45 protein-coding genes and 3 pseudogenes (1 of these 48 only partly in view) are annotated in these 48528 nt (G+C 65.2%); 31 read left to right on the forward strand and 17 right to left on the reverse strand.

Going from position 1 to position 48528, the window contains the following annotated elements; genetic code table 11:
* The 18 genes from rplR to BLEFHOIH_RS10480 form a co-directional block, all read left to right on the forward strand.
* On the forward strand, positions 1-185 hold the 3' portion of the coding sequence (rplR, locus tag BLEFHOIH_RS10395) for a 50S ribosomal protein L18 (RefSeq protein ID WP_088345190.1). The gene continues 181 nt to the left of window position 1, outside the view; the window shows 185 of its 366 coding nt (coding positions 182-366); its start codon lies beyond the left edge, outside the window; the stop codon is at positions 183-185.
* 36 nt (positions 186-221) lie between these two features.
* Complete coding sequence (gene rpsE, locus BLEFHOIH_RS10400) at positions 222-791, forward strand: 30S ribosomal protein S5 (RefSeq protein WP_088345072.1); 570 nt, start codon at positions 222-224, stop codon at positions 789-791.
* Positions 792-817: 26 nt separating this feature from the next.
* Complete coding sequence (gene rpmD, locus BLEFHOIH_RS10405) at positions 818-1033, forward strand: 50S ribosomal protein L30 (RefSeq protein WP_088345074.1); 216 nt, start codon at positions 818-820, stop codon at positions 1031-1033.
* A gap of 40 nt (positions 1034-1073) precedes the next feature.
* Positions 1074-1598: a 50S ribosomal protein L15 gene (rplO, locus tag BLEFHOIH_RS10410; protein WP_088345076.1), complete on the forward strand. Its 525-nt coding sequence runs from the start codon at positions 1074-1076 to the stop codon at positions 1596-1598.
* A 146-nt stretch (positions 1599-1744) separates the two neighbouring features.
* Positions 1745-3076 (forward strand): preprotein translocase subunit SecY, encoded by a 1332-nt coding sequence (gene secY, locus BLEFHOIH_RS10415; protein WP_088345078.1) that lies wholly within the window; start codon positions 1745-1747, stop codon positions 3074-3076.
* Complete coding sequence (locus BLEFHOIH_RS10420) at positions 3076-3735, forward strand: adenylate kinase (protein WP_088345080.1); 660 nt, start codon at positions 3076-3078, stop codon at positions 3733-3735. Before secY ends, BLEFHOIH_RS10420 begins: the two co-directional genes overlap by 1 nt.
* Before the next feature lie 267 nt (positions 3736-4002).
* Positions 4003-4371 carry a 30S ribosomal protein S13 gene (rpsM, locus tag BLEFHOIH_RS10425; RefSeq protein ID WP_088345082.1) on the forward strand — a complete coding sequence of 123 codons (369 nt, stop codon included), beginning with the start codon at positions 4003-4005 and terminating at the stop codon, positions 4369-4371.
* 46 nt (positions 4372-4417) lie between these two features.
* Positions 4418-4807 (forward strand): 30S ribosomal protein S11, encoded by a 390-nt coding sequence (gene rpsK / locus BLEFHOIH_RS10430; protein ID WP_088345084.1) that lies wholly within the window; start codon positions 4418-4420, stop codon positions 4805-4807.
* Between the two features lie 115 nt (positions 4808-4922).
* The gene (locus BLEFHOIH_RS10435) at positions 4923-5939 is read left to right on the forward strand and encodes a DNA-directed RNA polymerase subunit alpha (RefSeq protein WP_245296959.1); all 1017 of its coding nucleotides are present in this window, start codon (positions 4923-4925) and stop codon (positions 5937-5939) included.
* Between the two features lie 54 nt (positions 5940-5993).
* Positions 5994-6422: a 50S ribosomal protein L17 gene (rplQ, locus tag BLEFHOIH_RS10440; protein WP_088345088.1), complete on the forward strand. Its 429-nt coding sequence runs from the start codon at positions 5994-5996 to the stop codon at positions 6420-6422.
* Between the two features lie 180 nt (positions 6423-6602).
* On the forward strand, positions 6603-8015 hold the full coding sequence (locus BLEFHOIH_RS10445; protein WP_245296960.1) for a DegQ family serine endoprotease: 1413 nt from the start codon (positions 6603-6605) through the stop codon (positions 8013-8015).
* Positions 8016-8303: 288 nt separating this feature from the next.
* Entirely contained in the window at positions 8304-9611 is a 1308-nt protein-coding gene (locus BLEFHOIH_RS10450; protein ID WP_088345093.1) for a replication-associated recombination protein A, read from the forward strand.
* A 324-nt stretch (positions 9612-9935) separates the two neighbouring features.
* Entirely contained in the window at positions 9936-10442 is a 507-nt protein-coding gene (locus BLEFHOIH_RS10455; RefSeq protein WP_088345095.1) for a type VI secretion system amidase effector protein Tae4, read from the forward strand.
* On the forward strand, positions 10439-10678 hold the full coding sequence (locus tag BLEFHOIH_RS10460; protein WP_088345097.1) for a hypothetical protein: 240 nt from the start codon (positions 10439-10441) through the stop codon (positions 10676-10678). The genes BLEFHOIH_RS10455 and BLEFHOIH_RS10460 overlap by 4 nt, the downstream gene beginning before the upstream one ends.
* A gap of 19 nt (positions 10679-10697) precedes the next feature.
* Positions 10698-11078 carry a fluoride efflux transporter CrcB gene (gene crcB / locus BLEFHOIH_RS10465; RefSeq protein ID WP_088345192.1) on the forward strand — a complete coding sequence of 127 codons (381 nt, stop codon included), beginning with the start codon at positions 10698-10700 and terminating at the stop codon, positions 11076-11078.
* Complete coding sequence (locus BLEFHOIH_RS10470) at positions 11066-12082, forward strand: RluA family pseudouridine synthase (RefSeq protein WP_088345099.1); 1017 nt, start codon at positions 11066-11068, stop codon at positions 12080-12082. Before crcB ends, BLEFHOIH_RS10470 begins: the two co-directional genes overlap by 13 nt.
* Positions 12079-12753 (forward strand): HAD-IA family hydrolase, encoded by a 675-nt coding sequence (locus BLEFHOIH_RS10475; RefSeq protein ID WP_088345100.1) that lies wholly within the window; start codon positions 12079-12081, stop codon positions 12751-12753. The genes BLEFHOIH_RS10470 and BLEFHOIH_RS10475 overlap by 4 nt, the downstream gene beginning before the upstream one ends.
* Positions 12750-13484: an ATP12 family protein gene (locus BLEFHOIH_RS10480; RefSeq protein ID WP_088345102.1), complete on the forward strand. Its 735-nt coding sequence runs from the start codon at positions 12750-12752 to the stop codon at positions 13482-13484. Before BLEFHOIH_RS10475 ends, BLEFHOIH_RS10480 begins: the two co-directional genes overlap by 4 nt.
* Before the next feature lie 17 nt (positions 13485-13501).
* Here the strand turns inward: BLEFHOIH_RS10480 and BLEFHOIH_RS10485 are convergent, their stop codons facing one another.
* Together BLEFHOIH_RS10485 and BLEFHOIH_RS10490 are read right to left on the reverse strand one after the other, a co-directional pair.
* On the reverse strand, positions 13502-13876 hold the full coding sequence (locus tag BLEFHOIH_RS10485) for a bleomycin resistance protein (RefSeq protein ID WP_088345104.1): 375 nt from the start codon (positions 13874-13876) through the stop codon (positions 13502-13504).
* A gap of 184 nt (positions 13877-14060) precedes the next feature.
* A complete protein-coding gene (locus BLEFHOIH_RS10490) occupies positions 14061-16238 on the reverse strand; it encodes a TonB-dependent hemoglobin/transferrin/lactoferrin family receptor (protein WP_088345106.1) in 2178 nt (725 codons plus the stop codon).
* A gap of 202 nt (positions 16239-16440) precedes the next feature.
* On the opposite strand from BLEFHOIH_RS10490, the gene BLEFHOIH_RS26635 reads away from it, so the two are divergent.
* From BLEFHOIH_RS26635 to BLEFHOIH_RS10505, 4 genes are read left to right on the forward strand one after another with little or no spacing between them, the layout of a single operon-like run.
* Positions 16441-16581: a hypothetical protein gene (locus BLEFHOIH_RS26635; protein WP_170937100.1), complete on the forward strand. Its 141-nt coding sequence runs from the start codon at positions 16441-16443 to the stop codon at positions 16579-16581.
* The gene (locus BLEFHOIH_RS10495; protein WP_210191683.1) at positions 16578-17441 is read left to right on the forward strand and encodes an ABC transporter substrate-binding protein; all 864 of its coding nucleotides are present in this window, start codon (positions 16578-16580) and stop codon (positions 17439-17441) included. Before BLEFHOIH_RS26635 ends, BLEFHOIH_RS10495 begins: the two co-directional genes overlap by 4 nt.
* Entirely contained in the window at positions 17438-18523 is a 1086-nt protein-coding gene (locus BLEFHOIH_RS10500; protein ID WP_245296961.1) for an iron ABC transporter permease, read from the forward strand. Before BLEFHOIH_RS10495 ends, BLEFHOIH_RS10500 begins: the two co-directional genes overlap by 4 nt.
* Positions 18523-19296: a heme ABC transporter ATP-binding protein gene (locus BLEFHOIH_RS10505; RefSeq protein ID WP_088345108.1), complete on the forward strand. Its 774-nt coding sequence runs from the start codon at positions 18523-18525 to the stop codon at positions 19294-19296. Before BLEFHOIH_RS10500 ends, BLEFHOIH_RS10505 begins: the two co-directional genes overlap by 1 nt.
* Before the next feature lie 113 nt (positions 19297-19409).
* Here the strand turns inward: BLEFHOIH_RS10505 and BLEFHOIH_RS10510 are convergent, their stop codons facing one another.
* The 8 genes from BLEFHOIH_RS10510 to BLEFHOIH_RS10545 form a co-directional block, all read right to left on the reverse strand.
* Positions 19410-20249 carry a phosphodiesterase gene (locus tag BLEFHOIH_RS10510; RefSeq protein WP_088345110.1) on the reverse strand — a complete coding sequence of 280 codons (840 nt, stop codon included), beginning with the start codon at positions 20247-20249 and terminating at the stop codon, positions 19410-19412.
* A 20-nt stretch (positions 20250-20269) separates the two neighbouring features.
* A complete protein-coding gene (locus BLEFHOIH_RS10515; RefSeq protein WP_088345112.1) occupies positions 20270-21304 on the reverse strand; it encodes an ABC transporter ATP-binding protein in 1035 nt (344 codons plus the stop codon).
* Positions 21301-22140, reverse strand: a complete 840-nt coding sequence (locus BLEFHOIH_RS10520) for an ABC transporter permease (RefSeq protein ID WP_088345114.1) — start codon at positions 22138-22140, stop codon at positions 21301-21303. Before BLEFHOIH_RS10520 ends, BLEFHOIH_RS10515 begins: the two co-directional genes overlap by 4 nt.
* 4 nt (positions 22141-22144) lie before the next feature.
* Positions 22145-22963, reverse strand: a complete 819-nt coding sequence (locus tag BLEFHOIH_RS10525) for an ABC transporter permease (protein ID WP_088345116.1) — start codon at positions 22961-22963, stop codon at positions 22145-22147.
* A gap of 70 nt (positions 22964-23033) precedes the next feature.
* Complete coding sequence (locus BLEFHOIH_RS10530) at positions 23034-24041, reverse strand: ABC transporter substrate-binding protein (protein ID WP_088345118.1); 1008 nt, start codon at positions 24039-24041, stop codon at positions 23034-23036.
* A gap of 20 nt (positions 24042-24061) precedes the next feature.
* Entirely contained in the window at positions 24062-25144 is a 1083-nt protein-coding gene (locus tag BLEFHOIH_RS10535) for a LacI family DNA-binding transcriptional regulator (protein WP_088345120.1), read from the reverse strand.
* 115 nt (positions 25145-25259) lie between these two features.
* Positions 25260-26054, reverse strand: coding sequence for an aldolase (locus tag BLEFHOIH_RS10540; RefSeq protein WP_088345122.1), 795 nt, complete (start codon positions 26052-26054; stop codon positions 25260-25262).
* Between the two features lie 22 nt (positions 26055-26076).
* Positions 26077-26778, reverse strand: a complete 702-nt coding sequence (locus BLEFHOIH_RS10545; protein WP_088345124.1) for a haloacid dehalogenase type II — start codon at positions 26776-26778, stop codon at positions 26077-26079.
* A gap of 82 nt (positions 26779-26860) precedes the next feature.
* Between BLEFHOIH_RS10545 and BLEFHOIH_RS10550 the strand changes: the two genes are divergently transcribed.
* The 3 genes from BLEFHOIH_RS10550 to BLEFHOIH_RS10555 all read left to right on the forward strand — a co-directional run bounded on the left by BLEFHOIH_RS10550 (position 26861) and on the right by BLEFHOIH_RS10555 (position 31560).
* The gene (locus BLEFHOIH_RS10550; protein ID WP_088345126.1) at positions 26861-27727 is read left to right on the forward strand and encodes a LysR substrate-binding domain-containing protein; all 867 of its coding nucleotides are present in this window, start codon (positions 26861-26863) and stop codon (positions 27725-27727) included.
* 102 nt (positions 27728-27829) lie between these two features.
* The gene (locus tag BLEFHOIH_RS26640; RefSeq protein ID WP_170937102.1) at positions 27830-28006 is read left to right on the forward strand and encodes a hypothetical protein; all 177 of its coding nucleotides are present in this window, start codon (positions 27830-27832) and stop codon (positions 28004-28006) included.
* A 263-nt stretch (positions 28007-28269) separates the two neighbouring features.
* Entirely contained in the window at positions 28270-31560 is a 3291-nt protein-coding gene (locus tag BLEFHOIH_RS10555) for a CHAT domain-containing tetratricopeptide repeat protein (protein WP_088345128.1), read from the forward strand.
* An 882-nt stretch (positions 31561-32442) separates the two neighbouring features.
* On the opposite strand, the pseudogene BLEFHOIH_RS10565 reads toward BLEFHOIH_RS10555, so the two are convergent.
* A pseudogene (locus BLEFHOIH_RS10565) lies at positions 32443-33079 on the reverse strand (SDR family NAD(P)-dependent oxidoreductase); the annotation flags it as partial.
* A 24-nt stretch (positions 33080-33103) separates the two neighbouring features.
* A complete protein-coding gene (locus BLEFHOIH_RS10570) occupies positions 33104-33781 on the reverse strand; it encodes an O-methyltransferase (RefSeq protein WP_088345134.1) in 678 nt (225 codons plus the stop codon).
* An 84-nt stretch (positions 33782-33865) separates the two neighbouring features.
* Between BLEFHOIH_RS10570 and BLEFHOIH_RS10575 the strand changes: the two genes are divergently transcribed.
* Positions 33866-34519, forward strand: coding sequence for a TetR family transcriptional regulator (locus BLEFHOIH_RS10575; protein ID WP_088345136.1), 654 nt, complete (start codon positions 33866-33868; stop codon positions 34517-34519).
* 142 nt (positions 34520-34661) lie between these two features.
* Here BLEFHOIH_RS10575 and BLEFHOIH_RS10580 read toward each other — a convergent pair whose 3' ends face one another.
* Positions 34662-36941 carry an ABC transporter substrate-binding protein gene (locus BLEFHOIH_RS10580; protein WP_170937103.1) on the reverse strand — a complete coding sequence of 760 codons (2280 nt, stop codon included), beginning with the start codon at positions 36939-36941 and terminating at the stop codon, positions 34662-34664.
* A gap of 687 nt (positions 36942-37628) precedes the next feature.
* On the opposite strand from BLEFHOIH_RS10580, the gene BLEFHOIH_RS10585 reads away from it, so the two are divergent.
* The 4 genes and pseudogenes from BLEFHOIH_RS10585 to istB (BLEFHOIH_RS10595) form a co-directional block, all read left to right on the forward strand.
* Positions 37629-38354 carry a response regulator transcription factor gene (locus tag BLEFHOIH_RS10585; protein ID WP_245296962.1) on the forward strand — a complete coding sequence of 242 codons (726 nt, stop codon included), beginning with the start codon at positions 37629-37631 and terminating at the stop codon, positions 38352-38354.
* Complete coding sequence (locus BLEFHOIH_RS10590) at positions 38351-39610, forward strand: ATP-binding protein (RefSeq protein ID WP_088345140.1); 1260 nt, start codon at positions 38351-38353, stop codon at positions 39608-39610. Before BLEFHOIH_RS10585 ends, BLEFHOIH_RS10590 begins: the two co-directional genes overlap by 4 nt.
* Positions 39611-39903: 293 nt before the next feature.
* Positions 39904-40584 (forward strand): hypothetical protein, encoded by a 681-nt coding sequence (locus tag BLEFHOIH_RS26185; protein WP_125461654.1) that lies wholly within the window; start codon positions 39904-39906, stop codon positions 40582-40584.
* A gap of 166 nt (positions 40585-40750) precedes the next feature.
* Positions 40751-41323, forward strand: a pseudogene (gene istB, locus BLEFHOIH_RS10595) (IS21-like element helper ATPase IstB); the annotation flags it as partial.
* 762 nt (positions 41324-42085) lie between these two features.
* Here istB (BLEFHOIH_RS10595) and BLEFHOIH_RS10600 read toward each other — a convergent pair.
* Entirely contained in the window at positions 42086-42904 is an 819-nt protein-coding gene (locus BLEFHOIH_RS10600) for an NAD(P)H-dependent oxidoreductase (RefSeq protein ID WP_088345142.1), read from the reverse strand.
* A 94-nt stretch (positions 42905-42998) separates the two neighbouring features.
* On the opposite strand from BLEFHOIH_RS10600, the gene BLEFHOIH_RS10605 reads away from it, so the two are divergent.
* Positions 42999-43940, forward strand: a complete 942-nt coding sequence (locus BLEFHOIH_RS10605; RefSeq protein WP_088345144.1) for a LysR family transcriptional regulator — start codon at positions 42999-43001, stop codon at positions 43938-43940.
* Between the two features lie 39 nt (positions 43941-43979).
* On the opposite strand, the gene BLEFHOIH_RS10610 is transcribed toward BLEFHOIH_RS10605, so the two are convergent.
* The 3 genes and pseudogenes from BLEFHOIH_RS10610 to istA form a co-directional block, all read right to left on the reverse strand.
* Positions 43980-45182 (reverse strand): hypothetical protein, encoded by a 1203-nt coding sequence (locus BLEFHOIH_RS10610; RefSeq protein WP_280950394.1) that lies wholly within the window; start codon positions 45180-45182, stop codon positions 43980-43982.
* Between the two features lie 969 nt (positions 45183-46151).
* Complete coding sequence (gene istB, locus BLEFHOIH_RS10620) at positions 46152-46880, reverse strand: IS21-like element helper ATPase IstB (protein WP_088345148.1); 729 nt, start codon at positions 46878-46880, stop codon at positions 46152-46154.
* A pseudogene (gene istA, locus BLEFHOIH_RS10625) lies at positions 46867-48391 on the reverse strand (IS21 family transposase). The gene istB (BLEFHOIH_RS10620) and the pseudogene istA overlap by 14 nt, the downstream one beginning before the upstream one ends.
* Positions 48392-48528: the final 137 nt, after the last annotated feature.

The raw sequence follows: 48528 nt of genomic DNA on the forward strand, positions 1-48528 counted from the left end.
ACCTGGCCAAGAAGCTGAAGACCGGCGCCGACAAGGACGCGGCGGTCGAGGTCGGCAAGCTTCTGGCCAAGCGCGCGCTCGAAGCGGGCGTCTCCGCCGTCATCTTCGATCGCGGCGGTTATATCTATCATGGCCGGGTGAAAGCCCTGGCGGACGCCGCCCGCGAAGGCGGTTTGAGTTTCTAAAAGCGAATAGCTATTTACCGGACGAAAGGGACGACAGTGGCACGAGCACCGCGAGAACGGGACCGCGAAGAACGCGACAGCGAGTTCGTCGACAAGCTCGTTCACATCAACCGCGTGGCGAAGGTGGTCAAGGGCGGACGTCGCTTCGGCTTTGCGGCGCTGGTGGTTGTGGGCGATCAGAAGGGCCGCGTCGGCTTCGGCCACGGCAAGGCCCGCGAAGTGCCTGAAGCCATCCGCAAGGCGACCGAGGCGGCCAAGCGCGGCCTGATCAAGGTGCCGCTGCGCGAAGGCCGCACGCTGCATCATGACGTTGCCGGCCATCACGGCGCGGGCCGAGTGATCCTGCGCGCGGCGCCTCCCGGCACCGGCATCATCGCCGGCGGCCCGATGCGCGCCGTGTTCGAGACGCTCGGCATCCAGGACGTCGTCGCCAAGTCGATGGGCACTTCGAACCCCTATAACATGGTGCGCGCCACGTTCGACGCGCTGAAGCATGAAGACAGCCCGCGCTCCGTCGCGGCACGCCGGGGCAAGAAGGTCAGCGAGATCGTCTCGCGCCGCAGGGATGGGGCCGAAGGCACCACCGCCGCGGCTCAAGAGGCTTAAAGAGCGCGCGCGAGGGAATTTTCGATATGGCTGACAAGGCAAAGACCAAGGGTGGAACGCTGGTGATCGAGCAGATCGCCAGCCCGATCCGCCGCCCGGCTCACCAGCGCGAGACGCTGATCGGCCTCGGGCTGAACAAGATTCGCAAGCGCCGCACCGTGCCGGACAATCCGGCTGTGCGCGGCATGATCGCGAAGGTCTCCCATCTCGTCCGGATCGTCGACGAACCGGCGGCGAAATAGGCTTTCGCGGCTAGCAACATACAGGATTTGAGGCGGGCAGATGCAGCTCAACGAACTCAGGGACAATGAAGGCGCCACCCAGGCGCGCAAGCGCGTCGGCCGTGGCATCGGCTCCGGTCTCGGCAAGACCGCCGGTCGCGGCCACAAAGGCCAGAAGGCGCGCTCCGGCGTCGCCATCAAGGGCTTCGAGGGCGGCCAGATGCCGATCCACATGCGCATGCCCAAGCGCGGCTTCAACAATCCGCTGCGGCTGAAATTCTCCGAGGTCAATCTGGAGCGCATCCAGCTCGCCATCGACGAAGGCAAGCTCGACGCCAAGAGCCCGATCACCGGCGAGGCGCTGGTCGCCGCCGGCGTCGTCCGGCGCGTGCGCGACGGCGTGCGCCTGCTCGGCCGCGGCGCGCTGAAGGCCAAGGTGCAGATCGAGGTGGCCGGCGCGACGGCAAGCGCCGTCAAGGCGGTCGAGGCCGCCGGCGGCAGCATCAAGCTGTTGAAGCTGGTCAAGGACACCGACGCCACCGAGCGCCGCCCCAAGAAAAAAGCCGCGCCGGCGAAGGGCGAATAGGCGGGTGCGCGTATATCCCTTTCCGAGCGGTGATTTACAGCCGGTGCGTGACAGGCAGAATGGATCTTTGGCGTCCCTTTCGGCGAGCGATCGCCGGGACGCCATGACGGGCGCGTCATGCGCCTATCGGCATTGGAGTATTCCGGATGGCTTCCGCCGCTGAGCAACTGGTTTCGAACCTGAATTTCGCGGCCTTCGGCAAGGCCGAGGAGCTGAAGAAGCGCCTGTGGTTCACCCTCGGCGCTCTTTTGGTGTTCCGGCTCGGCACCTACATCCCGCTGCCGGGCATCAATCCGCAGGCTCTCGCCGATCTGGTGCAGCAGAACCAATCCGGTATTCTCGGCATTTTCAACACCTTCTCCGGCGGGGCCGTCGGGCGCATGGCGATCTTTGCGCTCAACATCATGCCCTATATCTCGGCCTCCATCATCGTGCAGTTGCTGACGACGGTGTCGCCGCAGCTCGAGGCGCTGAAGAAGGAAGGCGAGTCCGGCCGCAAGCAGATCAATCAATATACCCGCTACGGCACGGTGCTCCTGGCGACGGTCCAGGGCTACGCCATTGCCGTGGGCTTGCAGAGCGCGACCAATATCGTCAGCAATCCGGGCTGGTTCTTCCAGCTCACCGCCGTCATCACGCTGGTCGGCGGCACGGTGTTCCTGATGTGGCTCGGGGAGCAGATCACCGCGCGCGGCGTCGGCAACGGCATTTCGCTGATCATCTTCGCCGGCATCGTCGCCGAACTGCCGACGGCGCTCGCCGGTACGCTGGAGCTCAGCCGCCAGGGCGCGATCTCGCCCGGCCTGATCATCGCCATGATCATCGGCGCGGTCGGCGTCATCGCCTTCATCGTCTTCATGGAGCGCGCCCAGCGCCGCCTTCTGGTGCAATATCCAAAGCGGCAGATGGGCAATAAGATGTTCCAGGGCGACAGCTCGCATCTGCCCTTGAAGCTGAACACGGCCGGCGTCATTCCGCCGATCTTTGCCTCGTCGCTCTTGCTGGTGCCGATCACCATCGCCAATTTCTCGGCCGGCGGCGGTCCCGACTGGCTGACCTCGCTGACTGCGATTCTTGGTCACGGCCAGCCGCTCTACATCCTGCTCTATGTGCTCGGCATCGTGTTCTTCGCCTTCTTCTACACGGCCATCGTCTTCAATCCGCAAGACACCGCCGACAATCTGAAGAAATATGGCGGCTTCATTCCCGGCATTCGTCCCGGCCAGCGCACGGCGGAATATATCGACTACGTGCTGACCCGCATCACCGTCATCGGCGCGGCCTATCTGGCGGCGGTCTGCGTGCTGCCCGAGCTCTTGATTTCTTCGGCCGGCGTTCCATTTTACTTCGGCGGCACTTCGCTGCTGATCGTGGTCAGTGTCACCATGGACACGGTGGCCCAGATTCAAAGCCACTTGCTCGCTCACCAATATGAGGGCCTAATCAAGAAGGCCAAACTAAGGGGAGCGAAGCGCTGATGAATTTGATTCTGCTGGGGCCGCCGGGCGCGGGCAAGGGGACGCAAGCCAAGCTGCTGGAAGGAAAGTTCGGCCTGCGCCAGCTCTCTTCCGGTGACATGCTGCGCGCCGCCGTCTCGTCCGGGACACCGGTCGGCATCAAGGCGAAGTCTTTTATGGACCAGGGCGCGCTCGTGCCCGATCAGCTAGTGGTCGACGTGGTCTTCGAACATCTGGCCGGCCTGACCGACGAGAAGGGTTTCATCCTCGACGGCTTTCCGCGCACCGCCGAACAGGCCGAGGCGCTGGATAAATTCCTGGCCGACCGCGACAGCGGCATCGACCGGGTGATTGTGATCCAGGTGCGGGACGACCGGCTGGTCGAGCGCATCGCGGGCCGCTTCACCTGCGCAAAATGCGGTGAGGGCTATCACGACAGCTTCAAGCCGACGGCGGTCTACGGCGTTTGCGACAAATGCGGCAATCATGAATTCAAGCGCCGCGTCGACGACAATGCGGCGACGGTTGCGGCGAGGCTCAAGGTCTATCACGAGCAGACCGCGCCGCTGATCGACTATTACAAGGCGCGCGGCAAGGTAACGATCGTCGACGGCGAAGCGCCGATCGAGGCCGTGTCGCACGAAATCGACGAGGTTTTCAGCGCCAACGCCGCTGGTTGAAAGAATTGTGTCTGGAGGTTGACGGGGCTGCCGAATATCAGCTAAATACGGGCTCTTCACCGAGATGGTATCGTTTTACCTGGATGATCCCTCGTTCGGGCCCGATCTGTTACCGCGCATTGCTCCCGCTGGCTGCTACGACGCACGGTCGGAATGAATAACGCCGATTTTTCCAAAAATCCGGCGCAACTGCAAGAGTCAAACGGCGAGGGCCGGGTAAACATTGGCGGAAGGCACCAAGCAACCGCCTGCTAAGGAGAATTCAACGTGGCACGTATTGCGGGTGTCAATATTCCGTCGAATAAGCGCGTCGATGTCGCGCTGCGCTACATCCATGGCATCGGCGAGAAGCTGGCCAAGGATATTTGCGAGAAGACCAGCATTCCCGGCGACCGCCGGGTGAACCAGCTTTCGGACGCCGAAGTGCTGCAGATCCGCGAAGTGATCGACCGCGATTATATGGTCGAGGGCGATCTGCGCCGCGACGTCGCGATGAACATCAAGCGGCTGATGGATCTGGCCTGCTACCGGGGCCTGCGTCATCGCCGCGGCCTGCCTGTGCATGGCCAGCGGACGCATACCAACGCCCGCACCCGCAAGGGCCCCTCCAAGCCGATCGCCGGCAAGAAGAAGTAATCATGTGCCGCCCTGGTCGCGGCTGACGGTTTAAGGACGAAATGGCATGGCTAAAGAGAAAACGCGCGTTCGTCGCCGCGAGAAAAAGAACATCACCTCGGGCGTGGCGCATGTGGCTGCCTCGTTCAACAACACCATGATTACCATCACTGACGCGCAAGGGAATGCGATTTCCTGGTCGTCCGCCGGCACGATGGGCTTCAAGGGCTCGCGCAAATCCACGCCCTACGCCGCTCAGATGGCGGCCGAGGACGCCGGCCGCAAGGCCATGGAGCACGGCATGAAGACCATCGAAGTCGAGGTCTCCGGTCCGGGCTCGGGCCGCGAATCCGCGCTTCGCGCGCTGCAATCCTGCGGCTTCCAGGTCGTCGCCATCACCGACGTGACGCCGATACCGCATAATGGCTGCCGGCCGCGCAAGCGCCGCCGCGTCTAATAGCCCGCCGGGACGGGCAGATCGCTTTGCCCCGTGCGGACGACCCCGCGTTCGTTTCGACGAATTCAAGCTGCCAGCCTTTGCTGGCACACTGCATATAAGAACGAGGTTCTCCGTGCTGCAGAAGAACTGGCAAGATTTGATCAAACCCGCCAAGCTGAGCGTGACGTCCGGCCGCGATCCCAAGCGCCTGGGCACGATCGTGGCGGAACCGCTTGAGCGCGGCTTCGGCCTGACGCTCGGCAACGCGCTCCGCCGCGTGCTGCTGTCTTCGCTGCAGGGCGCCGCCATCACCAGCGTGCATATCGACGGCGTGCTGCATGAATTCTCCTCCATCGCCGGTGTGCGCGAGGATGTGACCGACATCGTCCTCAACATCAAGGAAGTGGCGCTGCGGATCCATTCCGACGGCGTCAAGCGCATGGTGCTGAAGAAGGAAGGCCCGGGCGTCGTGCTCGCCCGCGATATCGAGGCCGGCGCCGACGTCGACATCCTCAATCCGAACCATGTCATCTGCACGGTGGACGAGGGCGCAACGGTGCGCATGGAATTCACCGCCCAGCTCGGCAAGGGCTACGTCCCCTCCGAGCGCAACCGCCCGGAAGACGCGCCCATCGGCCTGATCCCGGTCGACAGCCTCTACAGCCCGGTGAAGAAGGTCTCCTACCGCGTCTCCAATACGCGCGAAGGCCAGATCCTGGACTATGACAAGCTGACCATGGAGATCGAGACCGACGGCTCGATCAATCCGGAAGATTCCGTGGCTCTCGCCGCCCGCATTTTGCAGGACCAGCTCTCGATCTTCGTCAACTTCGAGGAGCCCCGCAAGGAAGTCCGCGAGGAGCGTGCGCCGGATCTGGAATTCAACGCCGCTCTGCTCAAGAAGGTCGACGAGCTGGAACTGTCCGTTCGCTCGGCCAACTGCTTGAAGAACGACAACATCGTCTATATCGGCGACCTGATCCAGAAGACCGAAGCGGAGATGCTGCGCACCCCGAACTTCGGGCGCAAGTCGCTGAACGAGATCAAGGAAGTTCTCGCCGGCATGGGCCTGCACCTGGGCATGGACGTGCCGAACTGGCCGCCGGACAATATCGAAGAGCTGGCCAAGCGTTTCGAAGACCAATATTAGCGGCGGGCGGCCGGGAGCCGCCATTCGCCCGTTGAAGGAACTGAGGGTAGTCCTATGCGCCATCGCAATTCTGGCCGGAAGCTGAACCGGACGGCCGAGCACCGAAAAGCGCTGTTCGCCAACATGGCGGCGGCACTGATCAAGCACGAGCAGATCACCACCACGCTGCCCAAGGCGAAGGATCTTCGCCGGGTGGCCGAGCGTCTCATCACGCTCGCCAAGAAGGGCGATCTGCACGCCCGCCGCATTGCGATTTCGCGCCTGCGCGACGAGAAGATGGTGGCCAAGCTGTTCGAGACGCTCGGACCCCGCTATCAAGGCCGTGCCGGTGGCTACACCCGCGTGCTGAAGGCCGGCTTCCGCTATGGCGATAGCGCTCCGGTCGCCGTCATCGAGCTGGTCGACCGCGACGAGAGCGCCAAGGGCCAGGATTCCGGCCCGCTTCCGGGCGAGACTGCCGAAGGCGCCAGGGCTGCGGCCTAGCCTGTTCGCGGCCGCTTTGCCTTGGCGGCCGCACCACCCTCCCAATTGAAGCGCGGCGCGTTGCCGCCGCGCGCTTGAAGCCCGGCGCCGAGTTTGCTAGGGACGGAACTCTGCGCCGTTCGAGCAAGATCAGAGCATGGGGCAATCCGAATGAATTTGCGGCTTCGATGGGTTCGCTGGATGAGTGCGGCGGCCATCCTTTTCGTCTGTGCGCTCTTCTTTGAACGCGCGGCGGATGCCCAGGAGAAAGCCGTTCCGCGCAGCCGCGCCGACCTGACCCTCTCCTACGCCTCGATCGTCAAGCAGGTCGCGCCGGCCGTGGTCAATGTGTATGTCCGCAGCCAGGTGCGCCGCCAGCGCTCGCCCTTCCTCGACGACCCGTTCTTCCAGCGCTTCTTCGGCGGCGGCGGCGATGATTTCGGCGGCCCCAGCCAGCGGCTGCAGAACTCGCTCGGCTCCGGCGTCATCGTCTCCGCCGACGGCCTCGTCGTCACCAACAACCACGTCGTGCAGAGCGAGGGCGGCGCCGAGACCGCCATCAAGGTCGCGCTGTCGGACGCCCGCGAATTCGAGGCCAGCATCATTCTGCGCGACGAGCGCACGGACCTCGCCGTGCTGCGCATCGAGGGCGGCGAAAAGGATTTCCCGCACATCCCCTTCGCCGACAGCGACGCGCTCGAGGTCGGCGACATCGTGCTCGCCATCGGCAATCCCTTCGGCGTCGGCCAGACCGTCACCAGCGGCATCGTCTCGGCGCTTGCCCGCACCCGCGTCGGCGTCTCCGACTACCAGTTCTTCATCCAGACCGACGCGGCGATCAATCCGGGCAATTCCGGCGGCCCGCTGGTCGACATGAACGGCCGCGTCGTCGGCATCAACACGGCGATCTTCAGCCGCAGCGGCGGCTCGCAGGGTATCGGCTTCGCCATCCCGTCCAACATGGTGCATGTGGTGGTCAATTCGGCCCTGCGCGGCGGCAAGGTCGAGCGGCCCTGGCTCGGGGCGGAACTCGAGCCGGTCACCTCTGATATCGCCAAGGCGCTCGGCCTCGACCGCCCGGCCGGCGCGCTGGTCGACACGGTCGTTGCCGACGGACCGGCCGCCAAGGCGGGGCTTAGGCCGCGCGACGTCATCCTCTCCGTCGACGGGCGCGATGCGGCGGACGCGCAGGCGGTGTTCTACCGCCTCGCCACCAAGGGCGTCGGCAGCGAAGCCGAGCTGGCGGTCTCGCGCGACGGCCAGCCCATGAAGCTGAAGCTGGCCCTGATCGCCGCGCCCGAGACGACGCCGCGCAAACTGACCCTGGTCGATGGCGTCAACCCCTTCGCCGGCGCGACCGTCGCGAACCTGTCCCCCGCCGTCGCGGAGGAAATGTCGATCGAGCAGATCACCGGCGTCGTGGTGGTGGAGACCAAAGCCTATTCGACCGCCCGCCGCGTCGGCCTGAGGCCCGGCGACATCATCGTCAATCTCAACGGCAAGCCCATCGTCAGCGTTCGCGATCTGGTCGATGCGCTGAAGCGCACATCGCGCGGCTGGGACGTCACCATCCGCCGCAATGGCGAGGATATCCGCACGGTGCTGCGCGGGTAGCAGGGGCCGCGCGCCCCTTGCCGTGGATGCCACCCGGCCGCTTCGCGTCCGCCCTCTCCCGCAAGGGGAGAGCGCTGATCCGCGCCGCATGAGACGCACCATCAACGCTCGCGCTGCTTGCCCTCTTCCCTCGAGGAGAGGGCTCCCGCCGCAGGCGGGTGGGTGAGAGGGCTTCGCTGCCGAGCGCGTTCCGCCTCCCCGCCGATCCAGGCAATCGCCCCTAACACTCTAGCATCACCCCCAACGCCCCCTTGCGGCTTCAGCGGCGGCGACACTATGTTAGGGGCCATGGCCACCCTCTTCGAAGCTGCCGGCATGGAGAAAAGCGCGCCCCGTCCGCTGGCGGACCGGCTGCGCCCGAAAACGCTCGACGAGGTCGCGGGGCAGGAGCATCTGCTCGGCGAGGGCGCGCCGCTGCGCCGGATGCTGGCGAAGGGCGGCCTTCGCTCGGTGATCTTCTGGGGGCCGCCCGGCACCGGCAAAACGACGGTCGCGCGCCTGATCGCCAAGGATGCCGGGCTCCATTTCGAGCAGATTTCGGCGATTTACTCCGGCGTCCAGGACCTGCGAAAGCTGTTCGAGGCCGCGCGCGACCGCCGGCGCATGGGCCTCGGCACGGTGCTGTTCGTCGATGAAATCCACCGTTTCAACCGCGCCCAGCAGGACGGTTTCCTGCCCGTCATGGAAGACGGCACCATCATCCTGATCGGCGCGACGACGGAGAACCCCTCCTTCGAGCTGAACGGCGCTCTCCTGTCGCGCGCCACGGTGCTGGTGTTCCGCCGTCTCGACGAAACCGCCCTTGAAGGCTTGATCCAGCGCGCCGAAGCGCTGGAGAAGCGGCCATTGCCGCTGACGCCGGAGGCGCGCGAGCGGCTGATCGGCATGGCCGATGGCGACGGGCGGACGCTGCTGAACCTTGCCGAGAGCGTCTATGGCGCGACCGAGGGCGGCGCGGAGATCCTGTCGCCGGAAGACCTCGTCCAGCTCGTGCAACGGCGCGCCCCGCTCTACGACAAGAACCGCGACGGCCATTACGACCTGATCAGCGCGCTGCATAAATCCGTACGCGGCTCCGACCCGGATGCGGCGCTCTATTGGCTGGCACGGATGCTGGCGGGCGGCGAGGACCCGCTCTATATCGCCCGGCGTCTGGTGCGGATGGCGGTCGAGGATATCGGCCTCGCCGATCCGAACGCGCTGCTGCAGACGACCGCCGCCAAGGAGGCCTATGATTTCCTCGGCTCGCCGGAGGGCGAACTGGCGCTTGCCCAGGCAACGCTCTATCTGGCCAGCGCGCCGAAATCCAATGCCGCTTATGCCGCCTTCGGCCGCGCCACCCGCGCCGCCAAGGAACACGGCTCGCTGGCTCCGCCCAAGCACATCCTCAACGCCCCGACGCGCCTGATGGCCGAACAGGGCTATGGCGAGGGATATGTGTACGACCCGGATACGCCCGAGGGCTTTTCCGGCCAGAACTATTTCCCCGACGAGATGGAGCGCGAGCGCTTCTACCACCCGACCGACCACGGCGCGGAAAAGGACATCGCCAAGCGCATGACCGCCTGGGCAAAGCTGCGTCAGGAAAAGAGCTAGGGCGCACCCTGTACCGCCCGCGCATGCTGAAACAGATCAGCCCACACACTCTCCGAAATCCCCGCGAAGGCGGGGATCCAGTACGCCGCAGCGTTTGAGGCTGCGCAGAGTGCCAATTTCGAGTTTGTGAATACTGGGTCCCCGCCTTCGCGGGGATTTTGTTTTGAGGCCTCGGCACACCGTTCGGGCGACGCACCTGCAAGATCCGCGTCGAGCACCCAGGGAACACAACCTAACAAAACCCCCGCCCCCTCGGCCAATCCGCTTATGTAATCTTTGCGGCTATGCTATAGGGCGAGCCATCGGCTTTCGAGGGGAAGGTGTATGGTTTCGTTCAGTCAGCTTTGGGACAACCACCCCACCAATAATGGCGAGCAATATCCCTGCAGAACGCTGGGAATCGCCAATTTCGACAATCAATGCGCCATCCGCATGGGCGTTTGCCTGAAACGGTCAGGCGTCAGTGTCGGCGACCTGCGCGGCGCCATAACATGCAACCAGGCGACGCTGACCAACCACGCCGCCGAGGAGATGCATTTCATCCGCGCCAAGGAACTGGCGAATGCCCTCCGGCGCGGCGGCATTGCCGGCATTGGGCCGGTCTACAGCCTGACGACGCCGAGCAATTTCGCCGAGGAGCTGGACGGGCGCAAAGGCATCATCTTCTTCAACGGCTATTGGTGGCGCGTCACCGACACCAGCCGCCCGACCGGCGACCATATCGACCTGTGGAACGGCTGGCGGACCTCGGCCAAGATGCTGTTTCCCTGGTTCGGCTGGCTCGGCGGCTACAACAAATCCAGCGAGATCTGGTTCTGGGAGGTCAAATGAGGATTATTTTCGCGATCATCTTCGCCGTGATCCTCGGGCTTGTCGGCGCGCGCTTCGCCGGCTGGTTCGTCGACTGGCTGCTCGGCACGCAGACCTTCGTCAGCCCGGACCAGGTCGCCCAGTTCGACCTGATCGCCCGCATCGCCGTTACTCTGGTCGTGGCGCTGATCGGCGTGTTCATCGGCATCCTGGTCGGCAGCCGGCTGAAGAAGCGCTTCATCCAGCGCGAAGTCTGAAGGAGCCGGCAGTCCCCTTATGAAGCTTCTCCTGCTTGCGGCGATTGGCGGCGCCATCGGCTCCTCGGCGCGCTACCTCGTCAATGTCACCTCCGCCCAGCTCTTCGGCACCAACTTCCCCTGGGGCACGCTGGCGGTGAACATCGTGGGCTGCTTCATCATGGGGCTTGTGGTTGCCCTCGGCGCGCTTAAATTCAACATGACCAACGAAGTGCGCGTCTTCATCGCCACCGGCATATTGGGCGGCTTCACGACCTTCTCGGCCTTCTCCCTGGATTTTGCGTTGCTCGTCGAGCGCAAGGATTATGGGCTGGCCGGGTTTTATCTGGCGGGTTCGGTCGGCCTGTCGATCCTGGCGATTTTCGCCGGGCTTTATCTGGTTCGGACATGGCTGACGTAAAAGACGATATCAAAGCGGTGAAATCGGCCGATGCCGGCATCCGGGTCGATCGCTGGCTGAAGGCGAATTTCCCCTCGCTGCCGCACGGGCTGATGCAGAAATTGCTGCGCAACGGCCAGATCCGGGTCAATGGCGGCCGGGTCAAGCCCGATACGCGCCTCGATACGGGCGACGAGGTGAAGGTGCGGCGGCTCGCCGATTTCGCCGATGCCGAAGTGCGCGGGCATGAGGAGCGCCCGTCGCTGAAGGCGCCGCTCGGCGTCTCCAAGGCCGACCGCAATTTCATCGAAAGCCTGATCCTGTTCGAGGATGACGAGCTGCTGGTCTTGAACAAGCCCTATGGCATCGCCGTGCAGGGCGGCACCAAGACCAAGCGCCATATCGATGGCATGCTGGCCGGCATGGAGGACCGCTTCGGCGAGCGCCCGCGCCTCGTCCACCGGCTCGATAGGGATACGTCCGGCGTGCTGCTCGTCGCCAAGACGCGCGGGTCGGCGGCGAGGCTCGGAAAGCTGTTCCAGACCCGTTCGGTGCAGAAGATCTATTGGGCGCTGGTGAAGGGCGTTCCGAAGCCGCCGCAGGGCAAGGTCGAGGCGGCGCTGGTGAAGGCCTCCGGCCCCGACGGCGACAAGGTGCGCAAGGCGCTGCCCGGCGAGCAGGAAGTGGCGCAATCCGCCGTCACCCATTACGCCGTCATCGACCGCGTCAGCACCAAGCTCGCCTGGGTGTCGCTGAAGCCGGTCACCGGCCGCCAGCACCAGCTCCGCGCCCATATGGCGATCATCGGCAATCCGATCGTCGGCGATCAGAAATATGAGGGCGACGAGGGCCTGCCCGTCGAAGATCTCGAAATGAAACTGCATTTGCACGCTCGACGCCTGATCGTGCCGCGCGGCAAGGGCGCGCCGCTCGACGTCACCGCGCCCCTGCCCGAGCACATGCTGGGAAGCTGGGACCTGCTCGGCCTCGACCCGGAGCGCTATGACGGAACGGGGGATGAATGAAGCTCATCATCTTCGATTGCGACGGCACGCTGATCGACAGCCAGCACATGATCGTCGAGGCGATGCGGGCGGCGTTCCTGGCCAGCGGCTTCCCCGCGCCTGACCGCGACCATGTGCTGCGCCATGTCGGCCTGTCGGTCGCCGAAGCCATGACGGCCATGGTCCCCGCCGCCGACGCCAAGGCCATCGCGCGGCTCAGCGCTGAATATCGCGCCGCCTTCAACGCTCTGCGCCAGGAAGCGCGCCTCGCCGAGCCGATGTTTCCGGGCGCGCGCGAGGGGCTGCTGGCGCTCGGCGCGCGGGACGATGTGCTGCTCGGCATCGCCACGGGAAAGTCCCGTCGCGGCGTCGACCGGATGATCGAGCGCGAAGGCTTTTCAGGGCTATTCGCCACCATCATGACGGCGGATGACGCACCCTCGAAGCCGCATCCGGCGATGATCCTGCAGGCGATGGAGGCGACCGGCGTCGGCGCGGCGGAAAGCGTCATGGTCGGCGATACCAGTTTTGATATGCTGATGGCACGCGCCGCGCGGGTCGAAGCCATCGGCGTGAGCTGGGGCTATCACGAGGCGGCCGAACTGGTCGAAGCCGGCGCCGCCGCCGTCGCCCGCGATTTCCCCGAGCTGCAAACGCTGCTCATGCCGAGCCGGGACGACATCGCCGCATGAAGAATGGCACGCACAGCAATGCCGAGACCGGCAGCCGATTCTATAAGGATGTGGCGACCGGCGCCGCCGCCTCCGGAGGCTGGCGCATCCTGCTCGACGGCCGCCCGGTGCGCACGCCGGGCCGGGCCGAGCTGGTACTGCCGACCCTGGCACTGGCGGAGGCCATCGCCGAGGAATGGCGGGCCCAGGGCGCGCGGATCGACCCGCATTCGATGCCGCTGACCAAGCTCGCCAACACCGCGATCGACGCGGTCGCGCCCAATCTGGATGCCGTCGCCGAGGATGTCGTCGCCTTTGCCGGGCGCGATCTGACCTGCTATCGGGCCGGCAGCCCCGAGACGTTGGTCGCCCGACAGGAGGCGGCGTGGGACCCGCTGCTGGCCTGGGCTGAGACCCATCACGGCGCGCGGCTGGTCCCGGTCGAAGGCGTCATGCCGCTCGAGCAGCCGACGGCGAGCCTTGCCGCGATGCGCACCGCCGTCGGTGGTTTCGAGGCGTTCCCACTGACCGCTTTGCATGTGATGACCGCGCTGACCGGCTCGGCCGTGATCGCGCTGGCTCATGCCGCAGGCCGCCTGTCGCTCGACGAGAGCTGGGCGGCCGCCCATGTCGATGAGGATTTCCAGGCCGGCCATTGGGGCGAGGACGCCGAAGCCAAGGCGCGCCGCGACGCCCGGTTCGCGGACATGCGCGCAGCCTCCGAGTTTTTACGGCTGAGCCGGGCAGGGTAGGCGCAAGGCCCCATAGCCTACCCGTCCGAAGCGCCCTGCCTGACGTGCCAGCAGACCCCGGCCGGGTCGATGATGTGCACTTCCCGTCCCCATGGAAAATCCGTCGGCGGCTTGGTGCGGACGCCCCGGTGCTTGGCGGGCAGATCCAGCGCGTCGATCTCGCGCCAATAGAGATCGAGGTCGCTAACCTCGAGCGTCAGCATTTGGTTCGACTGCCATTCCGGCACATCGATCGCCTGCAGCATGAAAAACGCCTCGCCGAACCTCAGCCCGGCCAGGCCCTCATGCCTCCAAGCCGTCTCGAAACCCAGATCGGCGAAGAAGGCCAGCGCGGCATCGAAATCCGGCCCGGACGGGACGAATGGGTAGAGCGCCTGACCACGCGCCTTCATGATGCACCTCGCCGCTGCCGGTTGTTGCTCGGTCCACTATGAAGCCCGCGCGCCGCGCGTCAACGGCCCCTGGGGGAAACGCAAAGCGGGACCGCGTCGAGACGGTCCCGCTCCGCAATCGGGGGCAATCCGGTTTTGGGGGCCGGACCGCCCCGATTCCGCGTTTAGGCGGTAGCGCCAGGGCTCACCATTTATGCGTCCAGGCAAGGGCGGCCTTGAAGTTGATGCCCTCTTCGTAGACGTCGGCTGCGATCAGTTCATATGCCTCGTCGGTGATGTTATCGATGCCGAGGTCGAGCCGGAATCCCTTGAAGGGGCCGTCTTCGGGTTCGATCACCGCGTAGAGATCGACCAGATTATAGGCCGCGCGCGGGCCCTCCGGGGCGTCGAGGGCGCTGGTTGGCGGGTTGAACTTGGTGAACTCGTCGGCAAAGGTCACCCGCATGCCGAAGCGCGAATACCACTCCGGCACCTTGACGCCGCCATCGACGACGAACTTGTCGGGCTGCAGAACGCCGAGATAGTTGCCGTTGGTCTTGTCCGTGCCGTCGATATGGGAGAAGGATGCGCCCGCGTACCAGCGCGCGGTATCGTATTTCGCTCCGATCTCGAACCCGTCCAGCTCGGCGTCCTTGTTGTTGAACTGGCTGGAGCAACGGTCTTGGTTCTGGCCCGGGCCCGGGAAGCATCCGGACGTATCGACGTCGAGGTCGATGAAGTTTTTGGCGTCGGTGCTCCAGTAGGATCCCTTGATGGTCAGGCGATCATCGCTTTGAACCACATCCTTGAAGTCGAACCCGACACCGCCTTCCGTGGTCACGCCTTCCTGCGGCTTCAGGAATGGATTCTCCTTGAAGATATTTGCCAGCGGCCCGAACGGGCTGGTCGAAAACCGGAAATGCGTGCCCTGTGCGTAAAGCTCGGTATACGAGGGGGCGCGGAAGGCTTCGCCGTAATTGCCGAACAACAGAAGCCAGGGCACCGGCTTATAGGCCACGCCGAGCTTCTTTGAGATCGCGTTATCTTCGAAATCCTCGTAGCCCTGCGTATCCTTGTAGGCGTTTTCGAAGCCGTCGAAGCGGACGCCTGGGATGATGCTCAGCTCACCGGGCAGGCTCATCGGCTGATCGATCTTGAACTCCGCCTGCGTGAAGACGCCATAATAGGTGGCGTCGGCATTGGGAACATTCTTCGGCTGCGGACCGCCATTAGAGAGAATGGGCGAATTGTCCGTACCGGTCTGCCGGTCGACATAATATTCCGCCCCATAGGTCAGGGTGAGCTTGGCCCAGTCGGCGAGGTCGAAGCGCGAGCGGTTGTCCAGATTGACGCCCGTCGTCTCGATCTCGCGAGTGGTGAGACGGGGACCGGTCGTATCGTCTTCCTTATTGGTGTGCTGCGCCCAATAGACGAGGAGATTGGCGTCGATGAACGGATTGCCCGTCGGTGCGTAGGACAATTTGCCGGAGACGGTGTCGCTCTGCGTGAAGCGGTTCACAAGCGCGTTGGGGTTGGCGACACCCGGCGCGGTCGGCGGCGTGTCCGGCTGCGGATTGTTCGGGTTCAGCGCATCGTTCTGGTAATGCACCCAGGTGCCGGTGAGCTTCAGATCCGGCGCCAGCTCGGCCGAGCCCTTCAGCAGCGAGGATTGGATCTGTTCCTGCTCGGGGAGCGTCGTATCGTTGCCCAGTTCGATGTCGCCGCCGTCGCGATAGGTGAAGCTCGACACGATGTCGAACTTGCCGTCATGCGAGCGTGCAAAGCCGGTGCTGGTGATCGTGAACTCGTCGTTGACGCTTTGGTAGCCGGCCTTGATCCTTACGCCGGCGGTCTCGCCGGGCGCGAGGAAATCGGCCGCGTCGACCGTGGTCAGCGCAATGACGCCGCCGAGCGCGCCCGAGCCGTAAAGCGCCGACATCGGCCCCTTGACGACTTCGACGGTCTTCAAGAGGTCAGGCTCGATGAAGATGCGCCCGTCATGGCCGGAAATGAAGCTCTGCTTCACGCCGTCGATGAGGATGAGAATGTCCTCGTCGCGCGCGCCCCGGATCGTCGGCGCCTGCCCCGACCGGCGCGCGCCGCCATCGACGAACACACCGGGGAGATCCTTGATGACATCGGTCAGGCTATTGGCCTGCTTCGTTTCGATCTCCTCGCGCTCCACGACGCTCACCTGGCCCGGATAATCGAAGGCCGAGATCGGGCTCAGCGTCGCGAATACGGTGATCGGATCGAGGGCGATGCCGCCGCTTGCCGCCGCCGCTTGCTCTTCGCCATTGTCCTGCGCGCGCGATGCCCCGATCGGCAGCGCGCAGGCGATCAGGCAGGCATAAGCCCCCCAACGCAACAGATTGGTGCGCATAAAGTCCCCCAATATGCGGCGTGGCGCTTGGCGCCGGTCTTCTCGACCGGTCTCGCGCGACGCCGTTCCCAAAAGCCCCAATGCATGCGTTTCAACAATAAAACTGTGCGAAATGCACAGCAATTTCTTCAAACTACATGCACTATGTTCAATTTATGGAAGGCGCTGCCGCCCGGCACGTGCATTCTCTGCAGCTCCGGTCGTGAAGGAAACGAACGGGATCAGCCGCCGCCATCGCGATATTGAAGACGCCGCGCGCCATGCCAGCCAAGGAGACATCATGCAGGCAGAATGGATCGAGGCGGCCGAAGGCTTGCGCCCGGCCGGAAGGGTGCTCACATGAACCAAATGCTCCGCTTTTGCCTGCTGATCGCCTCGCTTGCCCTCCTCGCAACCGCCCCCGCCCGCGCCGAGGACGGCCCCAAGCGCGTCGTCGCGCTGGGCAGCGAGATCACCGAAATCGTCGATGCGCTGGGCGAGACCAAGCGCCTGGTCGGCCGCGACAGCACCTCGCTCTACCCGCCGGAAGTCACCGCCTTGCCCGATGTCGGCTATGTCCGCCAGCTCGGCGCCGAGGGCGTGCTGTCGCTGCGCCCCGATCTGATCCTCGCCTCCGCCACCGCCGGGCCGCCGGAAGTGCTGGCGCAGATCCGCTCTGCCGGCGTACCGATCGTGCAGCTTTCGGAGGCTTTCACCCTCGATAGCCTGTTGAAGAAGGTCGCCGACATCGCCAAGGCGCTGCAAGTCGAAGCGCGCGGCGCGGAACTGAGCGAGAAGCTGCGCCGCGACACCCAGGAGGCGGAAGCGGCGGTCGCCAAGATGGAGGGCCATCCGAAGGTGCTGTTCATCATCGCGGCGGCGGGCGGCGCACCGATGGCCGCGGGCCGCCAGACCGGCGCCGACGCCATGATCGCGCTGGCGGGCGGCGAGAATGTCTTCGCCGAACATACCGGCTACAAGGCTGTCTCGCTCGAAGCCGCCGCCGCCGCCGCGCCCGATGCCATCGCCATGATGGCGCATACGCTCGACAATATGGGCGGCGCGACTGGCGTGGCGACCAACCCGGCGCTGAAGCTCACCCCGGCCGCCAAGACGAGGCGCATCGTCGCCCGCGAGGGCGGCTACCTGCTGGCCTTCGGTCCGCGCCTGCCGCAGGCGATCACCGATTTCGCCAAGGCCATCCGCAGCGAGGCGGCGCAGTGACCAGCGCGGCGGGCGTCCGCACCGAGCCGCCGACGCTCGCCGAGCTGCGCGCGGCTCAGGATCGCTCCCGCCGTGTGCTGCTCGCCGTGCTGCTGGTGGGCATGGTCGCCGCCGCCATCGCCGAACTGGTGATCGGACCGGCAAAGATCAGCGTTTACGACGCGCTGATGGCGCTCTGGCCGTCCAGCGAGCCCGCCACCCAGGCGAGCGAAATCGTGCAGGCGATCCGGCTGCCCCGGCTGCTCCTGGCGCTATGCGTCGGGGCGACGCTCGGCGTCTGCGGCGCGGCGCTGCAAGGGCTGTTCCGCAATCCGCTCGCCGATCCGACCATCATCGGCGTGTCGGGCGGCGGCGTGCTCGGCGCCGGGCTCGTTATCGTGGCGGGCAAGACTCTGGCGCCCGGCTTCCTCGCTGTCGCCGGCCTTTTCGCCCTGCCGCTCGGCGCCTTTGCCGGCAGCATGATCGCCATCATCGCCGTCTATGGCATGAGCCGGATTTCGGGCCTCGCCTCGGGCTCCGCGCTGATCCTTGCCGGCATCGCCATCAACGCCATTTGCGATGGCGCGCTCGGCTATCTGAATTTCATCGCTTTCGACGACCAGTTGCGTGAGCTGGTATTCTGGCGTCTCGGCAGCCTCGGCCGCGTTACCTGGACCAGCCTGCCGCCCGCCGCCGTGCTGATGGTGATCTCGGTGCTGCTGATGCTGCGCGTCGCCCCTTCGCTGAACGTCTATCTGCTCGGCGAGCGCGAGGCCGTTCATCTCGGCGTCAATGTCGAGAGGATGAAGCGCGTCATCATCCTCCTGGTGGCGCTCGGTGTCGGCTCGGCGGTGGCGCTGACCGGGCTGATCGGCTTCATCGGCCTTGCCGCGCCGCATATCATCCGCCTGTTCGCGGGCGCCGACCACCGCATCGTGCTGCCCGGCTCGGCGCTGCTCGGCGCGCTGCTGATCCTATGCGCCGACCTGATCGCGCGCACCGCCGTCGCCCCCGCCGAATTGCCGATTGGGCTTTTGACCAGCGCGCTCGGCGGCCCGTTCTTCCTCTGGATGCTGATGCGCTACCGGCGGGAGCTGTTCTGATGGCGATGGAGCTGAAGCGCGTCACAGTCATTGCCGGCCGTGCGCGGCTGATCCAGGATGTCAGCCTGACGCTGGCGCCGGGCAAGCTGACCATCATTCTCGGGGCCAATGGCGCGGGCAAATCGACCGCGCTCAACGTGCTGGCGGGGGACCTGCGTCCCGCCGAGGGCGAGGTGCTGCTCGACGGGCGCCCGCTCGCCGCCTTCTCCGCCCGCGAACTGGCGACGCGCCGCGCCGTGGTCTTGCAGCACGCGCCGATGAATTTTGCCCTTTGCGTGCATGAGGTGGTGGCGCTCGCCCGCGCGCCCTTCGGCTCCGCTGTCCGCAGCGATCACGCCGAGGAACGCGCCATTCGCACCATGGAGCTGACCGCGCTCGCGGCCCGGGATTATTCGACGCTGTCCGGCGGCGAGCGCCAGCGTGCGCAGATCGCCCGCGCGCTGGCCCAGCTCTGGCACGCCGGCGACACGCCGCCGACCTACCTGATGATGGACGAGCCGACCGCCCATCTGGACCTGAAGCACCAGATCACCGCCCTGGAAGCCGCCCGCCATTTCGCCGATGCTGGCGGCGGCGCGCTCTGCATCCTGCACGACATCGCGCTCGCCCGGGAATTCGCCGACGAGATCGTGTTGATGAAGGAGGGTCGGCTGATCGCCAGCGGCCCGGCCGCCGCGCTCCTCACCCCGGCCGCCATCGCGGATATTTACGGCATTTCCGACAGCCGCGCCCGGCGGCTCGCCGCAGCCTGGACGGAAGGGGCCGGGATTTAGAGCGGGCTGCTCGCGCGGCCGGAAGGGTCCGCCGGAAGGCGCGGCACGCTTGGAGCCTTGGACACCCTGCGCATCCGCCGGCTTCACTTCCCTCTCCCATTGTGGCACCCCGCCTATTCGACCGGCCTTCCGCTTGCGTCGAAGAACGGATGCGGGCCGGGGAACGCACCGATCGGCACCAGATGCGTCACCAACCGGCCGTGGGGGCCGCCTTCGGTTGCCTGCCAGCAATGCAGGTGGAAGCCCGGCGGCTCCAGGTGGAAGCTGGGCGGGGCGTGCGGCGCGAGGTCGAGGGTGACGGCGTGGGCGGGGCTCGGCGCGATGGAGGCGCCGCGCCCGGCAAGGCTGGTATGGACCGAGCGATGCACATGGCCGCAGACCACCGCCAGCACGTTCGGCCAGCGCATGAGGAGCGCCTCCAACTCGGACGCGCCTTGGCAATTCTGCACGTCCATATGGCGGATGCCGGTCAGGAAGGGCGGGTGATGCAGGGCGAGCAGCGCCGGGCGGTCGGGGGCGCTCGCGAGCACGCCCTCCAGCCACGCCAGATGGACGGGAAGCACCGCCCCATGCGGCGCGCCGGGCACGGTGGCGTCGAGCATGATGAGGCGCAACGGCCCGAGATCGGCGGCGTAGGACAGGTCATCGCCCTGCGTCTGCCCGAACGGCGCCATATGTGCCAGGGCAAGCGCCATGGCGGCACGCTCGTCGTGATTGCCGGGCAGCGGCAGCACCGGCACGGCCAGCGGCGCGATCAGCTCCAGGAAATGCGCATATTCCTCGGCGGTGCCGAAATCGGTCAGATCGCCGGTGACGATGACGGCGTCAATCGGCAAGGCGCTCCGGGCGATGAAGTCGACGGCGCGGGCAAGGAAGGCCGCGGTATCGACGAGGCCATAGGCGACATGGCCCTTGGGGCGGATGTGGGTGTCGGTGAGCTGGGCGATGTACATGCCGGTTGCGGCTCGCGAGGTCAGAGGAAGAGGAGGTCGGAGGCGGAGACGGCAAGGCCGGTCTCCTGGCCGGGCTGCCATGTCCGGCGGTTGTCGGTATCCGCGATGAGCGCCGGAGCGCCCTCGCCGGCGTCGAGATAGACACGCTGCGCCGCGCCGAGAAAATGGCAGCGCGCGACGCGGAAGCGCAAGGGGGCGCCGTCCGCCGGCGTCAGGCGGGCAGCCTCCGGGCGGAAGAAGGCGACGGCCTCCGCCGCATCGGCCCGGTCGACCGGCAGCCGTCCGGCGCGGGTCTCGAACACGCCGCCGCGGATGGCGCCCTCTAGCCGGTTCATCGTGCCGACGAAGGAGGCCACGAACCGGCTGGCGGGGCGGAAATAGATGTCGCGAGGCGTGCCGATCTGGGCGATCGCGCCCCGTTCCATGACGATGATGCGGTCGCCGAGCACCATGGCTTCGGCCTGGTCGTGGGTGACGTAGACCGAGGAAATGCGCAGCGTGCGGAGCAGGCCGTCGATCTCGGCGCGCAGATCCTCGCGCAAGGCGGCATCGAGCGCCGTTAGCGGTTCATCCAGCAGCAGCACGCGCGGCTTGACGGCCAGCGCCCGCGCCAGCGCGACCCGCTGGCGCTGGCCGCCGGAGAGCTGGTCGATGCGGCGTCCGCCGAATTCGGCGAGCCGCATCATGGCGAGAACCTCCTGCGCCTGCCCGAGCCGCGGCTGCCGGGGCACGCCCCGCACCCTCAGCCCATAGGCGACATTCTCGATCACCGACATGTTCGGAAACAGCGCATAGGACTGGAACACCATGCCGACATTGCGCCGCTCGATCGGCAGCGGCGTGACGTCGGCGCCGTCGAACAGGACGCGCCCGCCCGGATCGGGGCCTTCCAGCCCAGCGATGATGCGCAGCGCCGTGGTCTTGCCGCAGCCCGAGGGGCCAAGGATGGCGATGCTCTCCCCCGCGCCGATCTCGAACGAGATGGGCGAGAGCGCCCGCGTGCCGTCGGCGAAGGTCTTGCCGCAAGCCTCGACGGTGATGGCGATGCCGGTCATGGCCGTATCTCCTCGGCAGGCTGTCCGGTCCGGTTGCGCGCGCCCGTCTGATCGAGGCTCGCGGCGAAGAGCTGCAACCCGATCAGCAGCGGCACGATCATGATGAAGAAGATCAGCGTATAGGCGCTGGCGATCTCCAGCCGCATCGAGGCGTAGCTGTCGGCGAGCCCGACGGGCAGCGTCTTGGTGAGCGGGGTGTGCAGCATCCAGGTGAGGTTGAACTCGCCGATGGAGAGCGTCATCACCATCAGCGCGCCGGCAAGGATGCCGGGCCGGGCGTTCGGCAGGATGACATGGGCGAAGCGCTGCCAGGGCGTTGCGCCGAGGCTTGCCGCGCCCTCTTCCAGCGTGCGCGCGTCGATGCCGGCGAGCACCGCCATCACCGAGCGCACCATGAAGGGCAGCGTATAGAGCACATGGCCGACGAGAATGAACGCCCAGCTCTTGCGAAAATCGCCGAAGCCGCCATAGGTCACCAGCAGCGCCAGCGCGATGGCGAGGCCGGGAATGGCCAGCGGCAGGGTAATGATTTCCTCCACGGCGCGCGCGCCGCGCGAGGGATGCCGGTTGAGCACATAGGCGGCGGGCACGCCGATCAGCAGTGTCGCGGCCACGGTCGCCAGCGCGATTTGCAGCGACAGGAACACGGTGCCGGCATAGAGGGTCCAGACCTCGGCGACCCAGTCGATGGTCGCGCCGCTGCGCCAGATGCCCTGAAAATAATTGGCGGTGACGCCGGCCGCCAGCGACAGGATCACCGGGACGATCATGAAGGCGCTGACCAAAAAGGTCACGCCGGCGCCGAGCGCGCGGATGAGGGGCGATGTGCGCTGCATCTTGCTACCCCGCCGCCGCCACGCCCGAGCCCGATGCCGAGCGCGCGATGGTCAGCGCCAGCCAGGTGATCGCGCCGAGCAGGATCGACAGCGCCGAGGCGACGGCGACATTCGCGTTGAGGGTGAATTCGGTATAGATCAGCATGGGAAGCACATCGATGTTGGTGGCGAGCGTGAAAGCGGTGCCGAAAGCGCCCATGGCGGTCGCAAAGCACAGCGCGCCGGAAGCGGTCAGCGCGGGGCCGAGCGCCGGCAGCACGATATGGGCCAGCACCCGCCACGGTCCCGCGCCGAGCGAGCGGGCGGCTTCCTCGAGCGCCGGATCGAGCTTTTCCGCCGCCGCCATCACCGTCAGCAGCACGCGGGGGATCGAGAAGTAGAGATAGCCGACGAGCAGCCCCGCCGCCGAATAGGCGAAGACGATTTTTTCGCCCGTCACCGCCTGCGAGACTGTGCCGACGAGGCCCTGCCGTCCCGCCAGGAGGATCACCAGGAAGCCGACCACCACGCCGGGGAAGGCGAGCGGGAAGGTCAGCAGCGCGATGACGAAGCCGCGCCCCGGAAAGCGGGTGCGGGCGAGGAACAGCGCGACGACGGTCGCCAGCACGAGGGTGAGGATCGTGGTCAGTGCGGCCACGCCCAGCGTCGCGCCGAGCGTCGCGAGATAGCGCGGCGTGGCGAGAATGGCGGCATAGGTGAGCGTCCCGTCGCCACTGAAGAGGCTGCGCATGGCCAGTTGCGCCATCGGCAGCAGGAAGAACGCCGCGACGAAGATCGCCAGCGGCAGCACGAGGATGACGGCGAAGCGCGATTGCTGGGTCATGGGGCACTCGGCAAGGGACCGCCCGGCAGGCACGCCTCCGGGCGGTCGGTGATCCGATCAGGCGAAAACCTCAGCGCACCTCGGCGAGATAGCGGTCGGAAAAGCCCTTCTGCACCTTCTCCATCTCGGCGTAGTCGACGGGTTTCGCGCGCGCATAGTCGGCATCGGGGAGGAATTTTTTCGCGACCGCCTCGTCGAGCTTCACCGGGCGCGCCGGCTTCAGATAGGCGTTCGCCCAGAGGGCCTGGCCTTTGTCGGACAGGAGATAATCCAGCACCTTCTTGGCGTTGGCGCTGTTGGGCGCGCCCTTCACCAGGCCTACGACATAGGGCACGACCACGCTGCCCTCGCAGGGCAGCACGAAGGCGAACTTGCCCTTCTCGGTGTTCTGGGCGCGGTAGGCGTTGAAATCGTAATCGAACAGGATCGGGATCTCGCCCGAGACGACGCGGGCGTAGGAGGTCTGCTTGGGAACGATCGGCGCGTTCTTCTGCAACTCCTTGAAATAGCCGATCGCCTTGTCGAAATCGCCGAGCCTGCCGCCCAAGGCCTCGTTCACCGCCACCGCGCCGACATAGCCGACAAATGCCGAGGACGGGTCGAGATAGCCGACGAGGCCCTTATAGTCCGGCTTCAGCAGGTCGGCCCAGCATTGCGGCACCGGCTTGCCGCCGAGCGCTTCGACATTCACGAACAGGCCCATGGTCCCGGAATGGATGGTGAACCAGTGGCCTTCCGGGTCCTTCAGCCCCTCCGGGATCTGGTCGAAGCCTTGCGGCTTGAACGGCTCGGTCAGCCCTTCCGCCTTGGCCTTGATGCCGAAGGTCACGCCGAGATAGGCGATATCGGCGACCGGATTGGCCTTTTCCGCAATGAGCTGGGCGATGGCCTGGCCGGAATTCTTGTTGTCGTGCGGCATGTCGATGCCGAGATCGGCCTTGATGGCCTTGAGCATCGACGCCCAGTCGGCCCATTGCGGCGGGCAATTGTAGCAGATGGCATCGGCAGCTGCGGCCGGCGCGGGCGCCGAGAACAGAAATGCGAGGCCGATGACGGCGCCGCGCAGGATGGTCAGCATGAAACGCTCCTTCTTGAAGATCAGCTTGGCCGGGCGGGCGAGCGGCGCTCGCTTTTTCCAGCCCTCCCGCCCGGCACGGCGGCGAGCGTGCCGCCCGGGCGAAACTCGTAGGGCAGCAGCTCGACGGCGGGGGCGGTGTCCTCCGCGCCGGACAGAATGGTCATGAGGCGGCGCATGGCCCGCTCGCCCATCGCGCGGGTCGGGGTGGCGACGGTGGCCAGCGACGGGCTGACCATGCGGCCGAAGGCGATCCCGTCGAAGCCGGTGACGGAGAGATCGCCGGGCACGGCGCGTCCGATAAGGCGAAGCGCCGCGATCACCGAAAGGGCGAGCAGGTCGTTCGAGCAGAGGAGCGCGGTGGGGTTGCCGAGCCTCGGCAGGGCGCGTTCCAGGACGGCGGCGTGATCGTCGATGCCGGCGAGATAGTCCAGCTCCAGCAGGGCAGGGGCGGCGAGGCCGGCCTCCGCCATCGCCGCCTTGCAGCCCTCGAAGCGGAGCGCCGAGCGGTCGGTGGTGCGGAAGGGGCCGCCAATATAGGCGACGCGCCGATGGCCCAGCGCGATGAGCCGCCGGGTGAGGCCGGCGGCAGCGCCGTGATTGTCGACGGTGACGGCGCGCCGGCCCGGCTGCCGGGGCCGATTGTGCAGCAGAATGTAGGGCACGCCCGCCCCGTCCAGCCGCTTGAGCGCGGTGCTGGAGGCCGCGTCGGCGACGGTCAGGATCAGCGCCTCGACGCGCTGGTGCAGCAGCGTTTCGACGCTGTCGTCCTCATGCGCCGGATCATAGTCGGTTGCCGACAGCAGGAGCTGGCGTCCCGCGCCCCGCGCCACCGCCTCGATGCCGGCGAGCGAGGCGGCGAAGACCGGATTGGTGAAGCTGGGAACGATGACGCCGATCGCGCGCACGCGCTGGGTGCGCAGCGACTGCCCCAGAATATTCGGCCTGAAGCCGAGATCGGCGATGGCCGCCTCGACCCGCGCCCGTGTGTCGGCGCTCGACGGGCCGGAGCCGTTGATGACCCGCGATACCGTGGCGACCGAGCAGCCCGCGCGCTCGGCCACCACCCGTATCGTCTTGCGCCGCTCCGTCGCTTGCTCCGGCATGGTCCGCTCTGGCCGTCAGTGGAAACGTTTCCAGAGCTGATAGCCGGTCACGATTACAGGCCTGTGACACTCACCGATGGCCGCCGCGCGCGCCCGGTTGCCTCGGCGGCATGGACTAGGATCTGTAGTCGGGCTCCAGGCGATCCAGCACGCGCTTGACGCTCTCCAAATGCAGCCGCGCACTCTCCGGATCGCCCTCCCGCATCTGCCGTGCGGTGTCGCGGGCGACTGCCACAGGGACCGGGATCAGCGGCCTGCCGCTGCTCATGGCCTTGAGCTGCACTTCGGCGGCGCGCTCGAGATAGTAGAGATCGTCCCAGGCTTCGGCGATGTTCGGAGCGCACACCATGACGCCGTGGTTCTTCATGAACAGGATGTCGTTGCCTTCGAGGACGCTCGCGATCCTGTCGCCCTCGCGTTCGTCGAGGGCAAGGCCGTTATAACGCTCGTCCACGGCCGTCCGGCCATAGAATTTGAGCGCCGTCTGCCCCGCCCAGGCGAGCGGCTCCCCCTCGATCATGCTAAGGGCCGTGGCATTCGGCATATGGGTATGGAATGCCGCCCCGATATGCGGGGACATCCGGTGCAGCCGCGCATGGATAAAGAAGGCCGTCGCTTCAGGGTAACCATCGCCGGCGACGATATGACCGTCGAAATCGCAGATCAAAAGGCTCGATGCGGTTATCTCCTGAAAGGCCCACCCGAACCGGTTGACGAGAAACAAATCGGGATGCCCCGGGACCAGCGCGGAGAAATGGTTGCAAATTCCCTCCTCCAGCCCCTGGCGGGCAGCCGCTCGAAAGCACGCGGCCAAATCGACGCGCGCCTGCCAGATCTCATCCGTATCGAGGTGGATGCCTCGAAGGCCGGCGGGCGCTTCCGTTTCCTTCCGGGTCAGCTCGTGAGCCACAAATTCCTCCTTTCGATATTGGTTACATCCATCCGGCGTCGGCAAGGATTTGCGGAACCTGATCGAGTCTTGAGGCCACCGCCTCCAACTCATAATCGCCGAGAGGCTTTCGCCCGGTGCCGCGGTCGATCCAGATCGCCCGGAAACCGAGGGCGCGCGCGGCAACAAGATCGAGATGCGGGCTCGCGCAGATGTGCACCAATTGATGCTTCTCAATGCCGAGAGTCGTCCACGCGTATCGGAAGATTTCGGCCGATGGCTTGTAGGCTCGGGCGTGTTGCGCCGTCACGACCTTGTCGACATGACCGCCGAGCTGGGCGACGTTACCCGCGATGATCGCATCGTCGGTGTTCGAAATGATCGCCAGCTTGAACCCTGCGGCCTTTAATCTTCCAAGACTGTCCACGACCTCGGGAAAGGGCGGCATCTTGCCGATGGCCGAGGTCAGGATGTCTGCGTCTCTGTCCCCGGAGACAAGCGACAGCTCGGCCATGGCAAGCCTCAGCGCTTTCGCCGCGACATCCTTGAAGCAAAGCTCCGGGCGCTGCTGCTCCAGCCGGTGCTCGTGCCGATCATAGATCTCGATAAAGCGGTGAGGGTCGATCGCCAAGCCGCTGCGGGCGAGAATGCGATCCACCGCCGCTAACAGCCCTTCATCCCATTGAATGAGGGTTCCGTAGCAGTCGAAGGTAAGCCATTCGGGGCGAGGACCCGTCATTGTCATCCGAAACCTCTTAAAATTACGAGGATATTGACAAGCCAGCCCTTTATTTGGAAATTATATATCACAATCATCGATATTGGTTTTGTCAATGAAGATGGATTTCGATCTGCTGCGGACCTTTGCGGCCGTCGTCGATGCCGGCGGTTTTACGCGCGCGGCCGAGCGCGTGCATCTGACCCAATCGACCGTCAGCCTGCAGATCAAGAAGCTTGAGTCCGCCGTCGGTCAAAGACTCCTCATCCGCGATCGCGCGACCGGCGGCGTGCGGCCGACCGAGGAGGGCGATATCCTGCTGAGCTACGCGCGGCGGCTATTGACCATATCCGCCGAAGCGGCGGAGGCGCTGCGCCAGCCACCCGCGCCGAAGACCGTTCGCCTCGGTGTCCCCGAAGATTTTGCCGGGCGGCGCCTGATCGATCTGCTCTCGGGGTTTGCGCGCAGCTCGCCCGGCATCCGGCTGGATACGATCAGTGGCTGGAGCACCGGGCTTCGGCGCGTCCTCGATAATGGCGATATCGATCTCGCCCTAATCAAGCGCGAAGCAGGAGATGGGCCTTGTATCGCAAGCTGGGAGGAACGGCTGGTGTGGGTCTGTGCCGGGCAGGATGCCCTCGTAGAAGAGCCGATCCCGCTCGCTGTCTTTCCCCCGGGCTGCATCTATCGGGAGCGCGCCATACGGGCGCTCGAAGCGGCCGGCAAGCAATGGCGCATCGCCTATGCCAGCCAGGGGCTGATGGGTGTGCAGGCCGCGGTCGCCAGCGGTCTCGGCGTCAGCGTGCTTCCGGTCAACGCCCTGTTGAGCGATCACCATATCTTGCAGGCCGAGGGATTTCCCGAACAGCCTTGCTCGGAGCTCGCCCTGGTGTCGGGCACGCGCCGATTGCATCGAGCGGCTCAGACGGTGGCGGACTTTCTTGTCGAGCAAGTCGGCCAGATCCAAACCGCTTGACGCGGGCTTCAGGGGCATATTGCCGAGTTTTTTGAAGCGCTGTACGTCCATTGCGCTCCTCATCCTGAGCCTCGCTTACGGCATCGCGGGCGGCCGGACCCAGTGGGACTTCTCTTCGATCCACGAGGCGCCACGCTTGGCAAGGCCGATGTATTTCCCGGCGGCGCATCGCTCGCCCGGCCCATCGCCTTGCGGGTGCTGGCGCTGATCTCCGCTAGATGCCAGACCTGGATGGTCCTGTTACGCGAGGCCGAGATCAATGCCGACCATCCTGCGTGAAGGCGATTTCCTTGATCTGCGCCGAATGCGAGTCCCGTGTCGAGCATCGGCGGCAGCGAGCGGCCACCTGCGGCCCGGGGACCGTTCCGGCTTCAAGAACCAGCGCGGGATCGAGGCGGTGAGGTCTTTCGTGGGTCCCAATCGGGAGTTGCGGGCCAGTCCAAGACTTTCGGCCCCGCCTCCAAAACCAGTAGCAACACATTCCTGCGTCAACATCCACGAATGCCCCGTCCTTATTGCCGTTGCCATATCCGTGGGGCAGAATGCCGGAATTCATTCTTGCCGTTGCAAGGGGGGCTATTTTGCGCGCGTGGGTCGGCCAGTTCATTGTTTCCCTCCTCATCGCATCGACCATGACTCAACTTGGTTCACGTCCAGCTTGGGCTCAAAACGCCAAGGACGTGCAGGCCCTCAACCTCCAAGTTGTTCAGCTTTACAATCAGGGAAAATATGCCGAGGCGTTTGCAGTCGCTAAGCGAGCCCTCTCCCTCGCCGAGGCGGCGCTGGGGCCGCAGCATCCGGACACGCTCTCAAGCATCAACGATCTCGGCATTCTTTATCAGGCGCAGGGCCGCTATGGCGAGGCCGAGCCACTCTATAAACGGGCGTTGGAGGGCTATGAAGCGGCGCTGGGGCCTCGGCATCCGTACACACTCCGAAGCCTCAACAATCTTGGCTTTCTCTATAACACGCAAGGCCGCTATAGCGAGGCCGAGCCACTTTTGAAGCGGGCGGCGGCGGGCTATGAGGCGGCGCTGGGGCCGCAGCATCTGGATACGCTCGGCAGCATCAGCAATCTGGGCCTGCTCTATGACATGCAGGGCCGCTATGGCGAGGCCGAGCCACTCTATAAACGAGCGCTGGCGGGCTTTGAGGCAGCGCTGGGGCCGCGGCATCCGCACACGCTCCGCAGCGTCAACAATCTCGGTTTGCTCTACAACGCGCAGGGCCGCTATGGCGAGGCTGAGCCACTCTTGAAACGGGCGCTAGCGGGCTATGAGGCGGTGCTGGGTCCGCAGCATCCGGACACGATCCTAAGCGTCAACAATCTTGGCTTTCTCTATGACATGCAGGGCCGTTATGGCGAGGCCGAGCCCCTCTATCGGCGGGCGCTGGCAGCCTTTGAGGCGGTGCTGGGCCCGCAGCATCCGGACACGCTTGGCAGCGTCAACAATCTCGGCTTTCTCTACCAAACGCAGGGTCGCTATGGCGAGGCCGAACCGCTGTTTCGACGGGCGTTGGCTGGCCGCGAGGCGGCGCTGGGGTCGCAGCATCCGGATACACTCGGCAGCGTCAACAATCTCGGTTTGCTCTATGACGCGCAGGGCCGCTACGGCGAGGCCGAGCCGCTCTTTCAACGAGCACTGGCCGGCAGTGAGGCGGCGCTGGGGCCGCGGCATCCGAACACGCTCCGGAGCGTCAACAATCTCGGTTCTCTCTATCAGGCGCAGGGCCGCTATGGCGAGGCGGAGCCGCTCTTGCAACGGGCGCTGGCTGCCCGCGAGGCGACGTTGGGCCCGCATCATCCGGACACGCTCGGCAGCGTCAACAATCTCGGCTTTCTCTACCAGACGCAGGGCCGCTATAGCGAGGCCGAGCCGCTCTTGCAACGAGCACTGGGGGGCTATGATGCGGCGCTGGGGCCGCAGCATCCGGACACGCTCGGGAGCGTCAACAATCTCGCCGCCCTCTATTTCGCTCGGCGCGATTGGCCCGGCGCTGCTCAACTCTGGCGGCGCAGTACAGCGGCCATCGCCGGCCGCGTCCGGCGCGGCGCGCTCGATCCCGGGATGACAGGCAAAAAAGCAAGCGAAGCGCAGCGACTGGAGTGGCAGTTTTTGGGGCTTGTCAAAACGGTCAATCGCCTGGCGCCCGAAGGCAGCCCGCCGAAAACAGAGCCCGCACGCGAAATGTTCCAGACCGCCCAGTGGGCTCTCAGCTCCGAAGCGGGCCAGTCGCTGGCCCAGATGGCGGTGCGCGGGGCCAAGGGGAATGCGGCGCTGACATTGCTCATCCGGGAGCGGCAGGATCTTACGGATGAGTGGCAGAAGCGCGAGAAGCTCCTGGCCGCAGCCCTGGGTCTGGACGGGGCGAAGCGCGATGCTAAGGCCGAAGCCGAAAACCGCGAGCGAATGGCCACGATCGACACGCGACTTGCCGCGATTGACGGCAGGTTGAAGACCGAGTTTCCGGACTATTTCGCACGGGCAAACCCGGGGCCGCTCACCGTCGATGAGGTGCAAACGCAGCTCCGCGGTGATGAGGCGCTGGTGCTGTTTCTCGACACCGACGACCGATTTATGCCAACGCCGGAAGAGACCTTCATCTGGGTGGTGACCAAGTCGGCGATGCGCTGGGTACGCGCCGAGCTCGGCAAGGCTGCCCTCGGCCGCGAGGTTGCCGCACTGCGCTGCGGGCTGGATCGGGCAGCTTGGGAGGGAGAATCGCGTTGCCTCGAGCTGACCGGCCAAGGCAAGCCGGGCGCACTGCTGCCTTTCGACCCGGCCCGCGCCAGCCGACTCTACACGGCGCTGTTCGGCCAGGCCGAGGACCTCATTAAAGGCAAGCATCTGCTGATCGTACCATCAGGTGCGCTGACGCAATTGCCCTTCGCCGTACTGGTGACCGCGCCGCCCAAAGCCGGGGCGAAGACCGCCTGGCTTGCCCGCGATCACGCCGTCTCCATTCTGCCCGCCGTCTCCTCGCTCAAGGCGCTGCGCGCGGCGGCCAATCCAAGCGCCGCGCCGGCCCCCCTCATCGGCTTCGGCAATCCGCTGCTCGACGGTCCAGACAGCCGCTACGTGAATTCCGCCGCGCTCGCGCGCGACAAGCAGCGCTGCCCGAAAAACCCCTGGTGGCAAGTGACGGAATTGCTCGGCGCCCGCGAAAGGGTGGGGCAGGTCAAAACGCGGAACGGCCTTGCCGATGTCTCGCACATTCGGCGGCAAATTCCCGTTCCGGAAACCGCCGATGAATTGTGCGGCGTCGCCCGCGACATCGGTGCAAACCCCGGCGACATCCGCCTTGGCGCTTTTGCTACCGAGCACGATGTGAAAGCCATGAGCGAGCGCGGAGAGCTGGCCAAATACCGCGTCGTGCATTTCGCCACGCACGGCGCGATGGCCGGCGAGTTGAGCCGCTCTAGCGAACCCGGACTGATCCTGACGCCGCCGGCGACGGCGAGCGAGGACGATGACGGCTATCTCTCCGCCTCCGAGATCGCGGGCCTCAGGCTCGATGCCGACTGGGTGATCCTGTCGGCCTGCAACACGGCGGCAGGCCAGGCCCCCAACGCCGAGGCCCTGTCCGGCCTTGCCCGTGCCTTCATCTACGCCCACGCGCGTGCCCTATTGGTTTCGCATTGGGCCGTGGACTCCGACGCGACGGTCAAGCTCATCACCTCAGCGATGCGCGAGATCGCCCGCGACAAGAAGATGGGACGTGCTGAAGCCATGCGGAAGGCAATGCTAGCCCTGATCGACGGGGGCAACGCTCGCGAGGCGCACCCTTCGTCCTGGGCGCCGTTCATTGTCGTCGGCGAAGGAGCGCGTTAGATCGCGCCATCGCGGCGAACGTCTCAAAGGTCGGCGGCCAGACGGTGGTCCTTAGTCAGCGAGCCAGGCCCTTGAAGGTGGGGCAGGACGTGCCGTGCGCCGGCGTCCTGGGGGGTGCAATGGGGGTACAGTGTCCCACGCCACGAACGCCGCCGCCGCCCTGAGAGGAGACATCGGGACCACAGTGAGCAATCGCGTTTGGTATCAACGATGCACTATGTTTATCTGATCTCACCAGGGCCCAGGCCAGACTTTAGGGACGTCGCCGAGCACCTATGGGCGCCAGGGTGTCACTTTGACTCCGATGGCAATGATGACGAAGCTCGCCCCGGCCGTTGGACAGAGTTAACGGTGATGCTACGACCTGACCTCATGCAGCGGGTTGACATAGATCCGCTGGATGACCGTGAGCCCCTTGTCTTGGTTATCCGTTCAGAGCTTGACGCACTCGCCCGAAAGACTGCGAACTTTTTGCGATCCACGGCGGGCGGAGAACTAAGCGATAATCCGCCGCAGGATCGTGGCGGCGTGAGATGATCGCGGTCAATTCACCCTGAGGCGGTAATGGCAATGCGCATCCGTGATTTCCCGAATGTGCATTTCCTGTTCAAAGGCATTCAGCGCACGCGCTGACTTGGAAGCCGCCTTCCATATCCCGTTCCCCCCGCGCGCCTCGCTCGCTCTACACCGGGTTCACCGCCGCGAAGGCAGTGGCGTAGCGTCCATCCCGTTCCGCCATGCGGTCGCTGCGCGCCCGCTGCACGAGAATTTCTCCTCGATCGTGATCACCCGCCTCGAGCAGCGTCATTACCTCCTCGATGAAGTCGTTCAGCGGCATGGCGCGGGGATCGGTCAGTTGCTGCGGACCTGTGATCTTGGTTNGTGTCATTACCTCCTCGATGAAGTCGTTCAGCGGCATGGCGCGGGGATCGGTCAGTTGCTGCGGACCTGTGATCTTGGTTGCCACAAGGGGTGGCAGAAGCTCCAGCACCTCGACCGACGTCGCTCGCAGCTGATGGCGCAACGATTGAATCCACGAGTGCAGAAAGGCCTTGGTGCCGCAATAGGTCGGAAAAGCGGATGACGGCAGGAAGGCGAGCTTGGAGCCCGTCACCAGCAGCGTTGCTTCGCGCTGTCGGCGCAGATGCGGCAGGAAGGCCTCGGCCGTGCGCAGCACGCCTATAACGTTGGTCCGGATCATCGCTTCGGCAAGGGACAAGTCCCAGACCTCGGCGGTGAGGTCCTCCTTGCCCGAGATGCCGGCGTTGGCGATGACGACGTCGAGCTCTGGGAAGCGGCGAAGCGCCTCCTCCCTCGCGGCCGACAGCGACGCCGGATCATCCAGGTCGAGCAGCATTCCGATGATCCCGGGCGAGGCTCCTGCCAGCTCGGCCAACAGCGATGGCGCTCGCCCTGTGACGATCACCCGGTTGCCGCGCGCGAAAAATGCTTCGGCGAGGCCGCGGCCGATACCGCTGGTGCCGCCGGTGATCAGGATGGTGTTGCCGGTCATCCGCATTTCGGCGTCGCCTCCGCAATCGGGTCAGCCGAGCCGGGCCGACAGTTCGACATCCGCGCCAAAACCGAGCGACAGGTAGCCGCTGCCGGCTGCGCGCATCCGCTCGACATAGGGCGGGAAGAAGTCGGCATTGTCCGCGACGATGAGTGCGCCAGGGCGCAGCCGGTCCTCCACGAGATCGAGGATGTCCGGGTAGAGCGCTTTGGCGCCATCGAGCAGCAGGAGATCGACTTCGTCTGGGAGATCGCGTGTCAGCGTCTCCAGTGCGTCGCCCTCGCGAAACTCGACCAGGTCGGAGAGGCCGCCCGCGGCGATATTGGCCTTCGCGCGTGCCACCTTGCTCGGCTCGAACTCGCTGGTGATGAGCCGGCCGCCGCCATTGTCGCGCAGTGCCGAAGCAAGGTAGAGCGTCGAGAGGCCGAATGAAGTGCCGAACTCAATGATCGACCGGGCATGGGCAGCGCGCGCCAGCATGTAGAGGAGCCGCCCGGTTTCGCGCGACACGGCGAGCGGCACGTCCTTCATCAGCGCATAAAAGGCGGCATAGTCGGTGCGGCTGCGCATCAGGCCGTCGCGATCCGCGCGGCTGAGGCTGCTCCAATAGGCCGCGGCTGACGGCGTCGCTCCCGGGTGTTCGGCTTCGTCCCGCGCGAACAGGCGGTCGAGCAGCGGCGCGACGGGGCTGGTCGTGATCGTGGTCATCGGGGGTCCTTGCTGATTGTCTTGCGTTAGCCAGAGAAATACGATGAGTTCGTCAGCTTCGCTAATCGCATCCTGGAAGACCCGATGACCGGCCGCGCAAACCCTAGCATTTCCTTGAGAAAACGGCCCAGGCAGGCCCGCGCGAACGATCTCGTTGCGGCCGTGCTCGAGGCTGCTGTTCAGGTTTTGCGGGCCGAAGGCGCGGCCCGTTTCACTACGGCGCGTGTCGCCGAGCGGGCCGGCGTCAGCGTCGGATCGATCTACCAATATTTCCCCAATAAGGCGTCGATCCTGTTCCGCCTCCAGGCCGATGAATGGCAGCGCACGGCGGAGCTGCTGCGCGGCATCCTCGAAGATCGGAGCCTGCCGCCGCCGGCGCGGCTGCGCCGGCTCGTGCACGCGTTCCTCCAGACGGAATGCGAGGAGGCGCAGGTCCGCATCGCGCTCGGCGACGCGGCGCCGCTCTACCGCGACGCGCCGGAAGCCGGTGAGGCGCGCGAAGCCGGCTCGACATTAATCCTGAGTTTCGTCGGGGAAGCACTGCCGGATGCCGATGAGGCCACGCAGCGGCTGGCCGCCGAGCTGATCGAGGCGACCCTGACCCGGGTGGGCAGCAGCTTTTCCGAAGTTGCGCGAAGCGACGAGGAGATCGCCTCATTCGCCGGCGCCATGGCCGATATGTTTTGCGCCTACCTTCAGCGGCTCGGCGAGGAAGTTGCCAGCGATGGCGGCCGATAGCGGCGGGCCCCAGCCGCTAGGATCGCGAAGGCCGGTACACCCTTGTGACTGCGGCGCCGCTGCTCCTCCGCGGAATCAATGCCTTCGGAGAGACCATCACCCGGAGCCGAAGCACCTCGGGGGGCGCCTTGGCCAGCGCAGCTCACGGCCACAGCCGCGCCCACATGGTCATCAGCGTGGCGCTGGCGCCGGAGACGCTGGTGAAGCTGGAATGCATGACGTAGAACGCCATGGCGCCCGCCAGGAGAGGAATCCCGATCACATGGAATAGCCAGAGGCCGGCGCGGAAGCGGGGCACGCGCTCGAGCGGCCGGTTCACCCGCAGGATCGAGATGAAGATCATCAGGCTGACGATCATGTAGTTGAACAGGAAGATCCGATCCGACACCGTCGCCACATCGGCGCCGACTTTCGGGATGGTCAGATAGAGCGCGACCGCCGAGAGGAGCGCCGTGACCTGGATCGTCACCACCGCCTCGAAATGCGAGTTCGGGATGAAGATCGCCAGATAGGCGATGCCCATGATAAACAGCAGCGGGATGACGACGCGCAGGAAATAATCGGTCGCCTCGCGCTTCATGATCCACACGAAGCTGCCCTTGTAGAACGGCACCACGCTCTTATCGTGCGTCATGGCGTCGATGAGGGGCAGGAAGTCCTCGTAATAGCCGACATATTGCTCGTTCTGCGTCCAGCCGTCGGTGTCGGCGACGTCGTCGCGCAGGCGCAGCGGCGGCGACTGGATGATGAATGGCGCATCGCCGACCTTGGGCCGGATGTCGATCGAGAAGCGTTGGGTGTCGAAGGGATAGTTCACGAAATCCGGCTCGAACATGAACTTGCCGGTGATCGCATAGATCCGCATGCCGTCCGGATAGACGCCGCTCTTGCCGCCCTGATGCAGCGCCCGGATCGAGAGCTGGCGCTCATTGTTGTTGGGGTCGATGAAGGCATTGGCGAATTCGATCTGGTCGATGCCCTGGCCCTTGCCCTCATGCATGGACAGGTAGAAATCGGCGGCGAAGCTCTTCTCGTTGTCGTCGACGCGGAAGGCGCGCGTCAGGTCGATATCCATGTACAGCGTTTTGATCTGCCGGAGCTGATCGTTCTTCAGGCCGAGATATTGGATCGGCGCAAGCTGCGTGGTGCCGAGCCCTTTCGGACCCATGAGGATGAAGGGCGTGCGCGCCGCCGCCCGCGACCCTGTGCGGAAAGACCAGTTTTCCAGCGCGCCCTGGAAATTGCCGCGCCCGGCGGCATAGGACGTGCCCATCGCCTTCAGGATTTCGGCGCGGATGGCGGCGACATTGGCTGTCGGCTCGAGCGGCTTCAGCACCTCGCCGATCATCGACACCATGTCGCCGAACTGCGCGCCGAGCACGATGGCCCGCACATTCGGCCCGGACAGCACGTCCGTCTCCGAGCCTTTCGGGCGCGGCTTGCACTCGCCCGTCGCCCAGCCCGCCGCGTTCTTGTTGCGCTTGCCCTCGAACATCCAGTTTTCGGTGTCGGTCGCCGAGATGCGCCGGCGCAGCCGGTCGTTGAACGCCTCTGGCGGGCCTTCCCAGGTCAATTGGTAGAGGTCGCCGGGATAGGCGTGCTCCTTGGATGCCAGCAGCGTCTCGATGCGCGCCGAGACGAAGGCGGGCGGCGTGAAGCCCGCCTTGGCCAGTTCGGCGAGGAAGGGACCGGTGCGCTCGCCGCCGATGCTGAGATAGACGAAATCGGCGTCCTTCTCCTTGATCTCGGCCACCGCCTCGGCGACCTCGGCCGGATCGACCGCATTGTCCTTCAGCGTCAGCCGGTGATCGGCGACGAAGCCGGGCGCCTCCAGCTTCTCCTGCAGCCCGTCGCCCTGGGTCGAGCTGAAAAGCTGGTCCTTCAGCCCGACGAAGGCGGGACGGCTGAAGCCCATGTCCTTGATGAAACGCGCCACCACCGGGATGCTGTCGTCCTCCTGCGAGCCGCGCATGGTGAAGATGTTCGGATAGTCCGCGAAGATCGAGTTGACCATGATGTTGGAGATGAACGGCACGCCGCTCGCCTTGATCTCCCCGCCAGCGGCGTCGAGCACCTCCTTGGCGCGGTCGGAGCTGGTCATGCCGATCATGGCGATGGTCTGCGGATCGGCGAGTGCGGCGCGGACATTGGCGAGCGCTTGCTTGGCATCGCTGCGCTCATCGAAGAATTGCAGGGCGAGCGGGCGCCCGGCGACGCCGCCCATGGCGTTGACGCGGTCGCGCGCGGCTTTCGCCAGCCGGGTGATGGCTTCCAGATTGCCGTTATAGAAGCATTGCGAGGTGACCGAATTGACGAAGATGGCAATGGTCAGCGGACGGCCGCTGACCGGCTCATCCGCCGCGCGTGCCGGCCGGGCACCGAGCGCGAGCCACTGGAGCAGGACGGCGGCAAGCGCCACCATCCCGAGAAGCCGGCCAGATCGGCCACGCCCTGAATTTGCCTGTCCCACCGCATTCCCCCTGCTACCCTTGAATTTGTCATAGCAGGCAGAGGGACGACGCGAAAGTGCGCCGCGATTTGGCCCGCGGCGCATGCTCGATTTCGTTCCGGGAACGGGACGCGGCGCAACAAGCCGGCTCCCATTCTGCATCCAAAATTCCCCTTTGCCGGGCGAGACTTACCCAGAGCCCAGCATCGGCAGCGGGGACAAAATTGTAACCCGGCATTGCCTTGGCCCGCTCAGCAATATTCGGACACAAATACGCCTCCGGCAGCAACAGGCAGCAATGTTGCACCACATTTTGGCAATCCTCCTCCCGCAATCTCGACCTTGCCGCCTCGCACACCCCTGCCCGGCGGTTCTGGCTAAGCGAAGACCAGCCAATCCGCGCGGTGTCTTGCCGAGCCGCGCGGCGCCGCCGGTCAGCTCCCTCTGAACGGCGGTCAGTGCCATGCCGTCCCATGTGCGGCATGGCGCCCCCTTCCTCCCGCCCAGCGACCAATGCACGCGACCGGGGCCATCGCGCCACGATTTCGCTGTCAAAATCCGCTAGCAGGCGCGAGAACACCGCCAGCATCCGTTCGCCGTGCCAGCCCAGCCCCGTTTTATGCCTTGCGCGGGGCAGGCTGGCCTATCGTGGAGTTCAAGGTGGACTCGGGCGCGCACATCCTCGTGGTTGACGACGATCGGGAAATCCGGACGCTTCTCGAGCGCTACCTGGTGTCGCAGAGCTTCCGCGTCTCGACCGCCGGCGACGGCCGGGCGATGGAGGCCTGCCTCGCTACGTCCAAGATCGACCTCGTCGTGCTCGATGTCATGCTGCCCGACGCCTCCGGCCTCGATCTGTGCCGGGCGTTGCGCAAGGACGCCGCGCCGCCGGTCATCCTGCTGACCGCGCTCAAGGAGGATGTCGACCGCATCATCGGACTGGAGCTGGGCGCCGACGACTATATGGGCAAGCCGTTCAATCCGCGTGAGCTGGTCGCCCGCATCCGCGCCGTGCTGCGGCGGGTCGCGGAACGGGAGGCGCCGGCCGTGCCCGGCTTCCGCTGTTTCCATTTCGCCGGGCTGACCGCCGATCCCGCGAGCCGCCTGGTGACCGGCGCCGCCGGCCAGACCGTGCCGCTCACCGCCGCCGAATTCGAGCTGCTGCTGGCCTTCCTGGAGCGGCCCGGCCGGATGCTCTCGCGCAACCAGCTCCTCGACATCACGCAAGGGCGCGATGCGGCGCCGTTCGGGCGATCGGTGGACGTGCTGATCAGCCGGCTGAGGCGCAAGCTTGGCGAGGCGAGCGGCGTGCCGCTGTTCAAGACGCAGCGCAATGGCGGCTACCAGCTCATCGTGCCGGTGGAGACGGCGGAGGGCAGGGCATGAGCACGCTGCGCGCCAAGATTATCAGCCTGCTGGTCGGGGCCATCCTCGTCGTCGTCGCCCTCGCCACCGGCCTGACCTTCCTCATGCTAGAGCTGGAACGCCCCCGCTTCGCCGACGGGGCGGATGCCGATGCCGCCCAGATCGGATTGATTCTGGGCCGCCAGGGCACCTTGCCATCGGGCGCCCCGGTCGCCGAGATCGGCCTTCAGCCAAGGCCGGCCGAGGGACGCCTTCTGCATCGCATGACCGGGGAATTGCGCGCCGCACTCAGCCGGCACCACCTTCCGGCCGATGCCGTCGTGACCCGGCCGCCGGACAGTCCCTGGCCGGTCGCATCCATCGCCCTGCCCGGCGGCGCGGGGGTGCTGGTCACGCCGCTGGCCATGCCGCCGCCCGTCCCCGACATGTCGGCGGCGCTGATCGGCTGGATCCTGCTGGTCTCGGCCGGAACGACGGCCGTCGTCGTCACCGCCGTCTATCGGCTGACCCAGCCGCTGGCGCTGGTTCAGCGCTCGCTGGCCGATATCGGTCCGCATGGCGAATTGCCGCTCTTGGCGGAGACGGGGGCGGCCGAAGTGCGCGCCACGGCGCGAGCGATCAACCTGCTTTCCTCGCGGCTGAAGACGGCGATGGAGAGCCGGATGCGCCTCGTGGCGGCCGCCGGCCACGATCTGCGCACGCCGATGACCCGGATGCGGCTGCGCGCCGAATTCCTCAATGAGCCCGACCGCGAAAAATTCCTCGCCGATCTCGACGAACTCGACCGCATCGCCGACAGCGCCATCCGGCTCGTTCGCGAGGAGATCGCCGAGGAGGGCCGCGATCCCGTGCGTCTCGACATTCTGCTGCGGGAGGTGGTCGCCGAGCTCTGCGAATTGCAGCTCGACGTGGCGCTCACCGCCGTCGAGCCGGCCGAGGTCGACATCAAGCCGCTGGCCCTGAAACGGGCGCTGCGCAACCTCGTCATCAACGCGGCCACCCATGGCAGGGGCGCAACGGTCAGCCTCGCGGCGAAGCACGGCGCCGTCGCCATCCGCATCGTCGACCGCGGCCCCGGCATTCCCGAGGCGATGCTGCAACGCGCCTTCGAACCCTTCTTCCGGGTCGATCCCGCGCGCTCGGCGGGCCAGGGCGCCGGACTGGGCCTCGCTATCGCCAAGGAGATCATCCAGCGCAATAGCGGCCTGCTCACATTGACCAACGCGCCGACGGGCGGTCTGGTGCAGACGATCGAATTGCCGGCCGCGAGGGGGTGAAGGTGGCGGGTGCGGCGGAGGCGCCGCGTCGATCGGTGGCGGGTGCGGCGGAGGCGCGGCTATTACCCACGAGTCGGAGATGCTCGGATGCGCTAAAGTCCAACGGATGTGATTGCGATGCCCGCCGACCGTCAAATGGCTCGAATTTATGACCACTCATTTGCGGCAGTTGCGCACCGTCGCGTTCATCGCCTTACTTGCGATGAGTCTGACGCTGAAATCTAAGTTTTGGTAGGTATTTCGACGCCTATTTTGGCCGCGTGGACCTTCGATTCCCCCAGCAGCATTACCGGGTGGACGAGGACGCGCATTTGGGAGGTAAAGTCTTTGCACCTCTTTTAATGACGTTAGCGCAATGGCCGGGGCGCGGCATGACCGGTGCCTTACTTGAACGGAGGGGCTACTTGGTGCCGCGACGGTTCGAGGAGTTCGCGTTTGCGTTCTGTCCGGAGCGAACTTCACTTGAGAAATATTGGGACGAAGTGGCCTTGGAATATTTATGCTCCGCAGGTCGCGGAAGCTCAAATAGGCGAACTGTAGCCGCTACATCATACCGATCGAGATATTTGGACGACCTTGCTGCTGAAAGGGTGAAAAGAAAACAAGAATTGGATGGGTTCCCTCTGGACAGTTGTTTGAGAGATTTCAAACGCATGATGTTGTCATCATCCAAAGACGGCATCCCTTATTTAGAATGGCTTGAAACTGAAATGAGGACTTGCAAGAGGGAGGAAATAGAAAAGCTCCATATATCAGTAGGTGAATTGACAAGTACAAAAAAGGACTTTTACGGATTTGTCGGGGCAATCTGCGAAGCAAGAGGATTTCAATTTCAGAAAAAGAAATGGCGGAAGGTTTTTGGTCCCTTAGAAATTTGTTGCGGCGTTGATGCTGGAATGCAGACGACTTGGACGTTTCAACTACCGCTGGATCTAACCATATGCCACGCAGCGGAGCCCGATTTATTTTTTTAGTTGGCCTTGCTGACAATATTGTACCTGGGTTTCATTATTACACCCGATATGCCGAGTACCCGGAGGCAGTTCTGGGAATCCAAGCTCATGTCGATCTGATAGATGCAATCGGAGAGTTGACTACATAACCGGCGTTAGGCTGGTCTCAGCGCTGCTCTGCGGTCTTGCCCGCTCGATCAATTACCAGATGGGCATCGCCAAGTTGCCGCTGGCCAAGGAACTGGCCGATCTGGAGCTGGGCGCGACGCCAATCAATGCCGAGTTGATCGAGCAGTTGGCCGGCGGCGGCCTCCTCGACAGCCAGTGTAATCTGGTGCTGATTGGTGGCACCGGCACCGGCAAGAGCCACATCGCCATCGGCCTGGCCCGCGGCGTCATCCGGGCCGGCCGTAAGGCCCGCTTCTTCAACGCCGTCGACCTGGTCAACCGGCTCGAAAGCGAGGCCAAGCTCGGCCGCCACGGCCGCATCGCCGACGGCCTTGCCCGCGTCGATCTCCTCATCCTCGCTGAGCTCGGCTATCTGCCCTTCGCCCAATCCGGCGGCCAGCTGCTATTCCACCTGATCAGCCGCCTGTACGAGCGCACCTCGATCATCGTCACCACCAACCTCGCCTTCGCCGAATGGCCTAGCGTCTTCGGCGACGCCAAGATGACCACCGCGCTGCTCGACCGGCTCACCCATCACTGCGACATCATCGAGACCGGCAACGACAGCTGGCGCTTCAAGAACAGATCCTGAGCCGAACACCGCCTGCCTGGCTCTGCGCTGTTCCGCTACGCTCCACAGCTCCGCGCCAGGCAGGCGATAAAGCGCGCCGGACAGGGGTCAATCTTGGACGCCGATTGGGGGGCAAAGTTCGGCGCCGATTGGCATGCGAGACGGCATGCCCTTCATTCGGCGAGGCTGGCTAACTCGCAAGGCGCCGGCGAGCCTAGCTACCTCGCCACGTCGATGCTGCGCCCGGGCCTCAGCTGATTCCGCGATCCGCCTCCCTCGCCGGGGTCACCGCACCGCCCGCGCTCTTCAAAGGGGCCAGGCGGAGCCGCATGCAAAGGCCCGCCGCCGGTCGCCCGCCGCCGGTCGCCGCCTCCGCCTGGGCGCGTCGCACGGTAGCCCGTCGGACAAGGAATGCCTTTGAATCGGGCGAGGCTGGCCGCCTCGCAAGGCGCCGGCGAGCCTGCCTGCCTCGCCATGGATGGCGCGCCCGCTCTCAGCTGCCGCTGGGACCCGCTTCATCTCTACTAGCGAGATCATCGGCGGCACCCCGTCGCGCCAAGCTTGAAAATCCGAGATCGGCGCATTGGACGCCGACGTGCGGCTGCGGTCCGCGGGTGTGCCACCAGCCAAGTGGCCGATGGATGCTTCAGCCGCTCCAGGAGGCGCCCTGGCGGCCTGGAGGGGCCTTCTGACGCGCCCCCTCGCGTTTCGCATAGGCGCCCCTGGACTGTCAGCAACAACGCGCCAGGCTTATTGCCCTCAAGTGCTGGGCGCTCGACCAGGTCAGCAGGTCCGGTCAGGCAGGGCAGGCAGGGATCCCCGCTCAGTCGAATGAAGTGCAAAGCCTGTCGCGCCAGGATCGCCCAACTCGGGCCGGAGCTGAAGCGTCGGGATCAGATAGTCGCCGCCATTCTGCCGCCGATAGGAAATGGGCGCGGTGGTGGCCAACGTCCGCATCCTGTCGCGCAGGCGCTGGGCGACATCCTCGAAGCCGACTTCATCCAGGTGATCGACCCTGTAGGCGACAAATGGTGGCAGCACCTCGTAGCCTGGGTAATAGAGAATGCCGTGATGGATCGGGAACAGCAGGTCGTCGATCGGCCCGTTGATCCCGCGGGCGGCGTAATGCTCCTCCCAGCCGCCGGTGGTTACGACCAGCATAGCCCGCTTACCACTCAGTGTTCCCTCGCCGTAACGGTCGCCCCAATGGGTATCGCTGTGCTCACCAACGCCATAGGCGAAGCCGTAGGAAAACACGCGGTCGACCCATCCCTTCAGGATCGCCGGCATGCTGAACCACCAGAACGGGAACTGCAGGATCAAAGTGTCGGCCCAAAGGAGCTTCTCGTGCTCGGCCAGGACATCGTCAGTGAGCGTATGGGCGGCAAAACTCTCGCCCGAGGCGGCGGCCACGCGCAACCGTGCGTCCGGAGCCAACGATGCAAAGTCGGTCCGGTCGACCTCGGATTTCCAGCGGTCGGCATAAAGGTCCGACACTTGCACCCCGTGGCCGCCGGTCTTGAGCTCCGCGATGGCGATGTCGCGTAGCGCGCCATTCAGCGAGCGCGGTTCGGGGTGGGCAAAGACGAGCAGCACTTTCATGTGGCACCGATCCGATGGTGGAAACTGCGCCTTGATGTGGACGATGCGGCGACTATCCGCTAGCCATGGAGAATGGATAGGATTGTGCTGAAAAATGGATAGATCGGACATCACTTTCGAACGTATGCGCAGCTTCGTCCGTGTGGCCGAGCGCGGGAACCTTTCGGCGGTCGCGCGCGAGTTCGGCGTCGGGCAGTCGACCATCACGCGGCATCTGCGCGAGCTCGAAGAGGCTGTCGGCGTACCCTTGCTCAGCCGGACCACGCGGCGTGTCACGATGACCGAAGAAGGCAGTCGCTACTACGCCAGCAGCGTTCAGATCCTGCGCCTCCTCGAGCAGGCTGTCGATGAGGCACGCGGTACGCGCGGCGAGCCGGCCGGCACCATCCGGATCTCCTGCACGGCGGCGATTGGCGTGCTGCATGTCAGCCGGTTGATCTTCGCCTTCCAGGACCGCTATCCCGGCATCGGAGTGGATCTCAGCCTCACCGACGAGCGGATCGACCTCGTGCGGGAGGGCGTCGATATCGCGCTGCGCCTCGGGCCGCTTACCGATAGCTCCATGAAGCTGCGACCGCTCGGCCAGTCCCAGCGGTTGCTGGTGGCGGCGCCGGATTATCTGGCGGCGCGAGGCAGGCCGTCCGTCCCGGAGGACTTGTCGGCCCATGAGGGTATCAGGATGTCGAACATCGCCGGAAGCGAGACGCTGGTTTTGCAAGGGCCGGGCGGCGCGCGCCATGAGGTGGTATTCGGCGGACGCCTTCGGGTCGACCATGGGCTTGCCGCGCGCGAGGCGCTGGTCGCCGGACGCGGGATCGCACCAGCCCATCGCTGGCTGGTGGAGGATCTGCTGGCGGCCGGCCGGCTCGAGGCGATTCTGCAGGACTATACGCTGCCGCGGGTCCCGCTGAGCCTGCTTATCGTCCCCGAGCGTGCTGGCATCGCCCGCGTGCGGTTGCTGGTCGACTTCCTCGTTGAGCAGATCCAGGGCATTCCCGGCATCGAACGGTCAGGACACACTCACGGAATTCCTTAGCGCTGCTCGATAAGCTCGCGGATCCGGTTTCGTTCGCACTTAAGGCTGACCCTCGGCCTCGGCGCCAAGTTGCACGGTTGTAGCGACAATGTCGGGCCGATGAAATCGCGCGCGTAACTGTGCTTCGACCAGTGGAACGGCGACGCCTCCTGGTCCCTCGTTTAGGCGCCACTTGATAAAGCCTTCGCCTTCGGTCGACGCGATGTAATACCCTTTCGGCGTCCACAGCAGCCAATTGCTGTCCGAGCCGTAATATAAGGTAACAAGTAATTTGCGGGTGGTGAGGCTCCAGAGCCGGATGGTTTGGTCAGCCGAAGCGGTCAGAAGATAACGGCCATCAGCCGAGGGCACGACGACCCAGACCACGTCCTCATGGCCAATAAAATCGCCCTGCTTCTCGCCCGCGCGATTATAGGCGGCGAGCACGCCGTTATTTCCCCCGGAAATGATCGTTTGACCATCCGGGGTGAAGCTATAGGCCCAATGGCCATAACCGTTGCCCCGGTGGCGCTCGATTGATTTCACGAGCTTGCCATTGCGTTTAATCTCGAGAATTGCATCATTCCCGAAGGAGCCGCCCCTACGGTGCCCGAGCGACCAATCGCCATGGCTGAGTTCCGCGCGGCGGTAGCGGCTTACCTCCTGAGCGCGGATGGGACGGAAAACGGGTGAGGGTATCTCGGCGGAGGGTAATTCCAGAACGTGTTGAAGCACACCGGGCGTCCCGGGACAGCTGTATTCCAAGGGGCAGGGATCCTCATTTCCCCAAGCTATGCTGCGGCCATCTTTCGCAAAACCGACTGCAAAGGCGAGCTGCACTTTCGCGCTGGGCATCAATGGCTGTCCGCTGGGGCTTCGGCGGCGTTCACCCGTTCGCAAATCCCAGATGTGGATCTCGCTATTATTGCCACCCGCGGTCACCGCCCAGTGCCCATCCGGGCTGATAGCGGCGGCGAGGACGATAAAGTTGTGGCCAGAATAGGTGAGGATCTCTTTGCCGCTTTTAAGATCGTAGACACGGGAAGCGAAGTCACCTCCCGCGGCGCCCGTGGTCGAGAGGATACGCTTGCCATCCGGGGTGACGCTCAGATGGCTCACCATCGCGGCCTGCCGAGCAAGCGTCTCCACAAACGCGCCAGTTTCCCCGTCCCATAGCTTTATCTCGCCATTCCAATCGCCGGATACGATGATGCCGTTGGGAGCGACAGCGAGACTCCACACCTTTTCGCGGTGGCCAAGTATTTATCCAATGCACGGGATCACACATGTGGAATTTCGTCGGGATTTAAGCCGTGAACGGAAGATCGTGATGGCCATCGTTTCACTGGGCAGGTCATTGGCACCGGAGTAGTCCGGGCGTAAGGCCGACCGACGTTTTTGGTTGTTAGCCGGAAACGCCTCAGACCTGACGGCAGCTTGCGTATTGCCACTACCGCCTCAGGTCGAAAGACCCCGATCAACTGACGCCGCCGCGATCCTGCGGCGGACTGTTGCTTAGTTTTCCACCCGCCAAGGATCGCAGGAAGTTCGCAGTTTTTCGGGCGAGTGCCGCATGCTCCGAACAGATAACCAAGACCAGGGGTTCAAGGTCATCCAGTGGATCTATATCGACCCTCTCCAGAAGCTCAGGTCGTAGCGTTATCGTTAACTCCGTCCAACCGTCGGGGAGCGCTTCATCATCGTTGCCGTCGGAGTCAAAATGACATTCCTCCCCCATAGATCCTCGGCGACACCGCCAAAGTCTGGCCTAGGTCCTGGCGAGATCAGATAAACATAATTTTCTTAGCACGGCGCTCACTTGTCGGCCAGGACGCCGGCTCCAGCCGTTGCCTTGCCGCCAGGGCAGGCATTCGCTGGCCACCAAACACATGCGGGCCTCACACACGGCGATTGTTCTGGGTGGCATGGGCGCCAAGATGGATGTTGCTGGGATCGGAGCCGATGTCGCGGGCGACAGCGCATAATTCATCGGCGGTTTCCGGAAGGGGATCTGCCGCCGGATGTTCGAGACATTGGCAAGGCCGTTCCGCATTTCGACCTGGCCCACTCCATCGCGCAGGCCAAACAATTCCGCGACTGTCAATCGGCGCCGAACTTTGACCCCCAATCGGCGTGCAAAATTGACCCTTGCCCGGCGCGCTTTTTCGCCTGCCTAGCGCGGAGCTGTGGAGCGTAGCGGAACAGCGCAGAGCCAGGCAGGCGGTGTTCGGCTCAGGATCTGTTCTTGAAGCGCCAGCTGTCGTTGCCGGTCTCGATGATGTCGCAGTGATGGGTGAGCCGGTCGAGCAGCGCGGTGGTCATCTTGGCGTCGCCGAAGACGCTTGGCCATTCGGCGAAGGCGAGGTTGGTGGTGACGATGATAGAGGTTCGCTCGTACAGGCGGCTGATCAGGTGGAACAGCAGCTGGCCGCCGGATTGGGCGAAGGGCAGATAGCCGAGTTCGTCGAGGATGAGGAGATCGACGCGGGCGAGGCCATCGGCGATGCGGCCATGGCGGCCGAGCTTGGCCTCGCTTTCGAGCCGGTTGACCAGGTCGACGGCGTTGAAGAAGCGGGCCTTGCGGCCGGCCCGGATGATGCTGCGGGCTAGGCCGATGGCGATGTGGCTCTTGCCGGTTCCGGTGCCGCCGATCAGCACCAGATTGCGCTGGCTGTCGAGGAAGCCGCCGCCGGCCAGCTGCTCGATCAGTTCGGCGTTGACCGGCGTGGCGCCCAGCTCGAGGTCGGCCAGTTCCTTGGCCAGCGGCAGCTTGGCGATGCCCATCTGGTAATTGATGGACCGGGCCTGCTTGGCAGCGATCTCCGCCCTGAGCAGCGCGCCGATGACGCGCTCGATGCCGTGCTGGCGCTTGATGCCTATCGAGACGATCTCGTCATAGCTCGCGCGCATGCCGGCAAGCTGCAGCGCGGTCATCATCTCCAGGATCTCAGAGCGCTCCATGTGCCGCCTCCAGGGCCGGCGCACGCAGCCGGTCGTAGCGGGCGCAGTCGGCGACCGGCGGCAGGCTGAGCGCCAGCCGTGCCGGCGCCTCGATCGGAGGAGCCGTGACCTCTTGCTGGCGCCTGGCAAGCGCATTGAGGATGACATCGGCGCCGGCAATGCCGGCAGCGAGCGCTTCCGCACAGGCGGCCTCCACCGCCTGCAGGCCATCGGTGAGCACGGCGGTCAGGATCTTCACCATCTGCCGGTCCGCCGTCGTCGGAGCCGGCCAGCTTGCGGCGGACCTTTGCCAGGGCGCCCGGCAGCGGCCAGTCCTTGAACGGGGCGCCGTTGCGCAGTGCGCCGGGCTTTCTGGCCAGCACCGGGACGTAATGCCAGGGATCATAGGCGATCTGGTCGCAGCCGAAGCGGCGGCGATGCTCGCCGACAATGATCCCGTCCTGCTTGATGACGATCCGGCCGGCATAGGCGTGCACGTCGACCGGCCGCCCGACCGCGGACGAAGCCACCGAGTAGCGGTTGCGGTCGAAGCGGACCAGGCAGGTCTTCGACACCGCGGCGCTGGTGGCATGGAAGCCGTCGAACGGGCCGCGACAGGGGATCAGGGCGCCCCGCTCCGCCTCGAACACGGCAAAGACGGTCTTGTCCTTTTGCTCGGGGTGCGGCTGCGAGCGGGCATAGGCGATGCAGCGGTCGAGCAGATAGCCGTTGAGATCGTCGTAGCTCCTGAACTTCAGTCGCGGCGTGAAGAAACGCCGGCGCACCACGCCCACCTGGTTCTCCACTTGCCCCTTCTCCCAGCCGGCGGCAGGCGTGCAGGCGGTCGGCTCGACCAAGTGATGGCTCAGCATCTGCAGGAAGCGCCGGTTGAACTGGCGCTCCTTGCCGACGAACACCGCATCGACCGCGGTCTTCATATTGTCGTAGATGCCGCGCTGGCAGGCGCCTTTGAAGAAGGCGAACGCCGCCTCATGCGCGTCGAACACCATCTCCTGGCTCTCGCGCGGATAAGCGCGCACGAACAGCATCCGGCTGTGGCAGAGCCTGACATGGGCGACCTTCGCCATCGTCGTCACCCCGTTGATGACCACGCATTCATGGCTCCAGTCGAACTGGTAGGCCTCGCCCGGCGCAAAGGCCAGCGGCACATAGGCCTCGGCCTGCCGGATCGATTGCTGCCGCTCCCAGGCCCGGCCGTAGCGGCGCACCGCATCATAGCCGCCCTGATAGCCCGACAGCCGCAGTTCCTCGTAAAGGCGCTGAAACGTCAGATGCTCGCGTTTGGGCCGCCGGGCATTGTCCTCCAGCATCCGGTCGAGAGCGCCCGTAAAGGTGCCCAGCTTCGGCAAGGGCTGGGCCTTGCGCGCGTAGCTGTGCTGCGTCTCCTCGCCGCGCACGATGCTCCGCACCGTGTTCCGCGCCAGCCGAAGCTCCCGCGAGATCTGCTTGATCGTCTTGCCCTTGACATGAAAGGCATGCCGTACACGGCCGATCGTCTCCACCCTCACCATCCCCCGTTGAGCCCCCGCTCGCGAATCGCTTAGCGGGAGAATGAGCCATCGGGGACGGGGTCAAAATTGAACGCCGATTACCCCTGGCAGGGGGTCAAAATTGCATGCCGGTTCACAGGCCATCGGCATGATGAAGC

Source organism: Rhodomicrobium sp. R_RK_3, assembly GCF_002198715.1.
Taxonomy (GTDB): Bacteria; Pseudomonadota; Alphaproteobacteria; order Rhizobiales; family Rhodomicrobiaceae; genus R-RK-3.

Bases quoted from the DNA above. Each gene is read 5' to 3' on its own strand.
- rpmD (WP_088345074.1), top strand. From the start codon at position 818: ATGGCTGACAAGGCAAAGACCAAGGGTGGAACGCTGGTGATCGAGCAG.
- rplO (WP_088345076.1), top strand. From the start codon at position 1,074: ATGCAGCTCAACGAACTCAGGGACAATGAAGGCGCCACCCAGGCGCGC.
- secY (WP_088345078.1), top strand. From the start codon at position 1,745: ATGGCTTCCGCCGCTGAGCAACTGGTTTCGAACCTGAATTTCGCGGCC.
- BLEFHOIH_RS10420 (WP_088345080.1), top strand. From the start codon at position 3,076: ATGAATTTGATTCTGCTGGGGCCGCCGGGCGCGGGCAAGGGGACGCAA.
- rpsK (WP_088345084.1), top strand. From the start codon at position 4,418: ATGGCTAAAGAGAAAACGCGCGTTCGTCGCCGCGAGAAAAAGAACATC.
- rplQ (WP_088345088.1), top strand. From the start codon at position 5,994: ATGCGCCATCGCAATTCTGGCCGGAAGCTGAACCGGACGGCCGAGCAC.
- BLEFHOIH_RS10445 (WP_245296960.1), top strand. From the start codon at position 6,603: ATGAGTGCGGCGGCCATCCTTTTCGTCTGTGCGCTCTTCTTTGAACGC.
- BLEFHOIH_RS10450 (WP_088345093.1), top strand. From the start codon at position 8,304: ATGGCCACCCTCTTCGAAGCTGCCGGCATGGAGAAAAGCGCGCCCCGT.
- BLEFHOIH_RS10455 (WP_088345095.1), top strand. From the start codon at position 9,936: ATGGTTTCGTTCAGTCAGCTTTGGGACAACCACCCCACCAATAATGGC.
- BLEFHOIH_RS10460 (WP_088345097.1), top strand. From the start codon at position 10,439: ATGAGGATTATTTTCGCGATCATCTTCGCCGTGATCCTCGGGCTTGTC.
- crcB (WP_088345192.1), top strand. From the start codon at position 10,698: ATGAAGCTTCTCCTGCTTGCGGCGATTGGCGGCGCCATCGGCTCCTCG.
- BLEFHOIH_RS10470 (WP_088345099.1), top strand. From the start codon at position 11,066: ATGGCTGACGTAAAAGACGATATCAAAGCGGTGAAATCGGCCGATGCC.
- BLEFHOIH_RS10475 (WP_088345100.1), top strand. From the start codon at position 12,079: ATGAAGCTCATCATCTTCGATTGCGACGGCACGCTGATCGACAGCCAG.
- BLEFHOIH_RS10480 (WP_088345102.1), top strand. From the start codon at position 12,750: ATGAAGAATGGCACGCACAGCAATGCCGAGACCGGCAGCCGATTCTAT.
- BLEFHOIH_RS10485 (WP_088345104.1), bottom strand. From the start codon at position 13,876: ATGAAGGCGCGTGGTCAGGCGCTCTACCCATTCGTCCCGTCCGGGCCG.
- BLEFHOIH_RS10490 (WP_088345106.1), bottom strand. From the start codon at position 16,238: ATGCGCACCAATCTGTTGCGTTGGGGGGCTTATGCCTGCCTGATCGCC.
- BLEFHOIH_RS10495 (WP_210191683.1), top strand. From the start codon at position 16,578: ATGAACCAAATGCTCCGCTTTTGCCTGCTGATCGCCTCGCTTGCCCTC.
- BLEFHOIH_RS10505 (WP_088345108.1), top strand. From the start codon at position 18,523: ATGGCGATGGAGCTGAAGCGCGTCACAGTCATTGCCGGCCGTGCGCGG.
- BLEFHOIH_RS10510 (WP_088345110.1), bottom strand. From the start codon at position 20,249: ATGTACATCGCCCAGCTCACCGACACCCACATCCGCCCCAAGGGCCAT.
- BLEFHOIH_RS10515 (WP_088345112.1), bottom strand. From the start codon at position 21,304: ATGACCGGCATCGCCATCACCGTCGAGGCTTGCGGCAAGACCTTCGCC.
- BLEFHOIH_RS10520 (WP_088345114.1), bottom strand. From the start codon at position 22,140: ATGCAGCGCACATCGCCCCTCATCCGCGCGCTCGGCGCCGGCGTGACC.
- BLEFHOIH_RS10525 (WP_088345116.1), bottom strand. From the start codon at position 22,963: ATGACCCAGCAATCGCGCTTCGCCGTCATCCTCGTGCTGCCGCTGGCG.
- BLEFHOIH_RS10530 (WP_088345118.1), bottom strand. From the start codon at position 24,041: ATGCTGACCATCCTGCGCGGCGCCGTCATCGGCCTCGCATTTCTGTTC.
- BLEFHOIH_RS10535 (WP_088345120.1), bottom strand. From the start codon at position 25,144: ATGCCGGAGCAAGCGACGGAGCGGCGCAAGACGATACGGGTGGTGGCC.
- BLEFHOIH_RS10545 (WP_088345124.1), bottom strand. From the start codon at position 26,778: ATGACAATGACGGGTCCTCGCCCCGAATGGCTTACCTTCGACTGCTAC.
- BLEFHOIH_RS10555 (WP_088345128.1), top strand. From the start codon at position 28,270: ATGCCGGAATTCATTCTTGCCGTTGCAAGGGGGGCTATTTTGCGCGCG.
- BLEFHOIH_RS10570 (WP_088345134.1), bottom strand. From the start codon at position 33,781: ATGACCACGATCACGACCAGCCCCGTCGCGCCGCTGCTCGACCGCCTG.
- BLEFHOIH_RS10575 (WP_088345136.1), top strand. From the start codon at position 33,866: ATGACCGGCCGCGCAAACCCTAGCATTTCCTTGAGAAAACGGCCCAGG.
- BLEFHOIH_RS10580 (WP_170937103.1), bottom strand. From the start codon at position 36,941: ATGGTGGCGCTTGCCGCCGTCCTGCTCCAGTGGCTCGCGCTCGGTGCC.
- BLEFHOIH_RS10590 (WP_088345140.1), top strand. From the start codon at position 38,351: ATGAGCACGCTGCGCGCCAAGATTATCAGCCTGCTGGTCGGGGCCATC.
- BLEFHOIH_RS10600 (WP_088345142.1), bottom strand. From the start codon at position 42,904: ATGAAAGTGCTGCTCGTCTTTGCCCACCCCGAACCGCGCTCGCTGAAT.
- BLEFHOIH_RS10605 (WP_088345144.1), top strand. From the start codon at position 42,999: ATGGATAGATCGGACATCACTTTCGAACGTATGCGCAGCTTCGTCCGT.
- istB (WP_088345148.1), bottom strand. From the start codon at position 46,880: ATGGAGCGCTCTGAGATCCTGGAGATGATGACCGCGCTGCAGCTTGCC.